The organism is Paeniroseomonas aquatica (genome assembly GCF_030409335.1).
GTDB lineage: Bacteria > Pseudomonadota > Alphaproteobacteria > Acetobacterales > Acetobacteraceae > Belnapia > Belnapia aquatica.
In genome coordinates, this window is record NZ_JAUFPN010000170.1 from 1 (window position 1) to 53,662 (window position 53,662).

A 53,662-nucleotide genomic window follows, 5' to 3' on the forward strand; every position below is an offset into this window, starting at 1 on the left:
CCCGCCGGAACGCGCGATCGCCGATGGGCAGGCGGCCCTCGCCCGGCGCGACTACCCGGCGGCCGAGGGCGCCGCCCGCAAGCTGCTGACCGTGCGCGGGACGCCCCGCGCCACCGATGCCCAGCTGCTGCTCGGCGAGGCGCTGGCGGGCAAGCGCGACTATGCCGGCGCGGCGCTGGCCTACAATGATGCCTATACCCGGGGCCGCACCGGGCCGCGGGCGCCGGAAGCCCTGCTGGGCCTGGCGGGCGCCTTCACCAGCCTCAACAACAAGCGGGAGGCCTGCGAGACGCTGGACGACCTCCGCAGCAACTTCCCCAACCTGCGCGGGGCCCTGGCGGAGCGCTCGGCCGAGAGCCGGCGCCGCGCCGGCTGCCGCTGACGCCAGCCGGCGGGGTCCGGGACGCGGTGCCGGCGGCGCCGCTGAGCGAGGCGGAATTCGCGGCGTCGATGGCGCCGCTGGGGCCCTTCGGTCCGGCGCCCGGGTTGGCGGCCGGTGTCTCCGGCGGACCGGACAGCCTCGCCCTTGCCCTGCTGGCCGCCGCCTGGGCGCGGGCCCGGGGCGGCCGCCTGCTGGCCCTGGTGGCGGACCATGGGCTGCGGCCGGGCAGCGATGCCGAAGCCGCGGGCGTGGCGGCGCAGCTGGCCGGGCTGGGGATCGCGGTGCGGGTGCTGCGGCTGGGCCTCGACGGCGGACCGGGGCTGCAGGACCGGGCCCGGGCGGCGCGGCATGCCGCGCTGCTGGCGGCCTGTGCGGAGGAAGGCATTCCCTGGCTCCTGCTCGGCCATCAGCGCGCCGACCAGGCGGAGACCGTGCTGTTCCGGGCGCTGCGTGGCAGCGGCGCGACGGGTCTGGCGGCCATGGCGCCGCTGCGGGTCGCCCGGGCCGCGCTGGTGTTGCGGCCGTTGCTGGCGGTGCCGCCGGCCCGGCTGGAAGCCGTGGTTGCCGCAGCGGGCCTGCGACCGGTGCGGGATCCGAGCAATGCCGACCGGCGCTTCGCCCGGGCCCGGCTGCGCGAGGCCCTGGCCGAGCCGGGCGGCACCGGAGCCGCCACCGCCGCCCTGGCCGAGGCCGCCGCCGCCTTCGCCTGCCGCCGCGCCCGCCTGGCCGGGGCGATGGCGCATCGGCTGGCCGGATGCGCCGTGCTGCGGCTGGAGGGCTTCGCCGAGCTGGACCCGGAGGCGCTGGGCGAGGATGCGGTCGCCGTTGCGGTCCTGGCCGCGCTGCTGCGGGCGGTGGGCGGCAGTGGCTTCGCGCCGCCGCGCGGGGCGGTGGCGGCGCTGCGCCGGCGCGGTGCCGGCACCCTGGCCGGCGTCTGGCTGCGGCCCGGCCGCGGCGGCTGGCTGCTGCTGCGCGAGCCCGGGCAGCCGGGCCCGGCGGTGCCGGCCGCCCGCGGCGCCCGCTGGGACAACCGCTTCCGGCTGCTGGGGGAGGGGGCACCGGGGCATGAGGTGGCGGCACTGGGTCCGGCCGAGGCCGCCCGGCTGCGCCACCGGGCGCCAGGGCTCCCGGCGGCGGTCCTCGCGATGATGCCGTCGATCCGATGCAATGGCGTGCTGGTGGCGGTGCCTGGTCTGGATTATCCTGGGGGCGAGCGCTGCGCGGCCTTCAAAACAGTGTTCGCCCCGGCCGGGGATGCGGTCCTGGAACGCAATTCCACCGACAGCACGGTCACGAAGCATCGGGGGCATTCACGGCCGGGGTCAGCGTCCCTATCTTACGGAATGCTGGCCTCAGGACGTCGTGCCTGAGGCACCATGGTCCGGTAGGGGGCCGTGGCGGGAACAGGATAAGCATCGGTGAACAATTTCGGCCGCAATTTGGCGCTCTGGGTCATTGTGGCCCTGCTGTTGGTGGCGCTGTTCAACCTGTTCCAGCCCGGCACCACGGGGCAACGGGGGGCCCAGCAGGTCGCCTATTCCGAATTCCTGAACGAGGTCGGCGCCGGGCACGTGCGCGACGTCGTCATCCAGGGCAAGACCGTCACCGGCACCCTGACCGATGGCCGGACCTTCCAGAGCTATACCCCGGATGACCCGAACCTGGTGGGCCGGCTGACCGAGAAGGGCGTGCGCGTCGTCGCCCGGCCGGAGGAATCCGACGTCAACCCGCTGCTGCACTACCTGCTCAGCTGGTTCCCGATGCTGCTGCTGATCGGCGTCTGGGTCTTCTTCATGCGGCAGATGCAGTCGGGCGGCGGCCGGGCCATGGGCTTCGGCAAGTCCAAGGCCAAGCTGCTGACCGAGAAGCAGGGCCGCATCACCTTCGAGGACGTGGCCGGGATCGAGGAGGCCAAGTCCGAGCTCGAGGAGATCGTGGAATTCCTGCGCGACCCGCAGAAGTTCCAGCGCCTCGGCGGCAAGATCCCGAAGGGCTGCCTGCTGGTCGGCCCGCCGGGCACCGGCAAGACCCTGCTTGCGCGCTCCATCGCCGGCGAGGCGAACGTGCCCTTCTTCACCATCTCTGGCTCCGACTTCGTCGAGATGTTCGTCGGCGTCGGCGCCAGCCGGGTGCGTGACATGTTCGAGCAGGGCAAGAAGAACGCCCCCTGCATCATCTTCATCGACGAGATCGACGCGGTCGGCCGGCATCGCGGCGCCGGCCTCGGCGGCGGCAACGACGAGCGGGAGCAGACCCTCAACCAGATGCTGGTCGAGATGGACGGCTTCGAATCGAACGAGGGCGTGATCATCATCGCCGCGACCAACCGGCCGGACGTGCTGGACCCGGCGCTGCTGCGCCCCGGCCGCTTCGACCGCCAAGTGGTGGTGCCGAACCCCGACGTGCTGGGCCGGGAGAAGATCCTCCGCGTCCACATGCGGAAGGTGCCGCTGGCCTCCGACGTCGACCCGAAGGTGATCGCCCGCGGCACCCCCGGCTTCTCCGGCGCCGACTTGGCCAACCTGGTGAACGAGGCGGCGTTGCTCGCGGCCCGCACCGGCCGCCGCACCGTCGGCATGCACGAGTTCGAGGCGGCCAAGGACAAGGTCATGATGGGCGCCGAGCGCCGGTCGCTGGTCATGTCCGACGACGAGAAGCGGATGACCGCCTATCACGAGGCGGGCCATGCCCTCTGCGCGATGAAGCTGCCGGAATGCGACCCAGTCCATAAGGCGACCATCATCCCGCGCGGCCGTGCCCTGGGCCTGGTGATGTCGCTGCCCGAAGGCGACCGCTACTCCAAGCACAAGTCGAAGCTGCTGTCGGAACTCGCCATGGCCATGGGCGGCCGCGTCGCCGAGGAGCTGATCTTCGGACCCGACAAGGTCTCCAACGGCGCCTCGGGCGACATCAAGATGGCGACCAACCAGACCCGGATGATGGTCACCGAATGGGGCATGTCCGAGAAGCTGGGCATGATCGCCTATGGCGAGAACAGCCAGGAAGTCTTCCTGGGCCATAGCGTCACCCAGTCGAAGAACCTGTCCGAGGAGACGGCGCGGCAGATCGACGGCGAGATCCGCCGCATCATCGACGAGGCCTATGCCAAGGCGAAGCAGCTGCTGTCGGAGAACATCGACGAGCTGCACCTGCTGGCCAAGGGCCTGCTGGAGCACGAGACGATCAGCGGCGACGAGATCAAGCTGATCATCCGGGGCGAGCCGATCATCCGCGACCGGCCGGACGAGCCGGTGCCGCAGGGCCGCGGCAGCGTGCCGACCAGCGGCCGGCCGTCGCGGCCGAGCCCCGGTGGCCTCAACCCGGCGCCCGCGCCGGGGACCTGACCCCTCCGCGCATGACGGAGTGGATCGAGCCGCTGGGTCTGGTGACAGGCCCGGCGGCTTCCCGTTTGGGGCTGCCCCTGCAGGGCGGCCAGGTGCGCTTCCTGCAGGCACGGCACCGCGGCCGGATCATCCCGGCCGAGCAGGTGCCGGAGCCCTGGCGCGGCACCTTGACCCGGCGGCCGCCGCCCTTTGCCGGGCTGCCCGATCTGGGCCGGCCGCTGCTCATGGGCATTGTCAACGTCACGCCGGACAGCTTCTCCGGCGATGGGCTGGCGGCGGACCAGGATCGCGCCATCTCCCAGGGCGTGGCGATGCGGGCGGCGGGGGCCGACATCCTCGACATCGGCGGCGAATCGACCCGGCCTGGCGCGGCGCCGGTGGCGCCGGAGGAGGAGATCGGCCGGGTGGTGCCAGTCGTCCGGGCCCTGGCCGCCATCGCCCCGGTCTCGATCGATACCCGGCATGCCGCGACCATGGCCGCGACGCTGGCCGCCGGGGCACGCATCGTCAACGATGTGACCAGCCTGCGCCATGACCCGGCGGCGCTGCGGCTGGTGGCCGAAGCCGGGGTGCCGGTGGTCATCATGCACATGCCGACGACCGACCCGCGCACCATGCAGCAGCACGCCGGCTATCCCGATGCCGGCCTGGCCGTGCTCGAGTTCCTGGCCGAGCGCCTGGCAGCGCTGCGGGCCGCCGGCATCCCCGCCGAACGGATCGCGGTGGATCCCGGCATCGGCTTCGGCAAGACGCTGGCCGAGAACCTGGAGCTGGTCGACCGCCTGCCGCTGCTGGCGGGGCTCGGCTGCACCATCTTGCTCGGCGCTTCGCGCAAGGGCTTCCTCGGGCGCATCGCCGGGGTGCCGGAGGCGGGCCAGCGGATGCCGCCCAGCCTCGCCATCGCCCTGGCCGGCGCCAACCGCGGCGCCCACATCATTCGGGCCCATGATGTTGCAGAAACGATACAGTCCCTGCGGGTTTGGCAGGCCTGCGTGCAGGGTGGCCTTCCGGCGTGACAGGCTGATGGACCGGCCGCCCGGCGGGCGCTAATCCCTAGGGCCACACTCTCCGGCGCGATCCCCATGACCCAGACGACCCGTCGCCTCTTCGGCACCGATGGCATCCGCGGCACCGCCAACCGGGCGCCGATGGATGCCGCCACCGCGCTGCGGCTCGGCCAGGCGGCCGGGCGCTACTTCAACCGCGGCACCCATCGGCACCGGGTGGTGATCGGCAAGGACACTAGGCTGTCGGGCTACATGCTGGAGCCGGCGCTGACCGCGGGCTTCGTCGGTGCCGGGATGGACGTGGTGCTGGTCGGGCCGATGCCGACGCCGGCCATCGCCCTGCTGACCCGCAGCCTGCGGGCCGACCTCGGGGTCATGGTCAGCGCCTCGCACAATCCCTACGAGGACAACGGCATCAAGCTGTTCGGCCCGGACGGGCTGAAGCTGTCGGACAGCCAGGAGCGGGACATCGAGGCGCTGATGGCCGGCGACCTCGCCGCGGCGCATGTGGCGCCCTCCCGGCTCGGCCGGGCCAGTCGGCTGGACGACGCGCCCGGCCGCTACATCGAGGCGGCCAAGCAGAGCTTCCCCCGCAAGCTGACGCTCGAGGGCCTGCGGGTGGTGGTCGACTGCGCCCATGGCGCCGCCTATCGCGTGGCGCCGACGGTGCTGTGGGAGCTGGGGGCCGAGGTCGTCTCGATCGGCGTCGCGCCGGATGGCTTCAACATCAACAAGGGCGTCGGCTCCACCGCCCCGGCGGAGCTGGCCGCGCTGGTGCGGGAACGCCGGGCCGATATCGGCATCGCCCTCGACGGCGATGCCGACCGGCTGGTGCTGGTGGACGAAGCCGGGACCATCATCGACGGTGACCAGATCCTGGCGCTCATCGCCGCCTCCTGGCATGGCGAGGGCCGGCTGCGGGGCGGGGCCGTCGTCGCCACCGTCATGTCCAACATGGGGCTGGAGCGCTACCTGAAGGGGCTCGGGCTCGGCCTGCTGCGCACCGCTGTCGGCGACCGCTACGTCGGCGAGAAGATGCGGGAGGTCGGCTGCAACCTCGGCGGCGAGCAGTCGGGCCACATGATCATGACCGATTTCGGCACCACCGGGGACGGGCTGATCGCCGCGCTGCAGGTGCTGTCCGTGCTGGTGCAGGAAAGCCGGCCGGCCAGCGAGGTCTGCCGCCGCTTCACCCCGTTGCCGCAGCGGCTGGTCAATGTCCGCTTCGCCGGCGCCTCGCCGCTGAAGCACGAGGCGGTGCAGAAGGAGATCGCCGCCTTCGAGGAGAAGCTTGGCGACCGTGGCCGGATCCTGATCCGGGCGAGCGGGACGGAGCCGCTGATCCGGGTCATGGCGGAAGGCGAGGACGAGGCCATGGTGGATGCGACGGTCGAGGCCCTGGCCGAGGCGATCCGCGCCCGGGCGAAGGTGCCGGCATGAGCATCGGCCGGGTCCTGATCATCGCCGGCTCCGATTCCGGCGGCGGCGCCGGCATCCAGGCGGACCTCAAGGCGGTGACGGCACTCGGCGGCTATGCCGCGACGGCGATCACCGCGCTGACGGCGCAGGATACCCAAGGGGTCCATGGGGTGCTGCCCATCCCGACCGATTTCATCCGCCAGCAGATGCGGGTGGTGCTGCGCGATATCGGCGCCGATGCGCTGAAGACCGGCATGCTGCACGACAGCGCCACCATCGAGGCGGTCTGCGACGAGATCGCGGCCGAGGCGCCCGGCGTGCCGCTGGTGGCCGACCCGGTGATGGTCGCCAAGGGCGGCCATGCGCTGCTGCGGCCGGATGCGGTGGAGGCCTTGAAGCGCCGGCTGCTGCCGCTGGCCGCCGTCATCACCCCGAACCTGCCGGAGGCGGAGGTCCTCACCGGCCTCGCCATCGCCGATGAGCCGGCGATGCACCGGGCCGTCGCGGCGCTGCTGGCGATGGGGGTGACCGCGGTGCTGCTGAAGGGCGGGCACCTGGAAGGGCCCGTCGTGGTGGACCTGCTCGGCACCGCCGCGGGGGTGGTCCGCTACGAAAGCCCGAAGATCGACAGCCGCCATACCCATGGCACCGGCTGCACCCTGGCCAGCGCGGTGGCCGCCGGCCTGGCGCAGGGGATGGCGCTGCCGGATGCGGTGGCGCGGGCCCGGGCCTATGTGCGGGCGGCCATCCTGGCGGCGCCGGGTCTCGGGCAGGGGCATGGGCCGCTCGGGCATGGCGTGACGATCGACCCTGCGCGCCTGGAGGCCCTGCGGTGAGGACCTATCCCTTCGTCACGGTCGATGTCTTCACCGACCGGCGCTTCGGCGGCAACCAGCTGGCCGTCTTCCCCGATGCGCGGGGGCTGAGCGATGCCGAGATGCAGTCGCTGGCCGCCGAGTTCAATCTGAGCGAGACGACCTTCGTGCTGCCGCCGACCGACCCGGCCAATACCGCCCGGGTCCGCATCTTCCACCGCACTGCCGAGATGCCCTTCGCCGGCCACCCCAATGTCGGCACCGGCTACGTGCTGGCCGACCGGGCCGTGGACGGCGTGCTGCGCTTCGAGGAGATCGCGGGGCTGGTCGAGGTGCGGGTCGAGCGCGATGCCGCCGGGACGCTGACCGGCACCACCATCTCGGCACCGCAGGCGCTGACGCTGGGCGGGGAATTGCCGGTGCCGCTGGCGGCGGCCTGTGCCGGGATCGACCCGGCGGGGATCATCACCGCGCGCCATGCCCCGACCCTCGCGGCGGATGGCGGCAGCTGGCGGCTGCTGGTCGAGGTGACGCCGGAGGCGATGGCCGCGGCGGGGCCGGATATCGCCGGCTTCCGCCGGACGGTGGCGGCGCATGCCGAGCTCGGCGGCCAGCTCTCGCTCTATCTCTACCGGCGGGAGGGGGCGGGGCTCCGGGCGCGGATGTTCTCGCCGCTGAGCGGCACCTGGGAGGATGCGGCCACCGGCAGCGCGGCGACGCCGCTGGCCGGCTTCCTGCTCCACCTGGGCGGCGAGGACTCCAGCGCGATCGACATCGTCCAGGGCGTGGAGATGGGCCGCCCGAGCCTGCTGCGGGCGGCGGCGCGGCGCACCGAGGGCGGCATCCGCGCCACCGTCGGCGGCGGCTGCGTGCCGGTGCTGCGGGGCGAGGCCATGCTCGGGTGAGGGCGGGCGGCGGGATCAGTCGTCCTGCTGCGGCGGCCGGCCCAGCCAACCCTCCACATAGCCGCGGCGCACCAGCACCATGCCCAGCGCCGACAGCGGCGCGGCCAGCGCCACGCCGAGCAGGCCGAACAACGCGCCGGTCAGCACCTGGGTGACCAGCAGCAGGGCCGGCGGCAGGTCGGCGGTGTGGCTCTGGACCATCGGGGTAAGGAAATTCCCCTCGACGTTCTGCACCAGCACCACCACCGCGATGACCCAGAGGGCCATCGTCGGCGACTGCGTCAGCGCCAGCAGCACCGCCGGCACCGCGCCGATGAGCGGGCCGATGACGGGGATGAAATTCAGCAGGCCGATGATCGTCGCCAGCAACCCGGCCAGCGGCAGGCCGATCAGCATGAAGCCGATCCAGGTCAGGATGCCGGCGACGAGCATGCCGAAGCCCTGGCCGAGCAGCCAGCCCCGCAGGGTATGGCCCAGTTCGTCGAAGGTGTCGCGGACGCGGCCATCGATCGGCGGGGCGAAGAGGTGGCGGAGGCCGCGCAGGTACTGCTCCGGCGATGTGGCGAGATAGAGCGCCAGCAGGATCACCAGCACCGCGTTGCCCAGGCCGCCGAGCGTGCTGCCGGCGGCCGAGGCCGCCGCCGCGGCGGCATTCTCCGCGCCGCCGCTGCCCATCAGCCGGCCCGGATCGGCCTGGCGCAGCAGCCATTCGCCCCAGCCGGTCCCTTCCAGGTTGCCCCGCAGAGTCTCGAGGCTGCGCGGCAGGTCCTTGGCCAGCTGCTGGGCCTGCAGCGTCAGGGGACCGGCCGCGGCCCAGCCGGCCAGGCCGATCGCCAGCAGCAGCAGCAGGGCCACTACCAGCACCGCGCCCCAGGGCGGCAGGCCGGTGCGCCGGGCCAGCGGATCCGCGCCCGCCCGCAGCGCCAGGGCCAGCAGGATGGCGGCGAAGCCGAGCAGCGGCACCTCCGGCGTCAGCCAGAACAGGACCAGCAGGACGCCGAGCAGGATGAGGACGGAGGTCTGGGACTTGGACATGCGGGCGGGAACATCCGGGCGCCGGATCGGTTGCGGGGTGATCTCGTTTGGCCACCGGGATAAGCGGATATTAACCCAGTCGTGGTGATGCTGCCGCGGCAGGGGGATCCCATGCGCATCACCGCGGAGCTTGTGTCCAACCTTTTTGGCGGCTCGGCCGGCAGCAGCGCCGGCGCCGCGGATGCGGCCTCGGGCCTGCTCGCCCTGAAGCTGGCGCAGGCGAAGGGCGCAACCGAGAAGGGCATCGCGCGGGAGCGGAAGGACCCGGTGACGATCACCGCCCTGAAGCAGTTCGACCAGGCGATCGCCAGGGCCAAGGATGTGAAATCCGCCCTGCAAGACCCGCGGGTGCTGGCGGTGTTGCTGCCGGGGCTCGGGCTGTCGGACCAGATGGCCTATCCGGGCCTGGTGCAGAAGGCGCTGCTGGCCGACCCTGCCGACCCCAAGGGCCTGCTCGCCAGCCTCGATCCCCGCTTCACCGCTGCCGCCAAGACGCTGGACCTGCACAGCAAGGGGCTGGCCGGGCTGAAGAACGCGGCGCTGCGGAAGACGCTGACCGATGGCTACGTGCAGTACCAGTACCAGACCGGGCTGGACGCGACGAACCCCGGCATCTCGGACGCCCTCTATTTCCTGAAGACCGCCAAGGGCGAGACCAACATATACAATATCCTGGGCAATTCGGTGCTGCGCCGGGTAGTGACCGGGGCGCTGGGGCTGCCCAATGCGATGGTCGTGCAATCGGTGGAGACCCAGGCGCGGGCGGTCACCAGCCGCCTCAAGCTCACCGACCTGCAGGACCCGAAGAAGCTGCAGCAGCTGGCCGAGCGCTACGTCATCGCCGCCGCCGGCTCCTCCACCGGCAGCGGCGGCAGCTCGATCCTCTCCCTGCTTGCCTGAGGCTTCGGGCAGGTCTACCTCTTGCGGCGGGCCACGCCCCCCCACCGGGGCGCATCTGCTTCTGGAAGGGAGCCTGCAACCATGGCGATCGCCACCCCGCCGGCCACGCGGCCGGCCAATCCCCGTTTCTCCTCCGGTCCCTGCGCCAAGCGTCCCGGCTGGACGCTGGATGCGCTCTCGGGTGCCTATCTCGGCCGCAGCCATCGCGCCGCCGGCCCCAAGGCCCGCCTCGCCGAGGTGGTCGAGCGCAGCAAGATGGTCCTCGGCATGCCGCCGGGCTGGCGCCTGGGCATCGTCCCGGCCTCCGACACCGGCGCCGTCGAGATGGCGCTGTGGTCGCTGCTCGGTGCCCGCGGCGTCGACGTGCTGGCCTGGGAGAGCTTCTCCAAGGACTGGGGCACGGATGTCATCAAGCAGCTCAAGCTGCCGGATGCCCGGGTCATCGGCGCGCCCTACGGGCAGCTGCCGGACCTCGCCAGCGTGGATTTCGCACGCGACGTGGTCTTCGTCTGGAACGGCACGACCAGCGGCGTGCGTCTGGCCGGCGGCGACTGGATCCCGGCGGAGCGCGAGGGGCTGACGATCTGCGACGCGACCAGCGCCGCCTTCGCCATGGAACTGCCCTGGGACAAGCTCGATGTGGTGACCTGGTCCTGGCAGAAGGTGCTGGGCGGTGAGGCGGCGCATGGGATGCTGGCGCTGTCGCCCCGCGCTGTCGCCCGGCTGGAATCCCACAAGCCCGCCTGGCCACTCCCAAAAATCTTCCGCATGACCAAGGACGGCAAGCTGAACGAGGGCATCTTCAAGGGGGAGACGATCAACACCCCCTCCATGCTCGCGGTCGAGGATGCGCTGGACGGGCTGCTCTGGGCCGAGGGCATCGGCGGGCTGCGCGCGCTGGTCGCGCGGTCGGAGGCGAACCTCGCCGCCATCGCCGGCTGGATCGCCCGCAGCGACTGGGCCGACTTCCTGGCCGAGGTGCCGGCCACCCGCTCCTGCACCTCCATCTGCCTGAAGATCGTCGCACCCTGGTTCACCGCGCTGGATGCCACCGCCCAGGCGGCGGCGGCGAAGAAGCTGGCGACCCTGCTGGACCGCGAGGGCGTGGCGCTGGATGCGGCGAATTACCGCGATGCCCCGCCGGGGCTGCGCATCTGGGGCGGCGCCACGGTCGAAACCGCGGATATCGAGGCGTTGCTGCCCTGGCTCGACTGGGCCTTCGCAAGCGTCGCGGACGAGTACAGCAAGGTGGCCGCGTGATGCCGAAGGTCCTGATTTCCGACAAGCTCTCGCCCGCCTCGGTCGAGATTTTCAAGCGGCGCGGCATCGAGGTGGATTTCAAGCCGGGGCTGTCCCCGGCCGAGCTCCGCGCCATCATCGCGCCCTATGACGGCCTCGCGGTCCGCAGTGCGACCAAGGTGACGCGCGAGCTGATGGAGGCCGCACCGAACCTCAAGGTGGTCGGACGCGCCGGCATCGGCGTCGACAACGTCGACGTGACGACGGCGACCGCGCGTGGCGTGGTGGTGATGAACACGCCCTACGGCAATGCCATCACCACGGCCGAGCATGCCATCGCCATGATGTTCGCCCTCGCCCGGCAGCTGCCGGAGGCCAGCGCCTCCACCAAGGCCGGCAGGTGGGAGAAGAACCGCTTCATGGGCGTCGAGCTCTTCGGCAAGACGCTCGGGCTGATCGGCTGCGGCAACATCGGCTCCATCGTCGCCGATCGTGCGGTCGGGCTGCACATGAAGGTCGTCGCCTTCGATCCCTTCCTGTCGGAGAAGCGCGCGGTCGAGCTCGGCGTCGAGAAGGTCGAGTTGAACGAGCTGCTGGAGCGGGCGGATTTCGTCACCCTGCATACGCCGCTGACCGAGCAGACCCGCAACATCCTCAGCCGCGGCAACATCGCCCGGCTGAAGCAGGGGGTGCGCATCATCAACTGCGCCCGCGGCGGCCTGGTGGATGAGGCGGCGCTGTACGACGCGCTGAAGTCCGGCCATGTCGCCGGCGCCGCGCTCGACGTCTTCGAGACCGAGCCGGCGACCGACAGTCCGCTGTTCGGGCTGGAGAACGTGGTCTGCACCCCGCACCTCGGCGCCGCGACGGCCGAGGCGCAGGAGAACGTGGCGCTGCAGGTGGCCGACCAGATGGCGGATTTCCTGCTGACCGGCGCCGTCTCCAACGCCATCAACATGCCGAGCGTGACGGCGGAGGAAGCCCCCCGCCTCAAGCCCTACATGGAGCTTGCGCGGCTGCTGGGCGGTCTGGCCGGGCAGCTCACCGCGGCGCAGGGCGATGCCATCACCGCCATCCGGGTCGAGTACGAGGGCCATGTGGCGGAGCTGAACCGCAAGCCGCTGAGCGCGGCGGCGCTGGCCGGCGTGCTGACGCCCCTGATGGGGGCGGTGAACATGGTCAATGCGCCGGTCGTCGCCCGGGAGCGGGGGATCGAGGTGGCCGAGACCGTGCACGAGCGGCGTGGCGACTACGCCACGCTGCTGCGCGTGACGGTGGTGACCGACCGGCAGGACCGCAGCGTCGCCGGCACCCTGGTGGGCGATGCCAAGCCGCGGCTGGTCGAGATCAAGGGCATCCCGGTCGAGGCCGATTTCGCGCCGCACATGCTCTACGTCACCAACCAGGACAAGCCCGGCTTCATCGGCCGCTTCGGCATGGCGCTGGCGAATGCCGGGATCAACATCGCCACCTTCCACCTCGGGCGGTCGGCCCAGGGCGGCGATGCCATCTGCCTCGTCTCGCTGGACGGGCCGCTGCCCGAGCCAGTGCTGGCCGAGGTCCGGGCGCTGCCGCTGGTGGTGCAGGCGACTGCGCTGAGCTTCTGACACAGGCGTGATGCGCGCCTCCCGCCGGCCGGTGCAAGCTGCGCCTACCGGCAGGAGGCAGGCATGTCCAACGAGGCATTCGCGGCAACCAACCGCATCTTCGAGCATGAGGTGGTCGGCCAGGGCGATTTCGCCGCCCTGGACCGGGTCTATACCGCCGGGGCACGTCTGCTGTCGCCTGGCGTGCCCGCCATCACCGGGCTGGCCGGGATCATCGACTACTGGAAGGGCACCGCGGCCGCGCTCGGGGTGACCGGGGCGAAGCTGCATAGCCAGGAGCTGGTGGTGAACGGCGACCGGGCGATGGAAGTCGGCCGGGCCGAGATCTTCACCGCGCCCGGCACGCCGCCCGCCCTGGGCAAGTACGTCGTCCTCTGGAAGCAGGAGGGCGGTGCCTGGAAATGGGACGTCGACTGCTGGAACATGGACGCCTGAAGCAGCGCCCTACTTGCCCTGGAAGACCGGCGGGCGCTTCTCCATGAAGGCCCGCAGCGCCTCCTGGTGGTCCGCGGTCTCCCGCGTGCGCATCATGCCGATGGCCTCGGCGTCCAGCGCCTCGGCCAGCGTGCCCTCCTCGGCAATCTTCATGTTGCGCTTCATGTAGCGCCAAGCGACGCGCGGGCCGCGCCCCAGCTGCTTGGCCAGCGCCATCGTCTCGGCCCGCAGCTCGGCATCCGGCACCAGCCGGTTCACCAGGCCGAGCGTCTCGAGCTGGGCCGAATCCAGCTTGGCGCTGGTGAAGTAGAGCTCCCGCGCCTTGGCCGGGCCGAGCAGCCGTGCCAGGAAGTAATGCCCGCCGAAGTCGCCGGAGAAGCCCATGTTGGCGAAGGCCGTGGTCATCCGCGCGCTGGTGCCGGCGATGCGCATGTCGCAGGCCAGCGCCAGGGACATGCCGGCGCCGGCGGCGACGCCGTTCAGCATGGCGATGGTGGGTTTGGGCATCTCATGCAGCAGGCGGGAGCATTCCATGCGGCTGCGGAGCTCATCGGCCCCGGCTTCGGGGGTCGCCGGCGGCGGTTTGGCGCCGGTGGCGCGGGCCTTCATGTCGCCGCCGGCGGAGAAGCCGCGCCCGGCGCCGGTGAGGACCACGCAGCCGATCGCCGGGTCGACCGCCGCCTCGCCCAGCGCCTTCAGCAGGTCCCACATCATGGTGCCGCCGAGGGCGTTCAGCGCCTCCGGCCGGTTCATGGTCAGCAGCAGCACGCCATCGGCGGTCTCCTGCAGCAATTCGGGCGCCATGCGGTTTCCTCCGGTTTCCTTGTGGGCTGGAGGCTACACCGGGATGCCGTGCTAGGCTTCCCCCCGTCCGAGGGAGAAAAGCGCCATGAAGGCCGCCGTCCTGCACGCCGTGAACCAGCCGCTGACCGTCGAGACCGTCAACCTGACCAAGCCCAAGGCGCGGGAGGTGCTGGTGCGGACCGCCTTCGCCGGGCTCTGCCACAGCGACCTGCATTTCATCGAGGGGCTCTATCCCCATCCTCTGCCGACCGTCCCGGGGCATGAGGTGGCCGGGGTGGTGGAAGCCGTGGGCAGCGACGTCACCTACCTGAAGCCGGGCGACCACGTCATCGGCTGCCTTTCGGTCTTCTGCGGCGCCTGCGCGCAATGCACAACGGGCCATACCGTGCTCTGCGAGAACACCGAGGTGAAGATGACCCCCGGCATGTCCCGCCGCCTGTCCTGGCAGGGCGGGCAGCCGATGCACCAGTTCCTCAATCTCTCGGCCTTCGCCGAGCAGCTGCTGGTGCACGAGAATGCCCTGGTGAAGATCGACCCCGAGATCCCGCTGGACCGGGCAACGCTGGTCGGCTGCGGCGTCATCACCGGGGTCGGCGCAGTCTTCAACACCGCGAGGATCGAGGCGGGATCGACCGTCGCCGTCATCGGCTGCGGCGGCGTCGGGCTCTCGGCGGTGAATGGCGCGGCGCTGGCCGGCGCCTCGCGCATCATCGCCGTCGACCGGCTGCAGTCGAAGCTGGACTTGGCCCGCATCATGGGGGCGACCGATACCATCCTGGCCGGCAACGACGACGTGGCGGCGCAGGTGAAGGAGCTCACCGGCGGCGGGGTGCAGTACAGCTTCGAGGCGCTGGGGCTGAAGGCGACCGCCGAGCAGAGCTTCGCCATGCTGCGGCCGGGCGGCACCGCCACCATCATCGGCATGATCCCCTTCGGCGTGAAGATCGAGCTGCATGGCGCCGATTTCCTGCGGGAGCGGAAGATCCAGGGCTCGTCCATGGGCTCCAACCACTTCCGGGTCGACATGCCGCGGCTGCTGGCGCTGTGGCAGCAGGGAAGGCTGCACCTGGATCACCTGATCACCGGCACCCTGGCGCTGGAGGAGATCAATACCGGCTTCGCCCGGCTGAAGACCGGCGAGGTGGTGCGGCAGCTGATACGCTTCGACTGACCGCGGTAGGGCAGGGGCGTTAGGCCCGGGTTTATCGTCCCGGCGGTAGGCTCGGGCCCGCCGACCACGGGATCCGCAGCCCATGCCCCTTGCCGAACCCCTTCCGCCCGGCAGCCCCCTGCAGCGGGAGCGGGTCGCCGCCCATGCCCAGGCCGCCATTGCCTCGATGGGGCAGCACGGCGTGCCGCCATGCCCGGCCTTCTTCACGGTCTGGTACAGCTACCACGCCGGTGACAACACCATGGTGCGCCGAGTGATCGACACCTACCTCAGCAACGGCCGCGCCATCACCCCGGCGCTGCTGCTGGAAATCCACGCCCGCTTCTTCGACACCCAGCGCGAGGCCCGCGCCCTGAGCCGCACGACCGAACGGCTGGTGCTGGCGACGGAGCAGGTGACGGAGCTGGTGAAGGATTCGGGTGGCCAGACCGCCCGATACGGCAGCGTGCTCGGCCGCTTTTCCGAGGATCTCGGCCAAACCGGCACCGACCTGACGGGCGCCCTGGACCGCATCATCGCCGATACCCAGACCATGGTGGAACACAGCGCCCGGTTGGGGATGCGGCTGGAGGTCTCCGCCCAGGTCATCGCCACGCTGCGGAACCAGCTCGACGACGCCCTGCGCGAGGCGCGCACCGATGCGCTCACCGGCCTGCCCAACCGCCGCGCGGTGGAGGCCGCCGCCCAGCGGCTTGCCGAGGAGACCCAGGCCCGGGGCCAGCCGCTGGCGGTGATCATGCTCGACATCGACCGGTTCAAGCGGATCAACGACCGCTGGGGACATCCCGTGGGAGATGCTGTGCTTCGCCGAGTGGCGGCCACGCTGCAGGACCGCCTCGATCCCGGAGCCTTCTGCGGCCGCTTCGGCGGCGAGGAATTCGTCGTGCTGCTGCCCCGGCAAGGCGCCCCGGCGGCGGGTGCCACTGCCGAGGTCCTGCGCCAGGCCGTGGCGGCGCAGACCTTCTCGATACGGGACACCGGCCGCCAGCTCGGCACGATTACCCTCTCTGCCGGGGGGGGCGATGCGTGGTCCGGACGAAGCCTGGTCACGGCTGCAGGCCCGGGCCGATGCCGCACTCTATCGGGCGAAGCAGGCCGGCCGGAACCAGATCCTGTGGGACGACCAGCGCTGACCGTCGGCTGCCCCAGGCGACAGGATCAGCGTCGCCGATCGAGCCGGTCGAAATCCGCGGCCACCATCCCGGCCGCTTCCGCCGTCCGCGGCAGCCGCGGCATGGCCGAGAGCCGTTCGAGGGTGACGACCGGCCCAGCGGTGAAGGCCGGGCCGGACAGCGCCGCCTCCGCATTGGCCCGGCTGCCGGCGCGCAGCGCCAGGGCGGCGCGGCGCAGCGCGGTCACCACCACCTGCGGATCGGCCGCCGGGGCGATGCCGAGATAGGCCCGCATCTCGGCCCGAGCGGTGGTCAGGCTCTGCACGACGGCCGGATTGAGCTCGGTCGCGTAGCGCGGGCTGGCGGGCAGCCCGTCGGTCAGGAATTCGAGTTGTTCCGCGGCCACCGCGGCCTCCGCCGGGCGCCCGGCCCAGCGGCTGGTATTGCCGAGGTTGCGCGGAGCATGAAGCGCGGCACCCCGCAACGGATCGCCGAAACCGCCGAGATACTCGGCGCTGGGGTCCTGGGCGCAGCCGGCGATAGCCAGGAGCAGGGCCAGGGTCGTGGTCACGAGACCGGGAGCCATGCTGCGGCCGGGAGCGCTCACGAGGGCGGAGCGTTCCGGCCCCGTTGGAACGCAACGGAAGGTCCTTATGCGCGGCATTTTGCTCTGGCTCCTCGGCATCCCCATCCCGATCCTGATCCTGTTGTACCTGTTCAACGTATTGTAGGCTGGACCAAGAGGCGGATGCTGTCGCATCCGCCGGACCGGCACAAAAAAAGGGGCGCCTTGCGGCGCCCCTTTCCGTGTCAGGTCTGACCGGCTGCTTAGCGCAGGACGATCTCGACGCGACGGTTCTGCGGCTCGCGCACGCCATCGGCGGTCGGGACCAGCGGGCGGCTCTCGCCGAAGGCCGTCACGCTGATCTCGTTGCGGCCGATGCCACGGGCCACCAGCTCGCCGGCAACCGCATCCGCGCGGCGCTGCGACAGGCGCTGGTTGTACTGCGGGGTGCCCGAACGGTCGGCGTGGCCGGCCACTTCGATGCGGGTCGACTGCACGCGGCGGCTGTTCTGGGCCGCCTCGCCGATGATCTCACGCGCACGGGTGGTCAGGTCAGCACGATCCCAGTCGAAGAAGACCAGGTAGGTGCGGGCCGGGGCCGGGGCGGGAGCCGGCGGCGGGGCTTCGGCCATCGGCGCCGGGGCGGCCGGCGGCTGGAACAGGGCGTAGCGAAGGCCCAACATGACCGAGTGGTTGTAGTTGTCGGCCTCGATCTTGCCGCCGCGGATGACCTGGTTGTTGACCGGGCTGCGGATGTTCGCGTCGAGCTCGGGCTGCAGGGTACCGAGGAAGCGGTATTCCGCCGTCAGCGTCAGGCCGGTCACGCCCAGCCAGGTGAGCGGGGTGGCGACGCCGACGATGCCCTGATAGGCGAACTGGCCGTCACGGTCATCGGCCTGCAGCACGCCGCCGTTGGCGCCATTGCCACGGATGTTCTTCCAATCGGTCCAGGCATAGCCGGCGCCGACGCCGACATAGGGCTGGAAGATCGACTGGCCGAGGCCGAAGTTGGCGAAGTCGAAGTCATAGAAGACGTTCGCCATCGCGCCATAGGTGCGCTGGAAGCCGCCGGTCCGGCCGACCGGGGCCAGGCCGAAGCCGCGGATGCTGTCGACTTCGTTTTCGCGGTAGTTGCCTTCGATTTCAGCCCGGAAGCCGTTGCCGAAGCCCCAGCCGATGCTGACGACGCCGCCGTAGCCGGCCTTGAAGTTCGCCTTGCCGGCGTTGTTGATGGTGGTGTTCGGGGCCAAGCCGAAGTTGCCCGGAACGGTATCGCCGCTCAGGTCGAACTTCGAGGGGTTGTTGATCCAGTTGGCGCCAGCGCCGGCGCCGATGTACAGGCCGGTGACCGGCTGCGCCGTCGCAAGGCCGGGTGCCAGCATGGTGGCCGAGACCAGGGCGGTGGCCATGAGGGCCCGTTTCAAACTCATCGTCATTGCTCCACGCAAGGACGCAAACTCTTCGGTGTGCCGGCCATCCGGCTGCCGCGGTGTGCGTTCCCAGGGAAGAAGAAAAAATTTGGCCTTAGGTTCACTGGCGAAAACGCGAGTTTCGGCGCTGTTGCCCTGGGAGCACACCTACGGTTACGGATCGACACGAAACCTCGCTCAAAGTGGCCTTTGAGGCCGATTTCCGCGTTCCTGGGGACAGCTAAAGGACGCCGCAGGCAACAAAAAAGGGCGCCTTGCGGCGCCCTTTTCCAGTCTCCCGGAGGAGGTCGGACTGCTTAGCGCAGGACGATCTCGACGCGGCGGTTCTGCGGCTCGCGCACGCCATCGGCGGTCGGGACCAGCGGACGGCTCTCGCCGAAGGCGGTGATGCTGATCTCGTTGCGGGCGACGCCCTGGCGAACCAGCTCGGCGGCGACGGCCTGAGCGCGACGCTCGGACAGGCGCTGGTTGTACTGCGGGGTGCCGGAGCGGTCGGCGTGGCCGGCCACTTCGATCTTGGTGGCGGAGACGCGGCGGGCGCCGCCGGCCGCTTCGCCGATGATCTGGCGGGCGCGGTCGGTCAGGTCGGCGCGGTCCCAGTCGAAGAAGACCAGGTAGGTGCGGGCCACGGCCGGCGGCGGCGGGGCCGGCGGCGGAGCGGCTTCGGCCATCGGCGCGGCCGGGGTGTTGAAGGCGTAGCGCAGGCCGAGCAGGGCGCTGGCGTTGTAGTTGTCCGGCTTGAAGCTGCGGGCGGCCGGGCCGACGGCGCTGGTGCGGGAAACGCTCAGGCTCGGCTCGAGGGTGCCGAGGAAGCGGGCTTCCGCGGTGAGCGAGAGACCGCCGCCGACCGCATAGGCCACGCCGGCGATGCCCTGGTAGGCGAAGTTGCCGTCGGTGTCGTCGATGCGGTAGCGGGCGGCACCCGGACCGGCCAGGTTGGCCTTGTCGACTTCGGTCCAGATGTAGCCGGCGCCGACGCCGATGTACGGGGTGAAGGCGCTGCCGGTGGGGATGTCGAACAGGACGTTCGCCATCGCGCCGTAGTTGCGGAAGTAGCCGCTGCTGCCGCGGATGTTGCCGCTGGTGCCGGCGGAGCGGATATCGTTGTGGCGATAGCTGCCCTCGACCTCGGCGCGCAGGCCGTTGCCGAAGCCCCAGCCGATCGAGGCCAGGCCGACGATGCCGACGTCATCGGTCTTCAGCTTGCTGCCGTCCCCGCCCGACGGCAGGTGGTAGTTCGCGCCGGCACCGGCACCGACGTAAAGGCCGGAGACCGGCTGCGCCTGAGCGGCGACCGGCAGTGCCAGGACCGTCGCGGCCAGAAGGGCCTTCCTGAGGGTCATCAACTCTCTCCTCGATTCGTACACACTGTTGGGTCGCCGGACCCCGTCGCTGAAGTTTTGCGGCGGCGTCGCTGCGTCCAGGGAACTTAGCACACCCAACGTGAGCCGCACCCCGGCCCGGGCCATTTCCGCATCGATGTGGCGAGAAAACCACAGATGGGGATGGCAAATACGTCACAGCCCGGCAAGGGCGGCGGTGTCATCGAGCTTGCCGAGGGTGCCGAGCGGCAACAGGCGGTTTGCGTGACCCAGTTTCCGGCCCTCGCGGGCCTCCGCCTTGCCATACCAATGCGGAACAATTCCCTGAGTTTTCAATAGCCTCGGCCAACGATCGCGGCCGTCGGGACCGACCAGGTTGCGCATGACGGCATCGTGATGCCGGGCGGCGCTCGCCAGCGGCAGCCCGGCGACGGCGCGGATGTGCTGCTCGAACTGGCTCGCGGCGCAGGCATCCATGGTCCAGTGGCCGGAGTTGTGCGGCCGCGGCGCGATCTCGTTGCCGAGCAGCGAGCCATCGGGCAGCACGAAGAGCTCCAGCGCCAGCACGCCAACGAGTTCAAGGGCTTCGGCCACGCTGGCGGCATGGCGCTGGGCCGCGGCGGCCACGGCCGGCGGCAGCCGCGCCGGGGCGAAGCTGAGGTCGAGAATATGGTTGCGGTGCCGATTCTCCACCGCGTCATAGACCGCGACGGTGCCGTCCACGCCGCGCGCGGCGATCGCCGAGACCTCGGCCACGAAGGGTACGAAGGCCTCCAGGATCAACGGCCGCGGCGCCAGCCGGGCATAGGCGGCGGCGGCATCGGCGGCGGTCCGCAGCACCGCCTGGCCGCGGCCGTCATAGCCCAGCCGGGTGGTCTTCAGCACCGCAGGCAGGCCGATGGCGGCGATGGCCTGGGCCAGCCCGGCCTCGTCCTCGACGGCCCGCCAGGGGGCGACGGGCACGCCGGCGGTGGCCAGGAACGCCTTCTCCGCCAGCCGGTCCTGGCATACCCGCAGCACCTCGACCCCGGGCCGGCAGGGCGCCAGGGGAGCCAGGGCGGCCAGGGTTTCGGCCGGGACATTCTCGAATTCGAAGGTGACGACATCGACCGCCGCGGCGAAGCGGGCCAGTGCCGCCGCATCCTCGTAGGCGGCAACGGTGGCAGCTGCGGCCACCTGCATCCCCGGCGAATCCGCGTCCGGGGCGAAGACATGGGTGCGGTAGCCGAGCCGGGCCGCCGCCATGGCGGACATCCGGCCGAGCTGGCCGCCGCCGAGGATGCCGATCGTGCCGCCGTGGGTCAGGGGGGCGTCAGGCATCGGCGGGCAGGTCCGGCACCCCGGCGGTCTGCGCCGCCCGCCAGTCGTCCAGCCGCGCCGCCAGCGCGGGATCCGCCAGCGCCAGGATGGCGGCGGCCAGCAGGCCGGCATTGATCGCACCGGCCTTGCCGATGGCCAGGGTCCCGACCGGGATGCCGCCGGGCATCTGGGCGATGGAGAGCAGGCTGTCCATGCCCTTCAGCGCATGGCTCTCGACCGGCACGCCGAGCACCGGCAGCGGTGTCATGGCCGCAGCCATGCCCGGCAGGTGCGCCGCCCCGCCGGCGCCGGCGATGAGCACCTGCAGCCCGCGGCCCCGGGCGGCCCTGGCATAGTCGAACAGGCGTTCCGGGGTGCGGTGGGCGGAGACGACCCGCGCCTCGTGCGGGATGCCGAGCCGGCCCAGCACCTCGACCGCATGGCGCATGGTCTCCCAGTCCGAACGGCTGCCCATGATGACGCCCACCAGGGGTGCCGGATCTGCAGAAGTCACACGCGGTGCCCCTCAGGCGATGATGTCGGGGACAAGCCGGCCTTCCAGCCAGGAGATCTCGTCCTTCAGCTTCAATTTGCGCTTCTTCAGGCGCTGGACCTGCAACTGGTCCGCCAGGCTGGTCGACAGCCGGGCGATCACCGTGTCGAGGTCTCGATGCTCGCTCCGCATCTCGTGCAGGCGGCGCAGCAGGCTGTCTCGGTCATCCAGCATCGTGATGCGGGCTCGGCCTGGTGAAGGTTGGACGACAAAGGAATGGGTGCATCGGGGGTGCCTCCGCCATTAGCATGTCCCGGCGCGGCCGCAACAGCCTGGCGCCCAAGCCGGGCCGGTGCTGCCGCGCTGAACAACGGAAGGAGTTGCCCGCATGATGACCTCGCCGAGGCTCCGGTCCCTGGAAGACAAGCATGCCGTCCTGGAGCGACAGATTGGCGCCCAGGACGCCCGCCCGAAACCGGACGACCTGGAACTGGCGCGGCTGAAGCGGGAAAAACTGCGACTGCGCGAGGAGATCGAGAAGCTCCGCCGGCCGAGCTGACCGGCCGGTCCCCGCCTGGGGCCCCGCCTGGTCATCCGGCCCGGCGGCGGTCAGGCGGCGGAGTCTTCGCTGAGGTCCGGCAGCGGCGCGCTGCCGGGCTTCTCCCCGGCCGCGATGAGCGCGGCATTCAGGTCGGACTGGCTGCAGAGGCCCAGGATCACCGGGTCCCGCGGCTTGATGTTGGCGCTGTTCCAATGGGTCCGGTCGCGCACCTTGGCGATGGTCTCCTTGGTGGTGCCGAGCAGCTTGCCGACCGCGATATCCGACAGGCTCGGGTGATGGCGAATGAGCCAGGCGATGGCATCCGGGCGGTCGTTCCGCTTGGAAACCGGCGTATAGCGGGCGCCCTTGCCGCGGGCCTTCGGGACCGGCAGGGCGGAGATCTGGATATTCAGCCGCAGCGCCGGATCCGCCTCGCAGCGGGCGATTTCCTGCCGGGTCAGCTGGCCGTTCAGCACCGGGTCGTACCCGATGATCCCCTGGGCAACCTCGCCATCGGCGATGGCCTGGACTTCCAGCGGGTGCATGCCGACGAAATCGGCGACCTGTTCGAAGGTAAGCGACGTCTTGTCGATCAGCCACACGGCGGTGGCCTTGGGCATCAACGGCTGGGTCATGGAATGCAACCTATCTGAGCGATGCCAATTGCGTGGTGCTATGGACGGCCTGCGCACCCACCGCGGCTTGGCGTGGCATATAGAGGCGGCATTAGGCGGGGTCAAAGCCCGTGCGATGGGAGAATTAGCCGAATGATCGAGGAGGAGACCCCGAAACCCGCCCCACGATTTGTCCCGGCGAGCATCGACAGCTGGGGCGTGGCGGAATTGCACGGCTATATCGCCGCCCTGCGGGCCGAAATATCCCGGGCGGAGGCGGCCATCGCGACCCGGGAGGCCCACCGCGGCGCCGCCGATGCCTTCTTCCGGCGGCCCTGAGAACCACCGGAGGCCCGATGCAAAAAAGGCCGGCGGATCGCTCCGCCGGCCCGTTGGATGCCGTGACCTCAGGCTGCCTGCGCCTGGGGCGCTTCGACCTGCGGTGCTTCCACCTGCGAGGGGGCAGCCACCACCCGGCCCGGCTGGACCGGAATGCGGCGCGGCTTCAACGCCTCCGGCACCACCCGCTTCAGCGTGAGCTGCAGCAGCCCATGCTCGAGGTTGGCGCCATCCACCACGATGTGGTCGGCCAGGGCGAAACGACGCTCGAAGGCGCGGCCGGCGATGCCACGATGCAGGAAGCTGCCGCCGGTCTCGGTCTGCGGCGCCCGCCCGGCCACCCGCAGGACGTTGTCCTGGGCGACGATCTCGAGGTCATCCGGGCCGAAGCCGGCCACAGCCAGGGTCAGCACGTAGCTGTCCTCGGCGGCTTTCTCGATGTTGTAGGGCGGGTAGCCCTGGGGTTCCGCGGAAGCGCGCGCGGTCTCGAGCGTGCGGGCCAGCCGGTCGAAGCCGATGGCGGTGCGGAACAGCGGGGAGAAGTCGAGGGTATTCATAAGGCGGAACCTCCTGAAGGGAGCAAGGTCCAGTTGTGCCGGCGGCCTGCCCTTTGCCTGACCCCATCCGGGCATCAGGCGGAAGCGGCGGACCGCGCCAGGAACCCCATGCGGGCGCCCCTGACAGGAGGTGAAATTAGAAAACGCCGCCCCCCGATCAAGGGAGGCGGCGTCGAAAAAATCGCGGCGGCCGGGCGGGCTACTTCTTGCGGATGCCCAGGCCGGCGAACTTCTTGTTGAACTTCGCCACCTGCCCGCCGGTGTCCATGACGCGCTGCACGCCGGTCCAGGCCGGGTGCGACTTCGGGTCGATGTCGAGCCGGATGGTGTCGCCCGGCTTGCCGTAGCAGGAGCGCGTGGCATACGTCGTCCCGTCGGTCATGATCACGGTGATATCGTGGTAGTCGGGATGGATGTCGGGCTTCATGGCGCGCTCGCGGAATATGGCGCAGCCGATACCGACCGGCCGCGGGGAACGGGGCGTATAGGCGAAGGATGCGGGTGGCGCAACCTCAGCGCCGGCCCCGGCCGCCGCCCCGGCCTCCACCATGGCCGAAGCCGCGGCCACCATGGAAGCCGCCGCGGCCGATGAAGCCGCTTCGGTAGCCGCCGCGGTGGCCGCCCCACCAGCCGCCGCGCCGCACCCCGAGGCCGATCACCGGCCCGCCCGCATACCAGGGATAGGGATCGTAGAAGGTTACCGGCGGCGCCACCCAGGGCGGCTCCTCCGGCCCCCAGGGCGGGCCATGCTCGGCCTCATGCGCGGCGAGGATGGCCGGGTCGGGCAGGGCCGTCCGCGGCTGGCCGGCGCAGCCCGCGAGCAGGGCGCCGAGCGCCGTCAGCCGCAGCCAGGTTTCACAGGGGGTCATCCCGGCCATATGGGGAGCCCTTCAGCCCGGCGCCATTTCCCCGCGCTCGATGACGAAGGTCGCCTCGACCAGGGGGCGCAGCAGCTCCGGGTTGCTCTCGGTGATGAGGATGGCGACATCCGGCAGCGCCTCGTGCAGCCGCTTCAGCGCCTCCGCGTAGCGCTGGGCGAGGACCGGGGCGAGGCCCTGGAAGGGCTCGTCCAGCAGCACCGCCCTGGTGCCGACCATCAGCGCCCGGCCGAGCGCCACCATCTTGCCCTGGCCGCCCGAGAGGCCGGCGGCGCGGCGCGGCGCGAGGTCGCGCAGCTCCGGCAGCAGGGTGAAGACGGCGTCCAACCGCCGGGCGGTCTCGGCCGCCGCCAGCTTCAGCACCTGGGCCGGCAGCACCATGTTCTCCCGCACCGAGAAGCTGCCGAACAGCCGCCGTTCCTCGGGCGCATAGCCGATCCCGAGGCGGGCGCGGTGATGCGCCGGCACGGTGGTGGCATCCGTGCCGTCGATGGCGACGGAGCCGGCGCGGGTCGGCAGCAGGCCCATCAGGGTCCGCAGCGCGGTGGTCTTGCCGGCGCCGTTGCGGCCGATCAGCGCCACCCGCCCGCCGGGGGGCACACGGAGGGAGACGTCGCGCAGCACCCGGATGCCGGCGATGTCGACGGAGACACCCTTGAGCTCAAGCATGGGCGGAAATCCCGATCACGTCCCGCTGCACCACGGGGTCCGCCAGCACCTGGGCCGGCGGGCCAAGGGCTGCGATCCGCCCCTGGCTCCAGACCGCGACCCGGTCGGCGAAGCGGGCGACCACGTCCATGTCATGCTCGACAAACACCGCGGTGACGCCGGACTGGCGCAGCACCCGGACCAGGGTCTCGACGATCTGCATCTTCTCCGCCGCGGCGACGCCGCTGGTGGGCTCGTCCATCAGCAGCAGGCGGGGCTGCAGCGCCACGGCCATGGCGATGTCGGCCAGCTTGCGGGCGCCCTCGTTCAGCGCGTCGGCGCGGCTCCCGGCCACGCCTTGCAGGCCGAAGCGCTCCAGCAGGTCCATCGCCTCCTCCCGCCAGGCCGGGCGGAGCAGGGGGGCGAGCGGCGACCAGAGGCCGAGGCGGGAGGCGACGGCCAGCGCCGCATTCTCCAGCACGGTATGCTCGGTGAACAGCTGTGGCAGCTGGAAGCTGCGGCCGATGCCGCGCCGGACGATGGCGCGGGGCTGCAGGCCGAGGATCGGCTGGCCGTCGAACTCGATGCGGCCGGCCTGCGGCCTGAGATAACCGGTGGACATGTTGATGAAGGTGGTCTTGCCGGCGCCGTTGGGCCCGATGATGGCGAGGAACTCCCCCGCCATGACATCGAGATCGATGCCATCGGCCGCCTTCACGCCGCCGAAGGCCAGCCGCAGGCCCTTGGCCGAGAGCAGGGGGGTGCTCATGCGCCGCGCCCCTTCAGCTTGCTCGAGAGGATGCCCCAGACCCCGCCCGGGGCGAACAGGATCACCAGCAGCAGCACCCCGCCGAGGATCATCTGCCAGGCATCGGCGACCGCCGCCGCGGCATAGACCCGTACCAGCTCGAAGGCCGTGGCGCCGAGGAAGGGACCGAGCGCGCTGCCGGCGCCGCCGAGGATGGCGATGAAGACCAGCTCACCGGAGGAGGTCCAGTAGGCGAGCTGCGGCGTGACGTGCCGCGTCGTCATCGAGACCAGCGCACCGCCGACCCCGCCCATCAGCGCCGAGAGCACATAGGCAAACAGCAGCACCAGCCGGGCCGAGACGCCCATGAATTCCAGCCGCGTCTCCCGCGTCTTGATCCCTGCCAGCGCCCGGCCCATCGGCGAGCCGAGATAGGCCCGGACCAGCAGGCCGAAGCCGATGGCCAGCGTCAGGGCGATGCCGAACATCACCCATTCCTGCACCTCCCGCTCGAGGCTGACGCCGGCGAAGGTCAGGGCGGCGATGCGGATGCCGTCGGTGCCATGGGTGATGGCGTACATCTTCTCCAGCAGGGAATAGATGACCATGCTGAGCGCCAGGTTCAGCATGCCGAAGAAGATGTCGCGGTAGCGCACCAGGAACAGGCCAATGACCAGCCCGAGGGCGGTGGCCAGCAGCGCCGCCAGCGGCAGCAGCAGCAGCACCTCCGGCACGCTCGGCGCCACGAAGGCGACGGTATAGGCGCCGACCGCGAGGAACATGGCATGGCCGAAGCTGACCTGCCCGGCGCGGAGCAGCAGCAGGATCCCGAGCACCGCGATGCCCTTGGCCAGCGCGACGGTGAGGACGAATTTGAGCCAAGGGATTGCCCAGGCGCAGAGTATCAGGGCGAGGGCACCGACGATCGCCAGCAGTGTCTCGCGCTTCATACCCGGCGGGTCTCCAGCACGCCGAACAGACCCTGCGGCCGGACCAGCAGCACCGCGACCATGATGATATAGGGCACCACCACCTCGAATTCCGGGGCGAAATAGACGGCGATGCTGCGGCCGAGCCCGATCATGAGCGAGGTCAGTGCCGCCCCCTCGATCTGCCCGAGGCCCGCGGTCGCCACCACGGCGAAGGACAGCACGATGGTGCTGGCACCGACGCCCGGCACCAGCGAGGTGGTGGGGGAGGCCAGCGCCCCGCCCAGCGCGGCGAGGCCGGCGCCGAAGCTGAAGGTCAGCAGCATGATCTTGGCGGCGTCGATCCCCATGGCCGTCGCCGCTTCCTTGTCGGTGGTGACGGCGACGATGACGCGCCCCGTCAGGGTCCGCCGCAGGAACCAGGCCAGCGCCGCGAGCGTCGCCACCGCCACGCCCGGCAGGACAAAGAGCTGATAGGCGGTGAAGGGAATGACATCCTCGCCGAAGGGGATGTCCACCGTGCCGAGGAACTTCATCGGCGCGTCCTGCATGATGGGCTGCACGCCCCAGATCAGCTTCTGCACATCCTCCAAGATCATGAACAGGGCGAAAGTGACCAGCAGCTGCAGCACGTCCTCATGCCCGTAGATCCGCCGCAGCAGCAGCCGCTCGATCAGCGGGCCGAGCACCGCGCCGACCAGCAGCGCCGAGAGCACCAGTGCGATGTAGCCCGCCCAGGCCGGCAGGCCGAGCGAGGCGAAGAAGATGCCGATCGAGGCCGCGGTATAGGCCCCGATCGCGAACAGGCTGCCATGCGCCACGTTGACGATGCGCAGCACGCCGAACACCAGGTTCAGCCCGACGGCCACCATGAAGACCAGCGCCGCATAGGACAGCCCGTCGAGCAGGGCGAGGCCGAGCAGCAGGCCGTTGTCGCTGAACCATTCCATCATGCCGGGCGGCTCAGCCGGCCATCGGCGCGGGGACCTGGGAGACGAAGTCGGGCTTCAGCGTCTTCAGCCAGTCGGTGCTCTTCTGCCCGACCGGGGTGCTGACCATGGCGGCCGGGAAGAGGATCATGTCCTTCGGCACCGAGAAGGGGAATTTGTCGTTGAAGCTGGACAGGCCGACGATCTGGTCCTCCAGGCCCTGGCCATCCTCCCGCAGGGTGATGGTGGAGGTCGGCGTGTCGAAGGTCAGGCCGCGGAAGGCGTTCGACAATTCGAGGTCGTTCGGCCAGCCGCCGGCGCCCTTGGCGGCAATCGCTTTGGCATAGGCCGCCTGCATGGCCGAGATCGCCTGCGCCATGTGGTGCACGGGGTAGATCGGATATTCGTTGTATTTGGCGCGGTAGCTGTCGACCAGCCGCTTCAGCCGGGCCGGGTCCTTGGGCGAGGGGTGGTTGTTCCAGTGGTCGCCGCGGGCGCCGATGATGTGGCCGGCCGGCATGGTGCGCCCGAGCGTCGGCAGCGAGGCCTCGGCGATCGGCATGACGAAGAGCGACCGCTCGAACAGCCGCCGCTCGGTCGATTGCCGGATGAGGGTGGTGAGGTCGCCGCCCCAGGAGGTCGAGAGGATGACGTCCGGCCGCGCCGCCAGCAGCCGGGTGACCTCGGTGCTGTAGTCGGTCGCGCCGAAGCGGGGAAACATCTCCGCCACCACGCGCACGCCGGGCTTCATCGCATCCATGCCGGCCTTCCACAGCTCCCAGCTGTCGCGGCCCCAGGCGTAGTCCTGGTTGATGACGGCCAGCGTCCGGAAGTCCGGCTTGTGCTTCAGCAGATAGAGCAGCGGGGCGAGGACCTCCGGCGTGCCGTAGCCCTGGGTGCGGAAGGCATAGGGGTGCGGGCCTTCCTCGAAGATGCGCTGGGTGCCGCAATCCCACAGCAGGGTGGTCTTCTTCATCTCATCCGACAGCGGCGTGCAGGCGAGGCAGGATCCGGAGGAGATGGAGGCCAGGATGATCTGGCAGCCCTCGTTCTGCACGAGGCGGCGGTACTCGCCGACGAGGTGGTCGGTGCCCGGCGCCTCATCGACGAAGAAGGCGCGGACCGGAATGCCGCCGATGCCGCCGGCCTTGTTGATCTCCTCGAACAGCAGCTCCGCCGCCTGCTTGGCCGGCACGCCGAAGACGCTGGCCGGGCCGGAGAGGAAGGTGGTGATGCCGACCCGCAGCTCGGTCGGCTTCGCCTGGGCGCGGGCATTGCCGCCGGCAAAGAGCAGCGCGCCGGAGGTGGCGGCGGCGCCGAGCATGGCGGTGCGGCGGGTGACGGCTTCGGTCATGGGCGGTCCTCTCCTGGGAGCCCGGTGTCGTCCCGGGATTCGACCGCATCCTGCCGGGACGGCGCGGCGGATGGAAGGGGGTGAGGGCCGGGGCGCATTTCCGTGGCCGCGGGGATGGCCTAGGCTCGGCCGGTGAACATCCTCTCGATCCAGTCCTGGGTGGCCTATGGCCATGTCGGCAATGCCAGCGCCGTCTTTCCCCTGCAGCGCCTCGGCGCCGAGGTCTGGGCGGTCAATACCGTCCAGTTCTCCAACCACCTGGGCTATGGCGGCTTCCGCGGCCAGGTCTTCCCGGCGGCGCTGATCCGCGACTGCGTGCTGGGCATCGAGGAGCGCGGCGTGCTGCCCGGCTGCGATGCGGTGCTGTCGGGGTATATCGGCGACGCCGAGACCGGCGCGGCGGTGCTGGAGGCGGTGGCGCGGGTCAAGGCGGCCAATCCCCGGGCCCTCTATTGCTGCGACCCGGTCATCGGCGACAACGGCCGAGTCTATGTCCGCCCCGGCATCGCCGAGCTCATGCGCGACGAGGCCCTGCCGCTGGCCGATCTGGCGACACCCAACCAGTTCGAGCTGGAATGGCTGGCCGGTGCCCCCATCGGCACCCTGGCCGAGGCCAAGGCGGCGGTCACCGCCCTGCAGGCCCGCGGGCCGCGCTGCGTGCTGGTGACCAGCCTGCGGACCGCCGAGACGCCCCCCGATGCGATGGACCTGCTGGCCGGGGAGGGCGGCCGCTTCTGGCGGCTGCGCACGCCGCGCCTGCCGCAATCCTTCAACGGCGCCGGCGATGCGATCGCCGCGCTCTTTCTGTTCCATCGGCTGGGCGGCGACGCCCCGCGCGCCATGGCGGCGGCGGCCTCCTCGATCCATGGCCTGCTGCGGCGGACCATGGCGGCGGGCTCGCGCGAGTTGCTGACCGTGGCGGCGCAGGATGAATTCGTCAGCCCGACCACGCGCTTCGCGGCCGAGCCGGCCTAGCCCGGGCGGAAGCCCTCGATCACCCGCAACAGCTCCGGGCGGAGCGCTTCCCACTCCACGCCGGGCGCGGAGCCGATGATCAGGTAGCTGCGCCGGGGCGCGAAGAGGCAGACGGCGTGGACCATCACCGGGACACGGCTGCCGATGCCCATGGCCGGGGCCTCGATCGCCCGGCCGGGCAGGCCGGCCAGCTGCACCACCGCCTCGGCCGGCAGCGAGCCGAAGCGGAAGGGGCGGAAATGCCGCAGGCTGGCGGCGAGGTGCCCGGGCCGGTCGGCCGGGGCCACCGGCCGCTGCACCCGGGCCAGCACCATGCCGGTCTCTGCCGCCTCCGGCCTGGCCTCCCGGTCGCGCAGCACCGTCCAGCCGAGCGCCCGGTTGGACAGGCGCAGCCGGTCACCCTCCGGGAAGGCGAAGGGCAGGGCCGCCCCGAGCAGCAGCTTGCGTCGCGTCCAGCCGACCATGCCCCGAGCCTAGCCGCAGGGCCCGCCGGCGGCCAGCCTGACGCCGCCGGGCCCTGCAACCTGTGCAACGGATTGCGTGACGGATGCGCAACTCATTGCCCTTGTCGCGTTGTTGCTGTCGGAGGTGAGCCATGACCAACCCGGACGACCGCGACGCCGGCTTCTACTGGATCAGTATCGATGGCCAGGAGGTCGAGGTCGCGCAGTGGCAGACGGAATGGGGCCGGTGGCTGGTGACGGGAAGCTCCCTGCCGCTGTCGGATGCGATCTCGGCCCATGTCGTGGTGCTGAGCGACCTGTTGCCGCCGCCCTTGGTGCCCGCCCTTCGCCCGGAGACGGTGGCGTAGCCATCGCCCTGGACGGGCGATCCACCTCCCGGCGCATGTCCCCTGGCGCAACTCCCGGCCGCGCCGCCGCCGGTTGAGCGAAGCGCCGCCGCATGGTCATCATGCGGCATAGCCCGGGAGCCCCCTGTCATGTCGTCCCCCATTCTTGCCGCGGCCCTCGCCGCCGGTCTCGCCATGGTCATCGCCCCGGCGGCCAGGGCCCAGGCACCTGGGCCTGCCCAGGGCCAGGCGCAGGGCCAGGCTCAGGCCCCCGGCCCGACCCTGGCGGCGGTGAAGGGGCGGGACCTGTTGATCTGCGGCACCTCCACCGGTGCCGCCGGCTTCTCCCTGCCGGACAGCCGGGGCGAGTACCGGGGCATCGACAACGATCTCTGCCGGGCCGTCGCCGGGGCAACGCTGGGCGATCCGACCAAGATCCGCTGGGTGCCGCTGACCACCACGGCGCGGCTGACCGCGCTGCAATCCGGCCAGATCGACGTGCTGATCCGCACCGTCACCTGGACCCAGGGGCGTGACACGGCCAATGGGCTGAACTTCACCGCGGTGAGTTTCTTCGACGGTCAGGGCTTCCTGCTGCGCGCGTCGCTCGGGCTGAAATCCGCCAGCGAGCTGGTCGGCGCCTCCATCTGCGTGGTCGCCGGCAGCACCAACGAGCTGAACCTCTCGGATTGGGCGCGGACCAACAACATCCGCTACAACCCGGTGGTCTTCGAGCAGAACGACGAGGCCCGGCGCAGCTACCTGGCCGGACGGTGCGATGCATATTCGACCGATGCCAGCCAGCTCGCGGGGCTGCGCGCCTCCTTCCCCAATCCGGCCGAGCACGTGATCCTGCCGGAGATCATCAGCAAGGAGCCGCATGCGCCGGTGGTTCGGCACGGCGACGACCAGTGGTTCGACATCATCCGCTGGACCTTCTTCGCCCTGCTGACGGCGGAGGAGCTGGGCATCACCCAGGCCAATGTGGACAGCTTCCTGGGCAGCCAGAACCCGGAGATCCGCCGGCTGCTGGGGCTTTCCGGCGACCATGGGCCGCTGATGGGCCTCGACCGGCGCTGGGCCTATTGGGCGATCAAGGCGGCGGGGAATTACGGCGAAATCTTTGAGCGCAACCTCGGCATGGGCAGCCCGATCAAGCTGCCGCGGGGGCTGAACGACCTCTGGAGCCGCGGCGGGCTGATGTACGCGCCGCCGATCCGGTAAGCTGCCGGTAAATCGAGAGGAACGCCGATGTCCAAGCTGCCGTTGGGTTGCGCGATCGCCAGCCTGATCGCCTTCGCCGCCCCCGCCGCCATGGCCCAGCCTGCCGGCCCCGGTCCGCGGGATGTCCCGGCCCGTAGCCTGCCGGTGCCGAGCGCGCCCAGCCCGCAGGTGCAGCGGCTGATCGCCGCGCCGCTGCGCCAGGGCTGGAACACCCCGCCGACCACGCCGGAAGGCTGGCGCGCCCTGGCCGAGGCCGGCGCCGCGGCGACCCGGGCCGGCCTGCCCGGTTTGCGGGAGCGGCTGAAGGTGGATGTCGAGGCTGCCGAGATGGGCGGCGTGAAGGTCTTCCGCGTCACCCCGCGCGAGATCCGGCTGGAGAACCGGAACCGCCTGCTGATCCATGTCCATGGCGGCTGCTACGTGCTGAACCCCGGCGAGGCCGGCCTGCCGGAGGCCATCTTCATGGCCGGCTTCGGCGGCTACCGCGTCATATCGGTCGACTATCGCATGCCGCCCGAGGCCTATTTCCCGGCCGCGCTCGACGATGCCATGGCGGTGTGGAAGGCGGCGCTGCAGACCACCGATGCGCGCAACATGGCGATCTTCGGCAGCTCCGCCGGCGGCGCCCTGACGCTCGAGATGGTGCTGCGGGCCAAGGCGGAGGGGCTGCCGCTGCCGGCGGCCATCGCCCCGGGCACGCCCATGTCGGACGTGACCGGCGTCGGCGACAGCTTCCAGACCAATGGGCTGGTCGACAACGTGCTGGTCGCGGTGGATGGCTTCTGCGATGCGGCGACGCGCTTCTATGCCAATGGCCACGACCTGCGCGACCCGCTGCTCTCGCCCATCTATGGCGACCTGTGCGGCTTCCCGCCGACCATCCTCACCACCGGCACCCGCGACCTGCTGCTGAGCAATACCGTGCGCATGCACCGGGCGCTGCGCCAGGCCGGCGTCGAGGCTTCGCTGCAGGTCTTCGAGGGCCAGTCGCACGCGCATTACTACCGCGACGACAGCGCGCCCGAGAGCCGCGAGGCCTTCGGCGAGATCGCCGGCTTCTTCGACCGGCACCTCGGCAAGTGAAGGGGAGGGAAGCATGATGGAATTCCCGCGCCGCGCCCTGCTGGGCGGTGCCGCCGGCCTGGCGCTCGGCGGCACGCCCCTCGGCGCCCAGGCCCTGCGGCACGACCTGCTGATTCGCGGCGGCGAGGTGGTCGATCCCTCGCAGAACCTGCGCGGCCGCCGCGACGTGGCCATCCGCAACGGCCTGGTCGTGGCCGTGGAGCCGGAGATTCCGGCGGAGGCCGCGCTGCAGGTGATCGATGCGACCGGCAAGCTGGTGTTGCCGGGGCTGGTCGACCTGCATGCGCATGTCTATCCGGAGGTTTCGGCTATCGGCCTGCCGGCCGATGAGCTGGTGCCCTGGACCGCCACCACGACCTATGTGAGCGCCGGCGATGCCGGCAGCAGCACCTTCTCGCTGTTCCGCCACGCGGTGCTGGCACGGTCCCGCACCCGGCTGCTGGGCTTCGTCCATATCGCCAATTTCGGCCTCGCCGGCTTCCCCGTCGGCGAGATGCTGAACATCGACCATGCCATGGTCGAGCTGGCGGCGAAGACCGCGGCGGAGAACCGCGACGTCTGCCTCGGCATCAAGGTGCGCATGACCACGGAGGTGGTGGGCAGCAACGGCCTCGAGCCGCTGCGGCGGGCGGTGCAGGCGGCGGCGCTGGCCGGGCCTTGGGCCCGCGTCATGTGCCACATCGGCAATGCGCCCGGCGCCATCGCCGAGGTGCTGGACCTGCTGCGCCCCGGCGATATCCTGACCCATGCCTATTCGGGCGCCGGCAACAACACCGTGCAGAACGGCCGGGTCGTGCCGGCGGCGCTGGAGGCCAAGCGGCGCGGCGTCGTCATCGACGTCGGCCATGGTGGCGGCAGCTTCGACTACACCGTCTTCGAGCCGGCTCGCGACCAGGGCTTCGGCCCCGATACCATCAGCAGCGACATCCATGCCGTCTCCGGCAATACCCCCGGCCTGCCCTTCCTGCCCTGGGTGATGAGCAAGTTCCTGAACAACGGCTATACGCTGGAGCAGGTGGTGGCGATGGCGACGGTGGCGCCGGCGCGGATCATCGACCGGGTGGAGAAGCTCGGCACCCTGCAGGCGGGCGCGCCGGGCGACGTCGCCATCCTCGAGCTGGTGCGGGAGCCGGTCGAATTCGTCGACACCCGCAACAACCGGCGGCGCGGCGAGCAATGGCTGAAGCCGGTGCAGACGGTGAAGGCCGGGCGCCCCTTCGGCCGGCCCTTCCCCTCGCCCTTCGCCTGGCCCTGAGGCATGGCGCTCGACCCGCAGCTCGCCGCCCTGCTGGCGCTCGGCGCCGGGGCACCGCGGACCGAGACCCTGCCGGTGGCCGCCGCCCGCGCCCAGTACGAGGCGCGGATCGCCGCCATGCCGCCCGCCGCGCCCGTTGCCGCGGTGACGGAGCGGATGATGCAGGGGCCGGGCGGTCCGCTGCGGCTGCGGATCTATACCCCGCCGGGGGAGGGGCCCTTCCCGCTGATGGTCTTCTTCCACGGCAGCGGCTTCGTGCTCTGCAGCCTCGATACCCATGACGGCATCTGCCGCAACCTCTGCGCCGGCTCCGGCTGCCTCGTGGTCTCGGTGGATTACCGCCTGGCGCCGGAGCATCCCTTCCCGGCGGCGCCGGAGGATTGCCTGGCGGCGACCCATTGGGCGGTGGCGCAGGCGGCCGGGCTCGGCGCCGATGCGGCGCGGCTGATGCTGGCCGGGGACAGCGCCGGCGGCAACCTCGCCGCGGTGACGGCGCTGCGGCTGCGGGACGAGGGCGGGCCGCGGCCGGTGGGGCAGGCGCTGCTCTATCCGGTCACCGACTGGCATTCGCCAGGCACGCCCTCCTACGCCGAGAATGCGGAAGGCTATGGGCTGACCCGGGCCACCATGGAATGGTTCTGGGGACATTACCTGCCGGATGCCTCCCTTTCGGCGCATCCGCATGTGGCGCCGCTGCGGACGCCGGATCTCGCCGGGCTGCCGCCGGCGCTGGTCCAGTCCGCCGAATACGATCCGCTGCGCGACGAGGCGGAGCTTTACGCCGGGCGGCTTTCGGCCGCCGGCGTGCCGGTGCGCATGACGCGCTGGCCGGGCATGAACCACGGCTTCCTCTTCTGGACGGGCCGCGTCGAGGGCGCGACGGCGGCCATGGCCGAGGCCTGCGCCTGGGTGCGGAGCGTGACCGGCTAAGGCACCGCCACGGGCGGCGCCATCAGCCAGGCCGTCGCCGGGAAGGCGACCGCGGCGATCAGCGTCGAGAACAGCACCACGGCGGAGACCTCGTCCTCCGCCGCCTGGTTGCGCTGGGCCATGACGAAGGCATTGGTCGCCGTCGGCATGGCCGCCAGCAGCACGCCCGACTGCACCCAGAAGGGCTCCAGCCGCAGCACCGTGCCCAGCACGACCCAGACGAGCAGTGGATAGGCGGCCAGCTTCGCCGCCACCGCCCCGCCCGCCGCCGCCAGCAGCCGCTGGTCGATCTTCAGCCGGGCCAGCGTGCCGCCGAGGGCGAACAGCGCCGTCGGCCCCGCCGCCGCGCCGAGGAAGCCGAGGAAGCGCTCGATCGGCCCCGGCAGCGGCACCCCCGCCGCCCCCAGCAGCGCCCCGCCGGCGATGGAGAGCAGCACCGGGTTCAAGGCAACGGACCGCAGCGCCCGCAACCCGTTGCGCAGCCCCGCGCCCGGCACCGCCGGGGCCATCAGCACCGAGCCGAGGGCGAGGACCACCGCGACCTCCGACATGATGGACATGGCGATCGGCCCGGCGCCGCGCTCGCCCAGCAGCGGCAGCAGCAGCGGCGGGCCGAGGTAGCCGACATTGCCCATGGCCGCCGCCGCGCCGATCGCCGCCGCCGGGCCGCGCCGGCGGAAGGGCAGGGCGGCCAGCATGACCGCGCCGAAGACGGTGAGGCAGGCGCCGAGGTAGCCGAAGAAGAAGCCCGCCTCGAAGCTGCGGCCCAGCGGCTGCGCCGCCATCAGCCGCAGCAGCAGTGCCGGCAGGGCAAACAGGAAGGAAAAGGCGCCGACCGCATCGATCATCGCCGGCTGGATCAGGCGGAATCGGGCCGCCGCGAAGCCCACGCCGATGACGGCGAAGATCGGCAGGCAGATGGCGAGGAAGGCGATCACCCGGCGAGCATAGCCGCCCTGCCTTGCCCCGTCCCGCCCGACGCGCTTGGCTGGGCCCTGCAAAGGGAGAACGAGCATGGAATTCGGCATCGCCATGGCGACCGACGCCACTGCCTGGAAGCTGACGGCAAGGGCCGAGGAGCTCGGCTTCCGCACCGCCTGGTTCTACGACACGCAGATGCTGAGCGCCGACTGCTTCGTCGCGATGGGCGCTGCGGCGGTGAAGACCAGCCGCATCCGGCTCGGCACCGGGGTGCTCATCCCCTCGAACCGCATCGCCGCGGTGACGGCCAATGCCTTCGCCACGCTGAACAAGCTGGCGCCGGGGCGGGTGGATATCGGGATCGGCACCGGCTTTACGGGTAGGCGGGCCATGGGCCTCGGCGCCATGAAGCTGAAGGATTTCGAGGAATACATCCGCGTCATGCTTGGCCTGCTGGCCGAGGAGACGGTGGAGACCGAGATCGAGGGCGCCCGGCACAAGATCCGCCTGCTGAACCCCGACCTCGGGCTGATCGATACCCGCACCCCGATGCGCCTGCACCTGGCCGCCGCCGGCCCGCGCGCCCGGGCGCTGACGGCGCGGCTGGGGGCCGGCTGGATCAACTTCTTTTCCGATGTTCCCGCCGCCGTCGCCATGCTCGGCGAGATGCAGCAGGCCTGGACCGCGGCAGGCCAGGCCCGCGCGCTGGAGGCAACCGCCTTCGTCCTCGGCTGCGTGCTGGAGGAGGGCGAGCCCTGCGACAGCCCCCGTGCCATGGCCCAGGCCGGGCCGCGTGCCGCCGTGCTGCTGCATCGGGCCGCGGATGAGGCGTTGTCCGGCCTGCCCAACATCTCCCCGGTGCCGGAGCAGTGCCGGGCGGCGGTCGAAGGCTACGTTGCGCTGGCCCGGAGCTTCGAGCCGAAGGACGCACCCTACCTGAACAACCACCGCGGCCATCTGATGTTCGTCAAGCCGGAGGAGAAGCCCTTCGTCACCGCCGAGATGATCCGCATCAGCAGCTTTACCGCGACCGAGGCCGAGCTGAAACGGCGGGTCGGCGACCTGCGCGACGCCGGCTATACCGAATTCACGGTGCAGATCGTCCCGGGGCAGGAGGCGGCGATCGAGGACTGGGGCCGGATCATGCGGGCATTCCGCTAGCCTCGCGGCGGATGTTCTCCCGCGCCGCCGCCTCCCACCAGGCCGGCACCTGGCCGGACCGGAAGATCGCCGGTTCCGCCAGCAGCCCGGCCAGGAAGACGCGGCGCCCGGCGCGGAACTCGGCCTCCGGCACCTGGGCGTATTCGCGCCGGACCCGGCCGGTATTCTCGCTGAAGCCGGCGGGGTCGCAGGCCAGGCCGGAGAGGTCCAGGTCGCAGAACAGCCGGTCCCGCGCCGCCGCGGCCGCCAGATGGTCGGCGGTCGCCTCGATCATGCCGATGGCCTCGGCCAGCGCCACCGGGTCCAGCGCCAGCGCGGCACCGGTCCGGGCCAGCCGCCGGGCCGATTCCGCCTCGTTCCAGCCCTTGGCCGCCGGGATCTCATAGACCAGGTCGTGGTAGGCCGCGGCCCAGAGGATCGCCCGGTCCCCGGCATCGCCGCCGAGCGCCCGCCAGGTGGCCCAGATGCCGCCGACATGCGCGCCGTCGTGATAATGCCGGGCCGGCCCGGCATAGGCGGCGCGAACCTCCGCGCGCATGGCATCCGGCAGGGCCGCGAGCACGGCATCCCAGCCTTCGGCGGATCGGCGGATCGGTGCCGTCATGCGCGCACCCGCTCAGCCTTCCGCCAGCGCCGCCTCGACCGCGGCCGCGGTGCGGAACAGCGCCGCATCCGCCATGTGCTCGCCGGTCAGCATCAGCCCGACCGGCGCCTCGCCCGGCCGGTGGATCGGCAGGCTGATGCTGCAGCGGTCGAGGAAATTGCCCACCGCGGTATTCCGCAGCAACAGCATGTTGATCCGGTTGTACTCGCCCTCGGCCTCCACCTCGGCGATGGCCGGCGGGACGATCGGGCAGGTGGGGGTGACCACGGCATCGAAGGCTTCGGTCCGCTTCGCCACCGCGGCGCAGAGCCGGGCACGGGCGGCGACCAAGTCGAGGTAATCCGCCGCGCTCATCCGCTCGCCCCGGCGGATGCGGGCCAGGATCCGCGGGTCGTAGCCGCTGGCCCTGGCGCCGATCAGGCCGCGGTGCCAGGCCCAGGCCTCGCTGGCGGCGAAGCCCCCGGTTGCGTTCACGGCCGGCAGCTCGGCCAACTCGGGGATGTCGAAGAGCTCGATCCGGGCGCCGGCCGCCGAGAGGCGGGACAGGGCGCGCTGGAAGGCATTGCTGACGGTGGTATCCATGTCGTCGGTCAGGAAGGTCCGGCGCGGCAGGCCGAGGCGGAGCCCGGCCACCGGCCGGTGCGCGACCGGGTTCGGCCGTTCCTCGCCGGCGATCACCGCATCCAGCAGGGCGCAGCAGGCGACGCTGCGGGCCAGGGGGCCGACGGAATCGAGCGATGGGGCCAGTGGCAGGACCCCGGTGATCGGCACCCGCTTCGCCGTCGGCTTGTAGCCGACCACGCCGCAGAGTGCCGCCGGCACCCGGCAGGACCCGCCGGTATCGGTGCCGAGCCCGCCGAAGCCCATGTGATCGGCGGCGGCGACGGCCGCGCCGGAGGAGGAGCCGCCAGGCAGGCGGCCGGTCGCGCGGTCCCAGGGGCTGCGGGGCGTGCCGTAATGCGGGTTCACGCCCAGGCCGGAGAAGGCGAATTCGACCATGTTGGTCCGGCCGAGGACGACGAAGCCTTGCCGCCGCAGCCGTGCCACCGCCGGCGCATCCTGCGTCGCGGCCGGCGCATCCTTCAGGACGACGGAGCCGGCCGGAGTCGGATGGCCGTGCTCGTCGAACAGGTCCTTGATCGTGAGGGGAATGCCGGCCCAGGGGCTTGGCGCCCGGCCGGCGTGCCGCAGGGCATCCATGGCCCGCGCCTCGGCCCGGGCCGCCTTGGCATGCACGGCCGTGAAGGTCGACCCGCCCTCACCCGCAGGGTCGGCGATGCGGTCGAGCGCGGCATCGACCAAGGCTTCGGCGGAGATGCGGCCGCTGGCCAGGGCGGCGGCGGCGTCGGCGATGTGCTGCATGCGCGGATGCTGGCCAGGAATGGCGGCCAACACAAGATGCGGCGCAGGCTACTCCGGATCGTTGGCCGGTGGAGTCCGCACGATCTCCGCCATGGCGAGCGGGAACATCATGACTCCGAACATCCAGCCCTCCATCAGCTGGAACTCCGCGCCGCCATTGTCATCGCTCATGAATCCATCCTTTCGCGCTGCAACATATAACGCGAAAGCGAGCTTGAGGCCTCAGCACGTCTCAGTGAATTTCGGGCTCGGGCGTCGCCGATCCCGCTTCCAGGAAATCGAAGTCGCAGCCCTCGTCGGCTTGGCGCACATGCTGAAGGTGGAGCGCGGTCCAGCCCCGGGCATAGCGCACCGGCGGGGCCACCCAGGCGGCCCGGCGTGCTTCCATCTCGGCCGGGTCGATCAGCAGGTCGAGGCTGCGGTTCGGCACGTCGAGGCGAATCAGGTCGCCGTTGCGGACCAGGGCCAGCGGCCCGCCGACATGCGATTCGGGCGCCACATGCAGCACGCAGGTGCCGTAGCTGGTGCCGGACATGCGGGCATCCGACAGCCGCACCATGTCCCGCACGCCCTGCTTCAGCAGCTTCTTCGGGATCGGCATCATGCCCCATTCCGGCATGCCAGGCCCGCCCTGCGGCCCCGCCTGGCGCAGCACCAGCACGCTGTCGGCCGTGACCTCCAGCGCCGGATCATCGAGCCGCGCGTTCATGTCGTTGTAGTCCTCGAAGACCACGGCCGGGCCGGTATGCGCCAGCAGCTTCGGGTCGGCGGCGCTGGTCTTGATGACCGCGCCGCGCGGCGCCAGGGTCCCGCGCAGGATGGCGACGCCACCTTCCGCCTGCAGCGGCCGGTCGAGGGGTCGGATGATCTCCTCGTTGTAGATCTCGGCCCCTTCCAGATTCTCGCCGAGCGTCGCGCCGGTGACCGTGCGGGCATTGAGGTCGAGATAGGGCGCCAAGCGCGCCAGGAAGGCGCGTGCCCCGCCGGCGTAGAAGAAGTCCTCCATCAGGAAGGTGTCGCCGTTCGGCCGGAGATTGGCGATCAGCGGCACCCGGCGGCTGATCGCGTCGAAGCGCTCGAGGTCGAGCTGGAAGCCGCCGCGCCGCGCCATGGCAATCAGATGCGGGATGGCATTGGTCGAGCCGCCGAAGGCCATGGTGGCGGTGACGGCATTGTCGATGCTGGCCTGGGTCAGCAGCCGCGCCGGCGTCTCATCCTCCCAGACCATGTCCACGATCCGCCGGCCGCAGGACGTCGCCATGCGCGGATGTGCCGAATCCGCAGCAGGGATCGAGGAGGCGCCGGGCAGGCAGAGGCCCATCGCCTCCACCGCCAGCATCATCGTCGCCGCGGTGCCCGCCGTCATGCAGGTGCCGAAGCTGCGCGCGATACCGGTCTCCATGTCCTTCCACTGCGCCTGGCTGATGTTCCCGGCGCGGAGCTCGGCATGGTACTTCCAGACATCGCTGCCCGAGCCGAGCTTCTTGCCGTGCCAATTGCCCGACAGCATCGGCCCGGCGGGGACGAAGATGCAGGGGAGGCCGGCCGAGAGCGCGCCCATGACGAGCGCCGGCGGCGTCTTGTCGCAGCCGCCGAGAAGCACGAGCCCGTCGCAGGGATGGCTGCGCGCCAACTCCTCCGTCTCCATCGCCAGCAAGTTGCGGTAGAGCATCGAGGAGGGCTTCTGGTACTGTTCCGTCACCGGATGCGCCGGCAGCTCGACCGGGAAGCCGCCCGCCTGCCAGACGCCGCGCTTCACCTCATCCGCGCGGGTGCGGAAATGGGCGTGGCAGACGCTGAGGTCGGACCAGGTATTGATGATGCCGATCACCGGCTTGCCGCGGAAATCCTGCTCGGAGAGCCCGGTCTGCAGCAGGCGGGAGCGGTGGCCGAAGGCGCGGATGTCGTCCACGCCGAACCAGCGGTGGCTGCGCAACTGCTCGGCCGTCTTGCGACGCGGCTGATCTCCCACAGGCTTTCCCTCCGGCGTGACTTCCGGGGCAAAGTGCCACCTGCTATAGCAGATGTCCATGTCCAGTGCCGTCGAACCCTTCGCCGAGACCGAGACCCTGTCGCTCGGCGAGCGCGCCTACCGGCGGCTGCGCGACAGCATCGTGCAGGGCACGCTCTCGGCCGGCAGCCGCATCTCGGAACGCAGCCTGGCGAGCGCGCTCGGCATCTCCGCCCAGCCGGTGCGGGAGGCCTTGCGCCGGCTGGAGCAGGACGGGCTGGTGGTGACCCTGCCGCGGCGCGGCACCATCGTCGCCGAATTCGGCCTGGAGCGGCTGGCCGAACTCGGCCGCATCCGCGCCGCGCTGGAGGGCGTCGCCGCGGCGTTGGCGGCGGAGCGGATGACCGGGGAGGACCTCGCCAGCCTGGGCGAGGTGGTGCGCGGCATGCGGGCGGCGACGGCGGCGGCCGATACCGAGGCCTTGGCCGAGCTGAACGAGCGCTTCCACGCCATCCTGCAGGGTGCGACCGGCAACATGTTCCTGGTGCGCTCGCTGGAAGCGCTGCGGGCCTATGACGACCTCGGCCGGCTGCGGGCCATCGGCAGCGCGCCGAAGGACATGCCGAAGGCGCTGCGCGAGCATGTCAGCATCCTCGCCGCGCTGCGCGCCCGCGACCCGGTGCTGTCCGAGGCGCGGATGCGGGCGCATGTGCTGCGGTCGCTGACTACCAACGGTGTCCTCTCGGCCCCCCGGAAACGCCCCGCATGACCCCCGATGCCCTGGCCGCCGCGCTCTCCGGGGTCTCCGGCATCCTGGTCACGCCCTTCGACGCGGATGACGCCATCGCCCCGGCGCGCCTCGCGCCGGTCGTCGAAGGCTGCGTCGCCGCTGGCATCGATGCGTTGACGGTCAACGGCAATACCAGCGAATTCTACGGCCTCACCTATGCCGAGGCCGAGCGGATGCAGGCCGAGGTGCCCGCCCTGGTCCGTGGCCGCGCCATGGTGACCGCCGGCGTCGGCCGCAGCGTGGCGGAGGCCTGCGCCCTGGCCCGCCGCGCCGCCGCCGACGGCGCCGATGCCGTCATGGTCCACCAGCCGCCGGACCCCTTCGTCGCGCCGCGCGGCGTCGTCGCCTATGTTGCGCGGGTTGCCGAGGCGGCCGGGCTGCCCGTCGTGCTCTACCTCCGCAACGACGGCATCGGCCTGCCGGCGATCGAGGCGCTGACCCGCATTCCCGGCGTCGTCGCGGTGAAATGGGCGATGCCGAATCTCATGGTCCTCGCCCAGGCGATGCGCCGGGCCGCCGCGGGCGTCGGCTTCATCTGTGGCCTGGCGGAGCCCTGGGCGCCGCCGATGACGGCGCTCGGCGCTCGGGGCTTCACCTCCGGCCTGATCAACGTCGCCCCCGAACGCTCGGCCGCCATCCGCGATGCGCTGCGGGCCGGCGACTATGCCGCCGCCAATGCCGCCATCGCCGCGATCGGCGGCTTCGAGGCGCTGCGATCCGAGGAGCAGAACGGCGCCAATGTCGCGGTGGTGAAGGCGGCGCTGATCCTGGCCGGGGTGGAGGTCGGCGCCGCCCGGCCGCCGGCGGCCTGGCCGCTGCCGCCGGGCTCGGCCGCGGCGTTGCGCGACCTCATGGCCGGCTGGGGCAAGCTCGCACGCCAGCATTGACTCCGCGCCGGGGCAGCAGGCATCCTGCTATCTGCTATAGCAGACGACCGGCGGCACAAGATCGTCCGGCGGAGGGGATTTCCATGCAGAGCATCGCCATGTCTCGTCGCCTCATGCTCGGCGCGGCCTTGGCCGCCCCCTGGATCGGCGGCCGCGCCAGCGCCCAGGGCCTGACGCTGCGCGCCGCCGATATCCACCCCGATGGCTATCCGACCATCGAGGGCGTGAAATACATGGGCCGCCTGATCGAGGAGCGGACCGGCGGCCGCATCCGCATCCAGATGTTCCATTCCCGCCAGCTCGGCGACGAGAAGGACAGCCTGGAGCAGACCCGCTTCGGCGTCATCGACATCACCCGCGTGAACACCGCGCCGCTGAACAACCTGGTGCCGGAGACGCTGGTCGCCGGCCTGCCCTTCCTGTTCCGCGACACCGCCCATATGCAGAAGGTGATGGACGGGCCGATCGGCGAGGATATTGGTAAGGCCACCCTGCCGCATGGGTTGGTGACGCTCTGCTACTACGATGCCGGCGCCCGCAGCTTCTACACCCGCGGCAAGCCGGCCCGCACGCCGGACGACCTGAAGGGCATGAAGATCCGCGTCCAGCAATCCGACATGTGGGTGGCGATGATGCGCGCCTTCGGCGCCAATGCGACGCCGCTGCCCTACGGGGAGGTCTATTCGGCGCTACAGACCGGCGTGGTCGACGGCGCCGAGAACAATTTTCCGTCGTTCCTCACCGCCCGGCATTTCGAGGTGGCCAAGCACTACGCCCAGACCGAGCATTCCCTCACGCCCGAGATCGTGGCGATGAGCAAGCGCAGCTTCGACCGCATCGCCAAACCGGACCAGGAGATCATCCGGCAGGCGGCGAAGGAGAGCGTCCCCCACATGCGCGGCCTCTGGGTCAAGATGGAGGAGGATGCGCGCCGCCAGGTCGAGGCCGGCGGCGCGCTGATCGTCGAGGCGGACAAGCCCGCCTTCGCCAGGCTGGTGCGCCCGGTCTACGACCAGTTCGTCCGCGATGCCAAGCTGAAGCAATTAGTCGAACGCATCCGGGAAGGCTGAGCGGTGCGCGCCTTCTCGGCCGCACTCGATGGCGTCGCCCGCGCGGCGCTGTTTATCGCCGGCCTGGCGATGGTGGTGATGACCGGCGTGGTCGCCTGGGGCGTCTTCGGCCGCTTCGTGCTGAACGACACGCCGGCTTGGGCGGAAGCCTCGGCGTTGCTGCTGATGGGCTGGGTCATCCTCGGCGCGGCGGCGGCCGGGGTGCGGGAAGGCTTCCACATGGGCTTCGAGACGCTGCGCGACGTGTTGCCGGCGCCGATCGGGCTGGCCTGCAAGGTTGCCTCGGACGCGGTCATCACCGTCTTCGGTGCGGCCATGGCCTGGTATGGCTCGGACCTCGCACTCACCGTCTGGGACGCGACCCTGCCGACGCTCGGCCTGCCGGGGACGGTGGAGTATCTGCCGATCACCCTCGGCGGCGTGCTGATGGCGCTCTTCGGGCTGGAGCGGCTGCTGTCGCATCTCCTCACCGGCGCGGCGCCGGCCGGCGTGCCCGAGCATACCATCCTGACCGATAGCTGAGGGTACGCGCTTGGAATTGACCCTGTTGCTCGGCAGCTTCACCCTGCTGCTGCTGATCGGCCTGCCCGTCGCCTTCTGCCTCGGCGCCGCGGCCTTCGCCACCGTGCTGTATATGGACCTGCCGCCGGTGGTGGTATTCCAGCAGCTCGCCTCCGGCATGAATGTGTTCTCCATGCTGGCGATCCCCTTCTTCATCTTCGCCGGCGACCTGATGATGCGCGGGCAGATCGCCGATCGGCTGGTGGCGCTGGCCGCCGCCATGGTCGGGCATCTCCGCGGGGGCCTGGGCCAGGTGAACATCGTTGCGGCGACGCTGTTCGGCGGCGTCTCCGGCTCGGCGGTCGCGGATGCCAGCGCGGTCGGGGGCGTGATGATCCCGCAGATGAAGGCGCGCGGCTATGCGCCGGACTATGCCGTCAACGTCACCGCCAATGCGGCGCTGATCGACCTGCTGATCCCGCCCAGCCACAACATGATCCTGTACGTCATTGCCGCCGGCGGGGCGATCAGCGTGGCGGATCTCTTCACCGCCGGCATCGTGCCGGGGCTGGTGATGATGCTCTCGCTCATGGTCGTCGCCTGGCTGGTCGCGGTGAAGCGCGGCTACCCGCGGGAGGTATTCCCCGGCTGGGTGATACTGGCGCGGCTGGCCTTCAATTCCATCCCCGGGCTGATGCTGATCGTCATCATCTTTGCCGGGGTCCGCAGCGGCGTCTTCACCGCGACCGAGAGCGCCTGCGTTGCCGTGATCTATGCGCTGCTGGTGGTGCTCTTCGTCTATCGCAGCCTGCGGTGGGAGGGCTTCGTCGAAGCGGTCGGCGGGGCGGTACGGACCACGGGCATGGTCATGCTCATCATCGGCACGGCCTCGGCCTTCGGCTGGCTGATGGCGCTGATGCAGGTGCCGGCGATGACGGTCGCGCTGATGCGCGGCATCACCGAGGACCCGCTGATGACCCTGCTGCTCATCAACGTCATCCTGCTGCTGCTCGGCACCTTCATGGACATGGCGCCGCTGATCATGATCGGCACGCCGATCTTCCTGCCGGTGGTCAAGGCCATCGGCATGGACCCGGTGCAGTTCGGCATCGTGCTGATCGTCAACCTCGGGATCGGCACCATCACCCCGCCGGTGGGGCCGGTGCTGTTCGTCGCCTGCGCCGTCGGCAAGGTGAGCATGTGGGATGCGACCAAGACCAGCGGGCCCTTCTATGGGGCGATGGTCGTCGTGCTGCTGCTGGTCACCTATGTGCCGGCGCTGTCGCTCTGGCTGCCGGCGCTGTTCCGCTAGGGGAGGCGGCGGCGCGGAGCCGCCCGGTGACGCGGAAGGCGACCAGTGCCGCCGCGGCGCCGAAGGCCACCGAGCCGATCGCCTGTCCGACCATCACCCCGGCCGGCCCGTGGCTGATGCCCAGCATGACCAGCGGGATGGTCCCGAGCGTCGCCCGCCCCCAGTTGAAGGCGGTCGAGAGCAGCGCCCGGCCCAGGTTGTTGAAGACCGCGTTCGCCACATAGAGCGCGCCGATGAAGACGAAGCTGCCCGCCGTCCAGGTGCAGAAAAGCCGGACGATCTCGGCCGTCGCGTCCCGGGCGGAGAAGGCGGCCACCAGCAGGTCCTGCGCCAGCCACAGCACCGCCCAGGCCCCCAGCACCGCCACCAGGGTGAAGACCATGCTGTCTCGCACCGCGCTGCGGACCCGGTCGTAGCGCCCGGCGCCGGCATTCTGCGCCACGATGGGCCCGACCGCCCCGGTCAGCGCATAGACCAGGCCGAAGGCGACCGGGGTGATGCGGTCGATGGTCGCCTGCCCGGCGACGGCCGCCGGGCCGAACAGCGCCATGCTGCCGGTGACATAGGCGGCCGCCACCGGCGTGGCGAGGTTGGACAGCACCGCCGGCCCGGCGACCGACAGGATGCGGCGGGTATCGGCGCCGAAGGCGGCAAGCGTGAAGCGGCCGAGCAGCTTGTGGCTGCGGGTCACGCCATGCCAGCCGACGAAGGCCAGGAAGACGCGGGATAGCACCGTGCTGATCGCCGCCCCCGTCAGGTCCAGCTCCAGGCCGAAAATCAGCAGCGGGTCCAGCACCGCCGTGGCGAAGGCGGCGGCCAGCGTTACGTTCATCGATCGCCGCGCATCGCCGACCGAGCGCAGCAGCGCGGCGAAGCACATGCCGGCGGCGAGGAAGGGGACGGAGACCGCGGTCAGCGCCAGGAAGCCCGCAGCCAGGTCGCGGGTCTCGCCCTCGGCGCCCAGCAGTCGCAGGATGGGCTCGAGCGCCAGGACCGTGGCGATGGCGACCAGGGAGGTCGCCAGGATGATCAGCACCAGCCCGGCCGTGGCCAGGCGGCGTGCCTCCGCCAATTGGCCGGCGCCGATCCGGGTGGAGACGGCGGCACTGACGCCGATGGTCAGGCCGATCGCCAGCGAGACTTGGAAGAAGCCCACCGTGCCGGCGAAGCCCACCGCCGCGGCGACCGGCTGCTGACCGAGCATGGAGATATAGAGCAGGTTGAGCAGGTCCACCGCGAAGATGGCGACCAGCCCGATTGCGCCGGTGCTCGCCATGACGGTGACATGACGCATGGTCGAGCCGGTCAGGAAACGGGCATTGGGATCGGCGGCGCTGGCCAAGGCGGTATCCGGACAATGAGGGGGTTGCCCAGCCTAAGGCCGGGTCCCCACCCAATGGTTCCGGCCGCTGGCGGAAAAGCCTATTCGGCGGCTCCTATTCGGCAGCCTGGCGCATCGGCGCCAGCAGCGGCACCGCCCCCGGCAGATCCACGCCGGTCCAGAGGTGATGCAGCAGCTTTTCCGCCGCCGTCGCGCCGATCACCGGGCCGACCAGCTCGCGGAACTTCTCCGAAAGCTCGGTATCGCTTAGCGGCGCATCCGGGTCGCCCTTGCGCGTCGGCTGGTAGCGGTAGAGCGCGCGCCCGTCGTTGAGGGTGATCCAGACCTTGGCGGCGCGCTTGCCGGGATAGGCATCGGCCAGCTCGGGGTCCAGTTCCACCGTCACCTTCGGCATGATGGCGCGAATGGCGGGGTTCACTAGGTTTTCTGGCGCGAAGGCGGCGATGCGGACGCCGCCGAGCACCAGCAGCGCGCCGATGGTGAACTGGACCGAGAAGCGCGCCTCCTGCTCCGTGCTGATCACCGGCCGGTCGCAGATGCTCTTCGTCGGGCCATAGCCGCCGACGTGGATCTTCGCCACATCGGCCGGTTTGAAGCCGTGTTCCGCCTGCAGGTCCCGCACCGCGTCGAGCGCGGCGAAGATATGGCCGCAGCAGCCGTGGTTCTTGAAGGTCATCTCGGTGATGCAGACGCGGCGGTCGAGGTCGGCGAAGGCCTTTTCCCACTTGCCGGTGTCCTCGCTGGTCGCCGCGGCGAAGCCCTTCGGCCCGTGCAGCGCATCCAGCGCGCCGGTGACGCCGGCCGCGGCGCCGATGGCCGCCAGCGCGCCCGCATCGGCGGCATGGCCGGCATGCAGCGGCTTCGACATGGAATCGGACAGGAAGGCCTGCTGCAGCCCGCCGGCGAAGGTCGCCGCGGTGGCGATGGCATGGCCGATCTTCGTCGCGTCGCAGCCCAGCGCCAGGGCGGTCGCGACGGCCGCGCCGAAGGTGCCGACGGTACCCGTCGTGTGCCAGTTCTTGTAGTGGCTCGGCTGCACCGCCATGCCGATGCGGCAGGAGACCTCGTAGCCCGCGGTGATGGCGCGCAGCAGCTGCTCCATCGTCCCGCCATGGGCCTGCAGCGCCGCAAGCGCCGGTGAGATGGTGGGGCAGCCCGGGTGGTAGCCGGCATCGCGGAAGATGTCGTCGAATTCGACGGTATGGCTGGCCGTCGCGTTCAGCAACGCGGCATGGCGCAGCGGCCCGGGCTTGCCATCGACGTAGCAGATCGCCCGCCCCGGGCCCCGCTCGGCCGCCATGGCGGCCGCCAGCAGGGTGGCGGGCGGCCTGGAGCAGCCGGGCAGCAGCGCCGCGAACCAGTCGATCAGCGCCCGGCGGGCGTGGTGCGCCACCGCGTGCGAGAGCGGCCGGTCGCGCCAGGATGCGGCGTGTCCGGCGAGGGCGAGAAGCGGATTCTCCACCATGCTTTGCCTGCTACGCGTTGCCGCGCAGCACCTCCTGGTTGATGACCACGTCGGGGTCAAGCTTGCCGTCGAAGACCTGCAGGATGCTCTCGGCGCAGGAGAGCGCCATGCGGCGCAGGCTCTGATCCGTCGCCGCCGCGGTGTGCGGCGTGCAGATGACGTTCGGTAGCTTGAGCAGCGGGTTGTCCGGGCTCGCCGGCTCCTCCCAGAAGACGTCGAGGCCGGCGGCGGCGAGGTGGCCGCTGGTCAGCGCCCCGGCCAGCGCCTTTTCATCCACCAGCGTCCCGCGCGCGGTATTCACCAGCACCGCGCCGCGCTTCATGCTGGCGAGAAACTCCCCGTTGACGCTGCCACGGGTCTTCTCGTTGCTCGGCAGGTGGATGGTGACGACATCGGCCTCGGCCAGCCCGGCCTGGAGGTCCTTCACCGGGATGAAGCCGGCGCCCTTGATGGTGTTCTGCGGGATGAAGGGATCGCGGACCAGCACCTTCATGCCGAAGGCATGGGCCAGCCGCGCGACCCGCCCGCCGATGCGGCCGAAGCCCATCACCAGCAGGGTGCGGCCGGCGAGGTCGAAGGTCGCCGGCACCGGCGGGTTGGACCAGCGCAGGTCCCGCGTCGCCGCATCGTAGAAGCGGGTCTGCCGGGCGATGTTCAGCAGCAGCATCATCGCATGCTCGGCGACCGAGGTCGCATTGGCATCGGGCGTGACGGTCAGCGGGATGCCGCGCTCGGTCAGCGCCGGGACATCCACCGCGTCGTAGCCGACGCCGTGGCGCGCCACGATCCGCAGGCTGGTCGCATGGGCGAGGAAGGCGCGGTTGATCGGGGTGGCGCGGACGATGACCGCATCCGCCTTGGGCATGGCGGCGGCGATGGTCTCCTCGTTCACCGGGTCCAGCACCTCCACCGTCACGCCCGGGCGGGCGCGCAGCAGGGCGAGGGCTTCGGGGTGGACGGGGCGGAGGCAGACGACATGGGGCATGGTTCTAGGTCCTAATCGGCGGTGGCGCCGGAGACGCGGACGATCTCCGCCCAGCGCGGGATCTCGGCACGGATGAAATTGGCAAAGTCCTCGGGGGTGCTCGGCGCCGGCTCGCTGCCCTGCTCGGCAAGACGGCGCAGCAAGGCATCGCTGCGCAGCGCCGCGCCGATCTCGGCCGAGAGGCGGTTTACCGCCGGGATGGGCGTCCCCGCCGGGGCGACGATGCCGTTCCACAGCGGGATGGCGAAGCCGGGGATGGTCTCGCCCACCGTCGGCACCTCCGGCAGCAGGGCGGAGCGGTGCGGCGTGGTGACCGCCAGGGGCCGGAGCTGCCCGGCCTGGACGGCGCCGATCACCTCGACCAGCGGCGAGGCGATCATCTGGATCTTCCCCGCCATCAGGTCGGTCGCCGCCGGCGCCCCGCCGCGATAGGGGATATGCACCAGCGCGATCCCCGCCTTGGCCGCGAACAACGCGGAGGCGAGGTGCAGCGAGGTGCCGGAGCCGGCGCTGCCGTAATTCACCTGGCCCGGCCGCGCCTTGGCATAGGCGATCAGCCCGGGCAGGTCCCGCACCGGCAGCTCCGGGTTCACCACGATCAGGTTCGGGATCACCGCGACCTGGGAGATCGGGGCGAAGTCGCGCAGCGGGTCGAAGGGCAGGGTTTTGTACAGGGCCTTGTTGGCGGCCAGGATGCCGCTGACCGCCATGAACAGCGTATGGCCATCGGGCGCGGCCCGCGCCGCCGCCTCGGCGCCGATGTTGCCGCCGGCGCCCGGCCGGTTCTCGGCGACGACCGGCTGGCCGAGCCTCTCGCCCAGCGCCTGAGCGACCAGCCGCGCCGTCACATCCGTGCTGCCGCCGGCGGCAAAGGGGATGATCAGGCGGATCGGCCGTTCCGGCGTCCAGGATTGGGCGAAGGCCGGGCAGGGGAGGGCGGCCATGGCCGCCAGCAGGCTGCGTCTTTTCATTGGCCCTCCCTCCCCATCGCCTCAGGCTACCTCATTGCAGATGCGCCGCCTTGCCCATGATGGCCTCGCGCATCCGCGCCTGGAGGATGCTCGCCTCGCGCGGCGGCAGCACCAGCGGCAGGGTCTGCTCGTCGATCTTCACCTGGGCAAACAGCGGCCCGGCCCCGGCATGGATCGCCTGGCGCAGCGCCAGCACCTCCTCCGCCGTCTTCACCAGGCGGCAGTCGCCGATGCCGGCGCCGCGGGCCATCGCGGCGAGGTCGACGCCGTGGTGCGTATGCGTCTCCTGCATCCCGGTTTCGCCGTAGTGCTCGTTGTCGAGCACGACGATCGAGAGGTTCTTCGGGCGCTGCACCGCGATGGTCGCCAGCGAGCCGATGCCCATCAGCATCTCGCCGTCGCCGGTGATGACCAGCACGCGCCGCTCCGGCTGCGCCAGCGCCAGGCCGAGGCCCATCATCGCCGCGCCGCCCATGCCGCCCCACAAAGGCAGATTCTCCGGGCAATCGCCCGCCGCCGTGATGTCCCAGGCCGGCGCCCCGAGGCCGGCGATACAGAGCATGCCGCGGCGGTCCTCGAGCAGGGCCGAGACCACGGTGCGGCGGAGCAGCTTGCCGGTCGCGCCGGTTTCGATCTTGCTGTTCAACTGGGCCATGGGGCTCACTTCCCGAAGGTCTTGGCGCCGATGACGCGCTGGCCGATCAGGGTCGCGGTCGGGCGATAGGTGTTGAAGGCCATGCGCAAGGTGGCATTGACCGTCGGCGCGATATCCTCGGGGCTGTCGGCCCGCTTCACCAGCGTGCCCATGGCCTCCAGCACGGTCTGGGTCGCATTGCCCATCGGCACCTGGAAGGGATTGAACTCGCCGTAGTCGCCCCGCATCGTCACGATCATCGGCAGCGGCGTCCGGTGGGCGATGGCGACCGAGAGCATGTTGATGCAGTTGCCGACGCCGCTGGACTGCATCAGCAGCACGCCCTTTTCCCCGCCCAGCCAGGCGCCGAAGAGCATGCCGATGCCCTCCTCCTCGGTGGTGAGGGTCACGACCTTGATGTCGTTGTCGGCGAGGCACCGCTTGATGAGCCGGGAATGCCCGGCATCGGGCACCAGCGCCACCTGGCGGATGCCGTGGTCCTTGAGCAGGCCATAGATCTGGTCGGGCCAGTCTTCGGCGGAGGTATCCGGTTGCATGCGTTTCCTCGAATGGGGTTGGCCGCACCTTCCCGCGCCGCCGCCGCGCTGGCAAGACCGCCCGCCGCCGGGCTAGAGGGAACCGTCAGGAGAGCATCCATGGGCTTCGCGCAGACGGTGGGGGGCACCCGCTACACATTCCCCGATCTTCGCATCCTGCTGGCCCGGGCCACGCCGCTGCGCTCGGGCGACGTGCTGGCGGGGCTGGCCGCCGAGACCGCGGCCGAGCGCGTCGCCGCCCAGCGGGCGTTGGCCGATCTGCCGCTGCGGCATTTCCTTAATGAGGCGGTGGTGCCCTACGAGGCGGACGAGGTCACCCGCCTCATCCTCGACGGGCACGATACCACGGCCTTTGCCCCCATCGCCCATCTGACGGTGGGCGGCTTCCGCGACTGGCTGCTGGCGGCGGAACCTGCGGCCTTGGCCGCGCTCCGCCCCGGCCTGACGCCCGAAATGGCCGCCGGCGTCAGCAAGATCATGCGGCTGCAGGACCTGATCGCGGTCGCCGCCCAATGCCGGGTGACCACCGCCTTCCGCAACACCCTCGGTCTCCCCGGCCGGCTCTCGATCCGGCTGCAGCCGAACGACCCGGTGGACGACCCGCGCGGCGTGGCGGCCGCCATCCTCGACGGGCTGCTGCTGGGTGCGGGCGATGCCGTCATCGGGGTGAACCCGGCGACCGACAACCTCGAGACCACGCTCCGCGTGCTGGAACTGCTGGACGCCGTGCGCGACCGCTACGCCATCCCGACCCAGAGCTGCGTCCTCGCCCATGTCACCACCAGCCTGCTGGCGATCGAGCGCGGCGCCCCGGTGGACCTGGTCTTCCAGTCCATCGGAGGGACCGAGGCGGTGAACCGCAGCTTCGGCGTCTCCCTCTCCCTATTGGCGGAAGCCCACCTGGCGGCGCTGTCGCTGCGGCGCGGCAGCGTCGGCAGCAACTGCATGTATTTCGAGACCGGCCAGGGCAGCGCCCTCTCGGCCGAGGCGCATCACGGCGTCGACCAGCAGACGGTCGAGGCCCGCGCCTATGCGGTGGCCCGCGCCTTCGACCCGCTGCTGGTCAATACCGTGGTCGGCTTCATCGGCCCGGAGTATCTCTTCGACGGCAAGCAGATCACCCGCGCGGGGCTCGAGGACCACTTCTGCGGCAAGCTGCTCGGCCTGCCGATGGGGGTCGACGTCTGCTACACCAACCATGCCGAGGCCGATCAGGACGACATGGATGCGTTGCTGACGCTGCTCGGCGTCGCCGGCGTCACTTACATCATGGGCGTGCCCGGGGCGGATGACGTGATGCTGGCCTACCAGTCCACCTCCTTCCACGACGGGCTCTATGTGCGGGCGGCGCTGGGCAAGCGTCCCGCGCCGGAATTCGAGGCCTGGATGGCGCGCATGGGCATCGAGGCTGCCAGCGGCGCCGGCGTGCTGCCGGGCGGCATGGCACCGGCGCTGGTCGGCCTCGGATGACCGAGCCGGTCGCCTGGACCGACCTCCGCCGCTTCACCGGCGCCCGGGTCGCCCTCGGCCGCGCCGGCCATGGGTTGCCGACCGCGGCGCATCTCGATTTCCAGGAGGCGCATGCCCGCGCTCGGGACGCCGTGCATTCGGCCCTCGACGCGGAGGCGCTGGAAGCCGCCGTCGCGCCCGAGCCCTTGCTGCGCGTCGCCAGCCAGGCCGAGGACCGCCGCAGCTACCTGCTCCGCCCCGACCTCGGCCGCCGGCTGCGGGAGGCGGACCGCGCCCGCCTGCCGGCCGCGCCGGGCAGCTTCCTTGTCGTTATCGCCGATGGGCTCTGCGCCACCGGCGTGCAGGTCCAGGCGCCGCGGCTGCTAGCCGCCGCCCTGCCGCTGCTGCGCCGCGCCGGCCTCGGCATCGCCCCCCTCATCCTCGCTAGCCAGGCCCGCGTCGCGCTCGGCGACGAGATCGGCGAGGCGATGGGCGCCGCGATCGTCGCGGTGCTGATCGGCGAGCGGCCAGGGCTCAGCGCGACCGACAGCCTCGGCCTCTACCTCACCCTCGCGCCGCGCCGCGGCCGCACGGATGCGGAGCGCAACTGCATCTCCAACAT

57 protein-coding genes (1 of these 57 cut by a window edge) are annotated in these 53,662 nt (G+C 71.2%); 29 read left to right on the plus strand and 28 right to left on the minus strand.

Annotated elements, in window-relative coordinates:
- From QWZ14_RS17910 to QWZ14_RS17940, 7 genes are all read left to right on the plus strand, one after another.
- Positions 1–382, plus strand: a 382-nt coding sequence (locus QWZ14_RS17910; RefSeq protein ID WP_290318155.1) for a tetratricopeptide repeat protein, incomplete at its 5' end; no start/stop codon positions are given.
- A gap of 26 nt (positions 383–408) precedes the next feature.
- Complete coding sequence (tilS, locus tag QWZ14_RS17915) at positions 409–1,752, plus strand: tRNA lysidine(34) synthetase TilS (RefSeq protein WP_290318156.1); 1,344 nt, start codon at positions 409–411, stop codon at positions 1,750–1,752.
- A gap of 48 nt (positions 1,753–1,800) precedes the next feature.
- Complete coding sequence (gene ftsH, locus QWZ14_RS17920) at positions 1,801–3,726, plus strand: ATP-dependent zinc metalloprotease FtsH (protein WP_290318157.1); 1,926 nt, start codon at positions 1,801–1,803, stop codon at positions 3,724–3,726.
- Between the two features lie 11 nt (positions 3,727–3,737).
- Positions 3,738–4,742, plus strand: a complete 1,005-nt coding sequence (gene folP / locus QWZ14_RS17925) for a dihydropteroate synthase (RefSeq protein WP_290318158.1) — start codon at positions 3,738–3,740, stop codon at positions 4,740–4,742.
- 66 nt (positions 4,743–4,808) lie between these two features.
- Entirely contained in the window at positions 4,809–6,173 is a 1,365-nt protein-coding gene (glmM, locus tag QWZ14_RS17930) for a phosphoglucosamine mutase (protein WP_290318159.1), read from the plus strand.
- Positions 6,170–6,988 carry a bifunctional hydroxymethylpyrimidine kinase/phosphomethylpyrimidine kinase gene (thiD, locus tag QWZ14_RS17935; RefSeq protein WP_290318160.1) on the plus strand — a complete coding sequence of 273 codons (819 nt, stop codon included), beginning with the start codon at positions 6,170–6,172 and terminating at the stop codon, positions 6,986–6,988. Before glmM ends, thiD begins: the two co-directional genes overlap by 4 nt.
- Positions 6,985–7,872: a PhzF family phenazine biosynthesis protein gene (locus tag QWZ14_RS17940; RefSeq protein WP_290318161.1), complete on the plus strand. Its 888-nt coding sequence runs from the start codon at positions 6,985–6,987 to the stop codon at positions 7,870–7,872. The genes thiD and QWZ14_RS17940 overlap by 4 nt, the downstream gene beginning before the upstream one ends.
- A gap of 15 nt (positions 7,873–7,887) precedes the next feature.
- Here the strand turns inward: QWZ14_RS17940 and QWZ14_RS17945 are convergent, their stop codons facing one another.
- Positions 7,888–8,907 (minus strand): AI-2E family transporter, encoded by a 1,020-nt coding sequence (locus QWZ14_RS17945; protein WP_290318162.1) that lies wholly within the window; start codon positions 8,905–8,907, stop codon positions 7,888–7,890.
- 111 nt (positions 8,908–9,018) lie between these two features.
- On the opposite strand from QWZ14_RS17945, the gene QWZ14_RS17950 reads away from it, so the two are divergent.
- The 4 genes from QWZ14_RS17950 (at position 9,019) to QWZ14_RS17965 (ending at position 13,088) form a co-directional block, all read left to right on the plus strand.
- Positions 9,019–9,807, plus strand: coding sequence for a DUF1217 domain-containing protein (locus tag QWZ14_RS17950; protein WP_290318163.1), 789 nt, complete (start codon positions 9,019–9,021; stop codon positions 9,805–9,807).
- 81 nt (positions 9,808–9,888) lie between these two features.
- Entirely contained in the window at positions 9,889–11,067 is a 1,179-nt protein-coding gene (locus QWZ14_RS17955; protein WP_290318164.1) for a phosphoserine transaminase, read from the plus strand.
- On the plus strand, positions 11,067–12,653 hold the full coding sequence (gene serA, locus QWZ14_RS17960; protein WP_290318165.1) for a phosphoglycerate dehydrogenase: 1,587 nt from the start codon (positions 11,067–11,069) through the stop codon (positions 12,651–12,653). The genes QWZ14_RS17955 and serA overlap by 1 nt, the downstream gene beginning before the upstream one ends.
- A 63-nt stretch (positions 12,654–12,716) precedes the next feature.
- Positions 12,717–13,088: a YybH family protein gene (locus QWZ14_RS17965; protein ID WP_290318166.1), complete on the plus strand. Its 372-nt coding sequence runs from the start codon at positions 12,717–12,719 to the stop codon at positions 13,086–13,088.
- Between the two features lie 9 nt (positions 13,089–13,097).
- Here the strand turns inward: QWZ14_RS17965 and QWZ14_RS17970 are convergent, their stop codons facing one another.
- The gene (locus QWZ14_RS17970; RefSeq protein WP_290318167.1) at positions 13,098–13,892 is read right to left on the minus strand and encodes an enoyl-CoA hydratase; all 795 of its coding nucleotides are present in this window, start codon (positions 13,890–13,892) and stop codon (positions 13,098–13,100) included.
- Between the two features lie 85 nt (positions 13,893–13,977).
- On the opposite strand from QWZ14_RS17970, the gene QWZ14_RS17975 reads away from it, so the two are divergent.
- Together QWZ14_RS17975 and QWZ14_RS17980 are read left to right on the plus strand one after the other, a co-directional pair.
- Complete coding sequence (locus QWZ14_RS17975) at positions 13,978–15,063, plus strand: Zn-dependent alcohol dehydrogenase (RefSeq protein ID WP_290318168.1); 1,086 nt, start codon at positions 13,978–13,980, stop codon at positions 15,061–15,063.
- 82 nt (positions 15,064–15,145) lie between these two features.
- Entirely contained in the window at positions 15,146–16,462 is a 1,317-nt protein-coding gene (locus tag QWZ14_RS17980; protein ID WP_290318169.1) for a GGDEF domain-containing protein, read from the plus strand.
- A 541-nt stretch (positions 16,463–17,003) separates the two neighbouring features.
- On the opposite strand, the gene QWZ14_RS17985 is transcribed toward QWZ14_RS17980, so the two are convergent.
- The 5 genes from QWZ14_RS17985 to QWZ14_RS18005 all read right to left on the minus strand — a co-directional run bounded on the left by QWZ14_RS17985 (position 17,004) and on the right by QWZ14_RS18005 (position 21,518).
- On the minus strand, positions 17,004–18,170 hold the full coding sequence (locus tag QWZ14_RS17985) for an OmpA family protein (protein WP_290318170.1): 1,167 nt from the start codon (positions 18,168–18,170) through the stop codon (positions 17,004–17,006).
- A gap of 296 nt (positions 18,171–18,466) precedes the next feature.
- On the minus strand, positions 18,467–19,513 hold the full coding sequence (locus tag QWZ14_RS17990) for an OmpA family protein (RefSeq protein ID WP_290318172.1): 1,047 nt from the start codon (positions 19,511–19,513) through the stop codon (positions 18,467–18,469).
- Positions 19,514–19,687: 174 nt separating this feature from the next.
- Positions 19,688–20,812, minus strand: a complete 1,125-nt coding sequence (locus QWZ14_RS17995; RefSeq protein WP_290318173.1) for a 5-(carboxyamino)imidazole ribonucleotide synthase — start codon at positions 20,810–20,812, stop codon at positions 19,688–19,690.
- Positions 20,805–21,266 carry a 5-(carboxyamino)imidazole ribonucleotide mutase gene (gene purE / locus QWZ14_RS18000; RefSeq protein ID WP_290318175.1) on the minus strand — a complete coding sequence of 154 codons (462 nt, stop codon included), beginning with the start codon at positions 21,264–21,266 and terminating at the stop codon, positions 20,805–20,807. The genes QWZ14_RS17995 and purE overlap by 8 nt, the downstream gene beginning before the upstream one ends.
- A gap of 51 nt (positions 21,267–21,317) precedes the next feature.
- Entirely contained in the window at positions 21,318–21,518 is a 201-nt protein-coding gene (locus tag QWZ14_RS18005; RefSeq protein ID WP_290318176.1) for a YdcH family protein, read from the minus strand.
- A 154-nt stretch (positions 21,519–21,672) separates the two neighbouring features.
- Between QWZ14_RS18005 and QWZ14_RS18010 the strand changes: the two genes are divergently transcribed.
- Positions 21,673–21,843: a YdcH family protein gene (locus QWZ14_RS18010; protein WP_290318177.1), complete on the plus strand. Its 171-nt coding sequence runs from the start codon at positions 21,673–21,675 to the stop codon at positions 21,841–21,843.
- Positions 21,844–21,893: 50 nt separating this feature from the next.
- Here QWZ14_RS18010 and QWZ14_RS18015 read toward each other — a convergent pair whose 3' ends face one another.
- Positions 21,894–22,460 carry a DUF1013 domain-containing protein gene (locus QWZ14_RS18015; RefSeq protein ID WP_290318178.1) on the minus strand — a complete coding sequence of 189 codons (567 nt, stop codon included), beginning with the start codon at positions 22,458–22,460 and terminating at the stop codon, positions 21,894–21,896.
- A gap of 132 nt (positions 22,461–22,592) precedes the next feature.
- Here QWZ14_RS18015 and QWZ14_RS18020 point away from each other — a divergent pair, with 132 nt between their 5' ends.
- Entirely contained in the window at positions 22,593–22,778 is a 186-nt protein-coding gene (locus QWZ14_RS18020; protein ID WP_290318179.1) for a DUF1192 domain-containing protein, read from the plus strand.
- A 68-nt stretch (positions 22,779–22,846) separates the two neighbouring features.
- On the opposite strand, the gene QWZ14_RS18025 is transcribed toward QWZ14_RS18020, so the two are convergent.
- From QWZ14_RS18025 to QWZ14_RS18060, 8 genes are all read right to left on the minus strand, one after another.
- Positions 22,847–23,335 (minus strand): Hsp20 family protein, encoded by a 489-nt coding sequence (locus QWZ14_RS18025; protein ID WP_290318180.1) that lies wholly within the window; start codon positions 23,333–23,335, stop codon positions 22,847–22,849.
- 199 nt (positions 23,336–23,534) lie between these two features.
- Positions 23,535–23,762, minus strand: coding sequence for a 50S ribosomal protein L31 (rpmE, locus tag QWZ14_RS18030; RefSeq protein ID WP_290318181.1), 228 nt, complete (start codon positions 23,760–23,762; stop codon positions 23,535–23,537).
- A gap of 85 nt (positions 23,763–23,847) precedes the next feature.
- Positions 23,848–24,204, minus strand: a complete 357-nt coding sequence (locus QWZ14_RS18035; RefSeq protein ID WP_290318182.1) for a hypothetical protein — start codon at positions 24,202–24,204, stop codon at positions 23,848–23,850.
- Positions 24,205–24,225: 21 nt separating this feature from the next.
- The gene (locus QWZ14_RS18040; RefSeq protein WP_290318183.1) at positions 24,226–24,882 is read right to left on the minus strand and encodes an ABC transporter ATP-binding protein; all 657 of its coding nucleotides are present in this window, start codon (positions 24,880–24,882) and stop codon (positions 24,226–24,228) included.
- Positions 24,875–25,630: an ABC transporter ATP-binding protein gene (locus QWZ14_RS18045; protein WP_290318184.1), complete on the minus strand. Its 756-nt coding sequence runs from the start codon at positions 25,628–25,630 to the stop codon at positions 24,875–24,877. Before QWZ14_RS18045 ends, QWZ14_RS18040 begins: the two co-directional genes overlap by 8 nt.
- Complete coding sequence (locus QWZ14_RS18050; RefSeq protein ID WP_290318185.1) at positions 25,627–26,559, minus strand: branched-chain amino acid ABC transporter permease; 933 nt, start codon at positions 26,557–26,559, stop codon at positions 25,627–25,629. Before QWZ14_RS18050 ends, QWZ14_RS18045 begins: the two co-directional genes overlap by 4 nt.
- On the minus strand, positions 26,556–27,491 hold the full coding sequence (locus QWZ14_RS18055; protein ID WP_290318186.1) for a branched-chain amino acid ABC transporter permease: 936 nt from the start codon (positions 27,489–27,491) through the stop codon (positions 26,556–26,558). The genes QWZ14_RS18050 and QWZ14_RS18055 overlap by 4 nt, the downstream gene beginning before the upstream one ends.
- Before the next feature lie 10 nt (positions 27,492–27,501).
- On the minus strand, positions 27,502–28,821 hold the full coding sequence (locus QWZ14_RS18060) for an ABC transporter substrate-binding protein (protein WP_290318187.1): 1,320 nt from the start codon (positions 28,819–28,821) through the stop codon (positions 27,502–27,504).
- A 132-nt stretch (positions 28,822–28,953) separates the two neighbouring features.
- Between QWZ14_RS18060 and pdxY the strand changes: the two genes are divergently transcribed.
- Positions 28,954–29,796: a pyridoxal kinase PdxY gene (gene pdxY / locus QWZ14_RS18065; protein ID WP_290318188.1), complete on the plus strand. Its 843-nt coding sequence runs from the start codon at positions 28,954–28,956 to the stop codon at positions 29,794–29,796.
- Here pdxY and QWZ14_RS18070 read toward each other — a convergent pair.
- Entirely contained in the window at positions 29,793–30,260 is a 468-nt protein-coding gene (locus QWZ14_RS18070; RefSeq protein ID WP_290318189.1) for a hypothetical protein, read from the minus strand. The two genes, pdxY and QWZ14_RS18070, sit on opposite strands and share 4 nt — an antisense overlap.
- Before the next feature lie 131 nt (positions 30,261–30,391).
- On the opposite strand from QWZ14_RS18070, the gene QWZ14_RS18075 reads away from it, so the two are divergent.
- From QWZ14_RS18075 to QWZ14_RS18095, 5 genes are all read left to right on the plus strand, one after another.
- The gene (locus QWZ14_RS18075) at positions 30,392–30,607 is read left to right on the plus strand and encodes a hypothetical protein (RefSeq protein WP_290318191.1); all 216 of its coding nucleotides are present in this window, start codon (positions 30,392–30,394) and stop codon (positions 30,605–30,607) included.
- Positions 30,608–30,736: 129 nt separating this feature from the next.
- Entirely contained in the window at positions 30,737–31,810 is a 1,074-nt protein-coding gene (locus tag QWZ14_RS18080; protein ID WP_290318192.1) for an amino acid ABC transporter substrate-binding protein, read from the plus strand.
- A 27-nt stretch (positions 31,811–31,837) separates the two neighbouring features.
- Positions 31,838–32,893, plus strand: a complete 1,056-nt coding sequence (locus tag QWZ14_RS18085) for an alpha/beta hydrolase (RefSeq protein WP_290318193.1) — start codon at positions 31,838–31,840, stop codon at positions 32,891–32,893.
- 13 nt (positions 32,894–32,906) lie between these two features.
- Positions 32,907–34,148 carry an amidohydrolase/deacetylase family metallohydrolase gene (locus QWZ14_RS18090; protein WP_290318194.1) on the plus strand — a complete coding sequence of 414 codons (1,242 nt, stop codon included), beginning with the start codon at positions 32,907–32,909 and terminating at the stop codon, positions 34,146–34,148.
- A gap of 3 nt (positions 34,149–34,151) precedes the next feature.
- Positions 34,152–35,078: an alpha/beta hydrolase gene (locus QWZ14_RS18095; protein ID WP_290318195.1), complete on the plus strand. Its 927-nt coding sequence runs from the start codon at positions 34,152–34,154 to the stop codon at positions 35,076–35,078.
- On the opposite strand, the gene QWZ14_RS18100 is transcribed toward QWZ14_RS18095, so the two are convergent.
- A complete protein-coding gene (locus tag QWZ14_RS18100) occupies positions 35,075–36,094 on the minus strand; it encodes an AEC family transporter (protein WP_290318196.1) in 1,020 nt (339 codons plus the stop codon). The two genes, QWZ14_RS18095 and QWZ14_RS18100, sit on opposite strands and share 4 nt — an antisense overlap.
- Here QWZ14_RS18100 and QWZ14_RS18105 point away from each other — a divergent pair.
- Positions 36,093–37,160 carry an LLM class flavin-dependent oxidoreductase gene (locus QWZ14_RS18105; protein WP_290318197.1) on the plus strand — a complete coding sequence of 356 codons (1,068 nt, stop codon included), beginning with the start codon at positions 36,093–36,095 and terminating at the stop codon, positions 37,158–37,160. The genes QWZ14_RS18100 and QWZ14_RS18105 overlap by 2 nt on opposite strands.
- Here QWZ14_RS18105 and QWZ14_RS18110 read toward each other — a convergent pair.
- The 4 genes from QWZ14_RS18110 to araD all read right to left on the minus strand — a co-directional run bounded on the left by QWZ14_RS18110 (position 37,141) and on the right by araD (position 41,158).
- Complete coding sequence (locus QWZ14_RS18110) at positions 37,141–37,764, minus strand: HD domain-containing protein (protein ID WP_290318198.1); 624 nt, start codon at positions 37,762–37,764, stop codon at positions 37,141–37,143. The two genes, QWZ14_RS18105 and QWZ14_RS18110, sit on opposite strands and share 20 nt — an antisense overlap.
- 12 nt (positions 37,765–37,776) lie before the next feature.
- Positions 37,777–39,126, minus strand: a complete 1,350-nt coding sequence (locus QWZ14_RS18115) for an amidase (RefSeq protein WP_290318200.1) — start codon at positions 39,124–39,126, stop codon at positions 37,777–37,779.
- A 48-nt stretch (positions 39,127–39,174) separates the two neighbouring features.
- The gene (locus QWZ14_RS18120) at positions 39,175–39,297 is read right to left on the minus strand and encodes a hypothetical protein (protein WP_290318201.1); all 123 of its coding nucleotides are present in this window, start codon (positions 39,295–39,297) and stop codon (positions 39,175–39,177) included.
- 61 nt (positions 39,298–39,358) lie between these two features.
- Entirely contained in the window at positions 39,359–41,158 is a 1,800-nt protein-coding gene (araD, locus tag QWZ14_RS18125; RefSeq protein WP_408903712.1) for an L-arabinonate dehydratase, read from the minus strand.
- Between araD and QWZ14_RS18130 the strand changes: the two genes are divergently transcribed.
- The 5 genes from QWZ14_RS18130 to QWZ14_RS18150 all read left to right on the plus strand — a co-directional run bounded on the left by QWZ14_RS18130 (position 41,157) and on the right by QWZ14_RS18150 (position 45,637).
- The gene (locus QWZ14_RS18130; protein WP_290318203.1) at positions 41,157–41,846 is read left to right on the plus strand and encodes a GntR family transcriptional regulator; all 690 of its coding nucleotides are present in this window, start codon (positions 41,157–41,159) and stop codon (positions 41,844–41,846) included. The genes araD and QWZ14_RS18130 overlap by 2 nt on opposite strands.
- The gene (locus QWZ14_RS18135) at positions 41,843–42,754 is read left to right on the plus strand and encodes a dihydrodipicolinate synthase family protein (protein ID WP_290318204.1); all 912 of its coding nucleotides are present in this window, start codon (positions 41,843–41,845) and stop codon (positions 42,752–42,754) included. The genes QWZ14_RS18130 and QWZ14_RS18135 overlap by 4 nt, the downstream gene beginning before the upstream one ends.
- An 83-nt stretch (positions 42,755–42,837) precedes the next feature.
- Complete coding sequence (locus QWZ14_RS18140) at positions 42,838–43,824, plus strand: TRAP transporter substrate-binding protein (protein ID WP_290318205.1); 987 nt, start codon at positions 42,838–42,840, stop codon at positions 43,822–43,824.
- Between the two features lie 3 nt (positions 43,825–43,827).
- Positions 43,828–44,346 (plus strand): TRAP transporter small permease, encoded by a 519-nt coding sequence (locus tag QWZ14_RS18145; RefSeq protein WP_290318207.1) that lies wholly within the window; start codon positions 43,828–43,830, stop codon positions 44,344–44,346.
- 10 nt (positions 44,347–44,356) lie between these two features.
- Positions 44,357–45,637: a TRAP transporter large permease gene (locus tag QWZ14_RS18150; protein ID WP_290318209.1), complete on the plus strand. Its 1,281-nt coding sequence runs from the start codon at positions 44,357–44,359 to the stop codon at positions 45,635–45,637.
- Here QWZ14_RS18150 and QWZ14_RS18155 read toward each other — a convergent pair.
- The 6 genes from QWZ14_RS18155 to QWZ14_RS18180 form a co-directional block, all read right to left on the minus strand.
- On the minus strand, positions 45,588–46,979 hold the full coding sequence (locus QWZ14_RS18155; RefSeq protein WP_290318211.1) for an MATE family efflux transporter: 1,392 nt from the start codon (positions 46,977–46,979) through the stop codon (positions 45,588–45,590). The genes QWZ14_RS18150 and QWZ14_RS18155 overlap by 50 nt on opposite strands.
- Before the next feature lie 94 nt (positions 46,980–47,073).
- Positions 47,074–48,444, minus strand: a complete 1,371-nt coding sequence (locus tag QWZ14_RS18160; RefSeq protein WP_290318212.1) for an MmgE/PrpD family protein — start codon at positions 48,442–48,444, stop codon at positions 47,074–47,076.
- A gap of 10 nt (positions 48,445–48,454) precedes the next feature.
- Entirely contained in the window at positions 48,455–49,429 is a 975-nt protein-coding gene (locus QWZ14_RS18165) for a hydroxyacid dehydrogenase (RefSeq protein ID WP_290318213.1), read from the minus strand.
- 11 nt (positions 49,430–49,440) lie between these two features.
- Positions 49,441–50,400 carry a Bug family tripartite tricarboxylate transporter substrate binding protein gene (locus tag QWZ14_RS18170; protein WP_290318214.1) on the minus strand — a complete coding sequence of 320 codons (960 nt, stop codon included), beginning with the start codon at positions 50,398–50,400 and terminating at the stop codon, positions 49,441–49,443.
- Between the two features lie 31 nt (positions 50,401–50,431).
- Positions 50,432–51,055 carry a thiamine pyrophosphate-dependent enzyme gene (locus QWZ14_RS18175; RefSeq protein WP_290318215.1) on the minus strand — a complete coding sequence of 208 codons (624 nt, stop codon included), beginning with the start codon at positions 51,053–51,055 and terminating at the stop codon, positions 50,432–50,434.
- Between the two features lie 5 nt (positions 51,056–51,060).
- Positions 51,061–51,591 carry a thiamine pyrophosphate-binding protein gene (locus tag QWZ14_RS18180; RefSeq protein ID WP_290318216.1) on the minus strand — a complete coding sequence of 177 codons (531 nt, stop codon included), beginning with the start codon at positions 51,589–51,591 and terminating at the stop codon, positions 51,061–51,063.
- 99 nt (positions 51,592–51,690) lie between these two features.
- Between QWZ14_RS18180 and QWZ14_RS18185 the strand changes: the two genes are divergently transcribed.
- A complete protein-coding gene (locus QWZ14_RS18185) occupies positions 51,691–53,061 on the plus strand; it encodes an ethanolamine ammonia-lyase subunit EutB (RefSeq protein ID WP_290318217.1) in 1,371 nt (456 codons plus the stop codon).
- Positions 53,058–53,662, plus strand: partial view of an ethanolamine ammonia-lyase subunit EutC gene (gene eutC, locus QWZ14_RS18190; RefSeq protein ID WP_290318218.1) — the 5' portion only. 133 nt of this gene lie beyond the right edge of the window; 605 of the gene's 738 nt are visible here — the first part of the coding sequence; the start codon lies at positions 53,058–53,060; its stop codon lies off the right edge, out of view. The genes QWZ14_RS18185 and eutC overlap by 4 nt, the downstream gene beginning before the upstream one ends.

What these genes read in the sequence shown, in the direction of transcription:
- folP (WP_290318158.1), top strand. Translation starts at nt 3,738, where the DNA reads ATGACGGAGTGGATCGAGCCGCTGGGTCTGGTGACAGGCCCGGCGGCT.
- glmM (WP_290318159.1), top strand. Translation starts at nt 4,809, where the DNA reads ATGACCCAGACGACCCGTCGCCTCTTCGGCACCGATGGCATCCGCGGC.
- thiD (WP_290318160.1), top strand. Translation starts at nt 6,170, where the DNA reads ATGAGCATCGGCCGGGTCCTGATCATCGCCGGCTCCGATTCCGGCGGC.
- QWZ14_RS17945 (WP_290318162.1), bottom strand. Translation starts at nt 8,907, where the DNA reads ATGTCCAAGTCCCAGACCTCCGTCCTCATCCTGCTCGGCGTCCTGCTG.
- QWZ14_RS17950 (WP_290318163.1), top strand. Translation starts at nt 9,019, where the DNA reads ATGCGCATCACCGCGGAGCTTGTGTCCAACCTTTTTGGCGGCTCGGCC.
- QWZ14_RS17955 (WP_290318164.1), top strand. Translation starts at nt 9,889, where the DNA reads ATGGCGATCGCCACCCCGCCGGCCACGCGGCCGGCCAATCCCCGTTTC.
- serA (WP_290318165.1), top strand. Translation starts at nt 11,067, where the DNA reads ATGCCGAAGGTCCTGATTTCCGACAAGCTCTCGCCCGCCTCGGTCGAG.
- QWZ14_RS17965 (WP_290318166.1), top strand. Translation starts at nt 12,717, where the DNA reads ATGTCCAACGAGGCATTCGCGGCAACCAACCGCATCTTCGAGCATGAG.
- QWZ14_RS17970 (WP_290318167.1), bottom strand. Translation starts at nt 13,892, where the DNA reads ATGGCGCCCGAATTGCTGCAGGAGACCGCCGATGGCGTGCTGCTGCTG.
- QWZ14_RS17975 (WP_290318168.1), top strand. Translation starts at nt 13,978, where the DNA reads ATGAAGGCCGCCGTCCTGCACGCCGTGAACCAGCCGCTGACCGTCGAG.
- QWZ14_RS17980 (WP_290318169.1), top strand. Translation starts at nt 15,146, where the DNA reads ATGCCCCTTGCCGAACCCCTTCCGCCCGGCAGCCCCCTGCAGCGGGAG.
- QWZ14_RS17985 (WP_290318170.1), bottom strand. Translation starts at nt 18,170, where the DNA reads ATGAGTTTGAAACGGGCCCTCATGGCCACCGCCCTGGTCTCGGCCACC.
- QWZ14_RS17990 (WP_290318172.1), bottom strand. Translation starts at nt 19,513, where the DNA reads ATGACCCTCAGGAAGGCCCTTCTGGCCGCGACGGTCCTGGCACTGCCG.
- QWZ14_RS17995 (WP_290318173.1), bottom strand. Translation starts at nt 20,812, where the DNA reads ATGCCTGACGCCCCCCTGACCCACGGCGGCACGATCGGCATCCTCGGC.
- purE (WP_290318175.1), bottom strand. Translation starts at nt 21,266, where the DNA reads ATGGGCAGCCGTTCGGACTGGGAGACCATGCGCCATGCGGTCGAGGTG.
- QWZ14_RS18005 (WP_290318176.1), bottom strand. Translation starts at nt 21,518, where the DNA reads ATGCTGGATGACCGAGACAGCCTGCTGCGCCGCCTGCACGAGATGCGG.
- QWZ14_RS18010 (WP_290318177.1), top strand. Translation starts at nt 21,673, where the DNA reads ATGATGACCTCGCCGAGGCTCCGGTCCCTGGAAGACAAGCATGCCGTC.
- QWZ14_RS18015 (WP_290318178.1), bottom strand. Translation starts at nt 22,460, where the DNA reads ATGACCCAGCCGTTGATGCCCAAGGCCACCGCCGTGTGGCTGATCGAC.
- QWZ14_RS18020 (WP_290318179.1), top strand. Translation starts at nt 22,593, where the DNA reads ATGATCGAGGAGGAGACCCCGAAACCCGCCCCACGATTTGTCCCGGCG.
- QWZ14_RS18025 (WP_290318180.1), bottom strand. Translation starts at nt 23,335, where the DNA reads ATGAATACCCTCGACTTCTCCCCGCTGTTCCGCACCGCCATCGGCTTC.
- rpmE (WP_290318181.1), bottom strand. Translation starts at nt 23,762, where the DNA reads ATGAAGCCCGACATCCATCCCGACTACCACGATATCACCGTGATCATG.
- QWZ14_RS18035 (WP_290318182.1), bottom strand. Translation starts at nt 24,204, where the DNA reads ATGACCCCCTGTGAAACCTGGCTGCGGCTGACGGCGCTCGGCGCCCTG.
- QWZ14_RS18040 (WP_290318183.1), bottom strand. Translation starts at nt 24,882, where the DNA reads ATGCTTGAGCTCAAGGGTGTCTCCGTCGACATCGCCGGCATCCGGGTG.
- QWZ14_RS18045 (WP_290318184.1), bottom strand. Translation starts at nt 25,630, where the DNA reads ATGAGCACCCCCCTGCTCTCGGCCAAGGGCCTGCGGCTGGCCTTCGGC.
- QWZ14_RS18050 (WP_290318185.1), bottom strand. Translation starts at nt 26,559, where the DNA reads ATGAAGCGCGAGACACTGCTGGCGATCGTCGGTGCCCTCGCCCTGATA.
- QWZ14_RS18055 (WP_290318186.1), bottom strand. Translation starts at nt 27,491, where the DNA reads ATGATGGAATGGTTCAGCGACAACGGCCTGCTGCTCGGCCTCGCCCTG.
- QWZ14_RS18060 (WP_290318187.1), bottom strand. Translation starts at nt 28,821, where the DNA reads ATGACCGAAGCCGTCACCCGCCGCACCGCCATGCTCGGCGCCGCCGCC.
- QWZ14_RS18070 (WP_290318189.1), bottom strand. Translation starts at nt 30,260, where the DNA reads ATGGTCGGCTGGACGCGACGCAAGCTGCTGCTCGGGGCGGCCCTGCCC.
- QWZ14_RS18075 (WP_290318191.1), top strand. Translation starts at nt 30,392, where the DNA reads ATGACCAACCCGGACGACCGCGACGCCGGCTTCTACTGGATCAGTATC.
- QWZ14_RS18080 (WP_290318192.1), top strand. Translation starts at nt 30,737, where the DNA reads ATGTCGTCCCCCATTCTTGCCGCGGCCCTCGCCGCCGGTCTCGCCATG.
- QWZ14_RS18085 (WP_290318193.1), top strand. Translation starts at nt 31,838, where the DNA reads ATGTCCAAGCTGCCGTTGGGTTGCGCGATCGCCAGCCTGATCGCCTTC.
- QWZ14_RS18090 (WP_290318194.1), top strand. Translation starts at nt 32,907, where the DNA reads ATGATGGAATTCCCGCGCCGCGCCCTGCTGGGCGGTGCCGCCGGCCTG.
- QWZ14_RS18095 (WP_290318195.1), top strand. Translation starts at nt 34,152, where the DNA reads ATGGCGCTCGACCCGCAGCTCGCCGCCCTGCTGGCGCTCGGCGCCGGG.
- QWZ14_RS18105 (WP_290318197.1), top strand. Translation starts at nt 36,093, where the DNA reads ATGGAATTCGGCATCGCCATGGCGACCGACGCCACTGCCTGGAAGCTG.
- QWZ14_RS18100 (WP_290318196.1), bottom strand. Translation starts at nt 36,094, where the DNA reads ATGCTCGTTCTCCCTTTGCAGGGCCCAGCCAAGCGCGTCGGGCGGGAC.
- QWZ14_RS18110 (WP_290318198.1), bottom strand. Translation starts at nt 37,764, where the DNA reads ATGACGGCACCGATCCGCCGATCCGCCGAAGGCTGGGATGCCGTGCTC.
- QWZ14_RS18115 (WP_290318200.1), bottom strand. Translation starts at nt 39,126, where the DNA reads ATGCAGCACATCGCCGACGCCGCCGCCGCCCTGGCCAGCGGCCGCATC.
- QWZ14_RS18120 (WP_290318201.1), bottom strand. Translation starts at nt 39,297, where the DNA reads ATGAGCGATGACAATGGCGGCGCGGAGTTCCAGCTGATGGAGGGCTGG.
- QWZ14_RS18130 (WP_290318203.1), top strand. Translation starts at nt 41,157, where the DNA reads ATGTCCAGTGCCGTCGAACCCTTCGCCGAGACCGAGACCCTGTCGCTC.
- araD (WP_408903712.1), bottom strand. Translation starts at nt 41,158, where the DNA reads ATGGACATCTGCTATAGCAGGTGGCACTTTGCCCCGGAAGTCACGCCG.
- QWZ14_RS18135 (WP_290318204.1), top strand. Translation starts at nt 41,843, where the DNA reads ATGACCCCCGATGCCCTGGCCGCCGCGCTCTCCGGGGTCTCCGGCATC.
- QWZ14_RS18140 (WP_290318205.1), top strand. Translation starts at nt 42,838, where the DNA reads ATGCAGAGCATCGCCATGTCTCGTCGCCTCATGCTCGGCGCGGCCTTG.
- QWZ14_RS18160 (WP_290318212.1), bottom strand. Translation starts at nt 48,444, where the DNA reads ATGGTGGAGAATCCGCTTCTCGCCCTCGCCGGACACGCCGCATCCTGG.
- QWZ14_RS18165 (WP_290318213.1), bottom strand. Translation starts at nt 49,429, where the DNA reads ATGCCCCATGTCGTCTGCCTCCGCCCCGTCCACCCCGAAGCCCTCGCC.
- QWZ14_RS18170 (WP_290318214.1), bottom strand. Translation starts at nt 50,400, where the DNA reads ATGAAAAGACGCAGCCTGCTGGCGGCCATGGCCGCCCTCCCCTGCCCG.
- QWZ14_RS18175 (WP_290318215.1), bottom strand. Translation starts at nt 51,055, where the DNA reads ATGGCCCAGTTGAACAGCAAGATCGAAACCGGCGCGACCGGCAAGCTG.
- QWZ14_RS18180 (WP_290318216.1), bottom strand. Translation starts at nt 51,591, where the DNA reads ATGCAACCGGATACCTCCGCCGAAGACTGGCCCGACCAGATCTATGGC.
- QWZ14_RS18185 (WP_290318217.1), top strand. Translation starts at nt 51,691, where the DNA reads ATGGGCTTCGCGCAGACGGTGGGGGGCACCCGCTACACATTCCCCGAT.